The 56625-nt window shown below is 64.6% G+C and carries 52 protein-coding genes, 1 tRNA gene and 4 pseudogenes (1 of these 57 only partly in view); 29 read left to right on the top strand and 28 right to left on the bottom strand.

Annotated features, from left to right (window positions below; all coding sequences use genetic code 11):
- The 3 genes and pseudogenes from AKN84_RS06135 to AKN84_RS06125 all read left to right on the top strand — a co-directional run.
- Positions 1-1337, top strand: the 3' portion of a protein-coding gene (locus AKN84_RS06135) for a marine proteobacterial sortase target protein (RefSeq protein WP_430649890.1). Its footprint begins 883 nt before the window's first position; only the last 1337 of its 2220 coding nucleotides appear in the window; the start codon falls outside the window, past its left edge; its stop codon occupies positions 1335-1337.
- Positions 1338-1538: 201 nt separating this feature from the next.
- On the top strand, positions 1539-2129 hold the full coding sequence (locus tag AKN84_RS06130; protein WP_050419853.1) for a class GN sortase: 591 nt from the start codon (positions 1539-1541) through the stop codon (positions 2127-2129).
- A 168-nt stretch (positions 2130-2297) separates the two neighbouring features.
- Positions 2298-4519 (top strand): annotated as a pseudogene (locus AKN84_RS06125) (acetate--CoA ligase family protein).
- A 163-nt stretch (positions 4520-4682) separates the two neighbouring features.
- Here AKN84_RS06125 and AKN84_RS06120 read toward each other — a convergent pair.
- Positions 4683-5444: a S1 family peptidase gene (locus AKN84_RS06120; RefSeq protein ID WP_050419852.1), complete on the bottom strand. Its 762-nt coding sequence runs from the start codon at positions 5442-5444 to the stop codon at positions 4683-4685.
- A gap of 158 nt (positions 5445-5602) precedes the next feature.
- Positions 5603-5854 carry a hypothetical protein gene (locus AKN84_RS06115; RefSeq protein ID WP_050419851.1) on the bottom strand — a complete coding sequence of 84 codons (252 nt, stop codon included), beginning with the start codon at positions 5852-5854 and terminating at the stop codon, positions 5603-5605.
- Between the two features lie 29 nt (positions 5855-5883).
- On the opposite strand from AKN84_RS06115, the gene AKN84_RS06110 reads away from it, so the two are divergent.
- The 11 genes from AKN84_RS06110 to AKN84_RS06060 all read left to right on the top strand — a co-directional run bounded on the left by AKN84_RS06110 (position 5884) and on the right by AKN84_RS06060 (position 14866).
- A complete protein-coding gene (locus AKN84_RS06110; protein WP_050419850.1) occupies positions 5884-6558 on the top strand; it encodes a LuxR C-terminal-related transcriptional regulator in 675 nt (224 codons plus the stop codon).
- Positions 6559-6682: 124 nt separating this feature from the next.
- Complete coding sequence (locus AKN84_RS06105) at positions 6683-6913, top strand: hypothetical protein (protein WP_050419849.1); 231 nt, start codon at positions 6683-6685, stop codon at positions 6911-6913.
- Entirely contained in the window at positions 6910-9363 is a 2454-nt protein-coding gene (locus AKN84_RS06100) for a S8 family serine peptidase (RefSeq protein WP_050419848.1), read from the top strand. Before AKN84_RS06105 ends, AKN84_RS06100 begins: the two co-directional genes overlap by 4 nt.
- 175 nt (positions 9364-9538) lie before the next feature.
- Positions 9539-9733 carry a hypothetical protein gene (locus tag AKN84_RS06095; RefSeq protein ID WP_050419847.1) on the top strand — a complete coding sequence of 65 codons (195 nt, stop codon included), beginning with the start codon at positions 9539-9541 and terminating at the stop codon, positions 9731-9733.
- Positions 9734-9789: 56 nt separating this feature from the next.
- Complete coding sequence (locus tag AKN84_RS06090; protein ID WP_050419846.1) at positions 9790-9969, top strand: hypothetical protein; 180 nt, start codon at positions 9790-9792, stop codon at positions 9967-9969.
- Between the two features lie 36 nt (positions 9970-10005).
- On the top strand, positions 10006-10338 hold the full coding sequence (locus AKN84_RS06085) for a hypothetical protein (protein ID WP_050419845.1): 333 nt from the start codon (positions 10006-10008) through the stop codon (positions 10336-10338).
- Between the two features lie 95 nt (positions 10339-10433).
- Positions 10434-11120, top strand: coding sequence for a methyltransferase family protein (locus AKN84_RS06080; RefSeq protein WP_050419844.1), 687 nt, complete (start codon positions 10434-10436; stop codon positions 11118-11120).
- A 153-nt stretch (positions 11121-11273) separates the two neighbouring features.
- Positions 11274-11906, top strand: a complete 633-nt coding sequence (locus tag AKN84_RS06075) for an HAD-IA family hydrolase (RefSeq protein WP_193399631.1) — start codon at positions 11274-11276, stop codon at positions 11904-11906.
- A 173-nt stretch (positions 11907-12079) separates the two neighbouring features.
- Positions 12080-12388: a hypothetical protein gene (locus AKN84_RS06070; protein WP_050419842.1), complete on the top strand. Its 309-nt coding sequence runs from the start codon at positions 12080-12082 to the stop codon at positions 12386-12388.
- Between the two features lie 148 nt (positions 12389-12536).
- Entirely contained in the window at positions 12537-13484 is a 948-nt protein-coding gene (locus AKN84_RS06065; protein WP_021078095.1) for an AAA family ATPase, read from the top strand.
- A 5-nt stretch (positions 13485-13489) separates the two neighbouring features.
- The gene (locus AKN84_RS06060) at positions 13490-14866 is read left to right on the top strand and encodes a vWA domain-containing protein (RefSeq protein ID WP_050419841.1); all 1377 of its coding nucleotides are present in this window, start codon (positions 13490-13492) and stop codon (positions 14864-14866) included.
- Positions 14867-14884: 18 nt separating this feature from the next.
- Here the strand turns inward: AKN84_RS06060 and AKN84_RS06055 are convergent, their stop codons facing one another.
- On the bottom strand, positions 14885-15412 hold the full coding sequence (locus tag AKN84_RS06055) for a hypothetical protein (RefSeq protein WP_244484949.1): 528 nt from the start codon (positions 15410-15412) through the stop codon (positions 14885-14887).
- Between the two features lie 358 nt (positions 15413-15770).
- Here AKN84_RS06055 and AKN84_RS06050 point away from each other — a divergent pair, with 358 nt between their 5' ends.
- Positions 15771-16991 (top strand): T6SS phospholipase effector Tle1-like catalytic domain-containing protein, encoded by a 1221-nt coding sequence (locus AKN84_RS06050; protein ID WP_050419840.1) that lies wholly within the window; start codon positions 15771-15773, stop codon positions 16989-16991.
- A gap of 199 nt (positions 16992-17190) precedes the next feature.
- Here the strand turns inward: AKN84_RS06050 and AKN84_RS06045 are convergent.
- The 3 genes and pseudogenes from AKN84_RS06045 to AKN84_RS06035 form a co-directional block, all read right to left on the bottom strand.
- Positions 17191-19405, bottom strand: a pseudogene (locus AKN84_RS06045) (xanthine dehydrogenase family protein molybdopterin-binding subunit).
- Positions 19402-19893, bottom strand: a complete 492-nt coding sequence (locus tag AKN84_RS06040; protein WP_050419839.1) for a (2Fe-2S)-binding protein — start codon at positions 19891-19893, stop codon at positions 19402-19404. Before AKN84_RS06040 ends, AKN84_RS06045 begins: the two are co-directional and overlap by 4 nt.
- The gene (locus tag AKN84_RS06035; protein ID WP_244484948.1) at positions 19890-21332 is read right to left on the bottom strand and encodes a cytochrome c; all 1443 of its coding nucleotides are present in this window, start codon (positions 21330-21332) and stop codon (positions 19890-19892) included. The genes AKN84_RS06040 and AKN84_RS06035 overlap by 4 nt, the downstream gene beginning before the upstream one ends.
- A gap of 11 nt (positions 21333-21343) precedes the next feature.
- On the opposite strand from AKN84_RS06035, the gene recQ reads away from it, so the two are divergent.
- Positions 21344-23212: a DNA helicase RecQ gene (gene recQ / locus AKN84_RS06030; RefSeq protein WP_050419838.1), complete on the top strand. Its 1869-nt coding sequence runs from the start codon at positions 21344-21346 to the stop codon at positions 23210-23212.
- A 52-nt stretch (positions 23213-23264) separates the two neighbouring features.
- Here the strand turns inward: recQ and AKN84_RS06025 are convergent, their stop codons facing one another.
- The gene (locus AKN84_RS06025; RefSeq protein ID WP_050419837.1) at positions 23265-24197 is read right to left on the bottom strand and encodes a DUF1186 domain-containing protein; all 933 of its coding nucleotides are present in this window, start codon (positions 24195-24197) and stop codon (positions 23265-23267) included.
- A gap of 202 nt (positions 24198-24399) precedes the next feature.
- Between AKN84_RS06025 and AKN84_RS06020 the strand changes: the two genes are divergently transcribed.
- Both AKN84_RS06020 and AKN84_RS06015 read left to right on the top strand, forming a co-directional pair.
- A complete protein-coding gene (locus AKN84_RS06020) occupies positions 24400-26148 on the top strand; it encodes a flavin-containing monooxygenase (RefSeq protein ID WP_050419836.1) in 1749 nt (582 codons plus the stop codon).
- A gap of 206 nt (positions 26149-26354) precedes the next feature.
- The gene (locus tag AKN84_RS06015; RefSeq protein WP_050419835.1) at positions 26355-27296 is read left to right on the top strand and encodes a metallophosphoesterase; all 942 of its coding nucleotides are present in this window, start codon (positions 26355-26357) and stop codon (positions 27294-27296) included.
- A gap of 124 nt (positions 27297-27420) precedes the next feature.
- On the opposite strand, the gene AKN84_RS50290 is transcribed toward AKN84_RS06015, so the two are convergent.
- From AKN84_RS50290 to AKN84_RS06000, 4 genes are all read right to left on the bottom strand, one after another.
- The gene (locus tag AKN84_RS50290; protein ID WP_347337305.1) at positions 27421-27855 is read right to left on the bottom strand and encodes a trypsin-like peptidase domain-containing protein; all 435 of its coding nucleotides are present in this window, start codon (positions 27853-27855) and stop codon (positions 27421-27423) included.
- The gene (locus AKN84_RS06010; RefSeq protein ID WP_347337304.1) at positions 27822-28688 is read right to left on the bottom strand and encodes a trypsin-like peptidase domain-containing protein; all 867 of its coding nucleotides are present in this window, start codon (positions 28686-28688) and stop codon (positions 27822-27824) included. Before AKN84_RS06010 ends, AKN84_RS50290 begins: the two co-directional genes overlap by 34 nt.
- Positions 28689-28893: 205 nt before the next feature.
- Positions 28894-29139, bottom strand: a complete 246-nt coding sequence (locus AKN84_RS06005) for a hypothetical protein (RefSeq protein ID WP_244484968.1) — start codon at positions 29137-29139, stop codon at positions 28894-28896.
- A 134-nt stretch (positions 29140-29273) separates the two neighbouring features.
- Positions 29274-30287, bottom strand: a complete 1014-nt coding sequence (locus tag AKN84_RS06000) for a 1-aminocyclopropane-1-carboxylate deaminase (RefSeq protein WP_050419993.1) — start codon at positions 30285-30287, stop codon at positions 29274-29276.
- Between the two features lie 160 nt (positions 30288-30447).
- Here AKN84_RS06000 and AKN84_RS05995 point away from each other — a divergent pair, with 160 nt between their 5' ends.
- Positions 30448-30912, top strand: coding sequence for an Lrp/AsnC family transcriptional regulator (locus AKN84_RS05995; RefSeq protein ID WP_050419834.1), 465 nt, complete (start codon positions 30448-30450; stop codon positions 30910-30912).
- A 42-nt stretch (positions 30913-30954) separates the two neighbouring features.
- Here AKN84_RS05995 and AKN84_RS50285 read toward each other — a convergent pair whose 3' ends face one another.
- Both AKN84_RS50285 and AKN84_RS50280 read right to left on the bottom strand, forming a co-directional pair.
- On the bottom strand, positions 30955-31944 hold the full coding sequence (locus tag AKN84_RS50285; RefSeq protein WP_347337303.1) for a serine hydrolase domain-containing protein: 990 nt from the start codon (positions 31942-31944) through the stop codon (positions 30955-30957).
- 137 nt (positions 31945-32081) lie between these two features.
- A pseudogene (locus tag AKN84_RS50280) lies at positions 32082-32351 on the bottom strand (serine hydrolase); the annotation flags it as partial.
- A 484-nt stretch (positions 32352-32835) separates the two neighbouring features.
- Here AKN84_RS50280 and AKN84_RS05985 point away from each other — a divergent pair.
- The 3 genes from AKN84_RS05985 to AKN84_RS05975 all read left to right on the top strand — a co-directional run bounded on the left by AKN84_RS05985 (position 32836) and on the right by AKN84_RS05975 (position 36199).
- On the top strand, positions 32836-34242 hold the full coding sequence (locus tag AKN84_RS05985; RefSeq protein ID WP_050419833.1) for a selenium-binding protein SBP56-related protein: 1407 nt from the start codon (positions 32836-32838) through the stop codon (positions 34240-34242).
- Positions 34233-34913 (top strand): hypothetical protein, encoded by a 681-nt coding sequence (locus tag AKN84_RS05980; protein WP_050419832.1) that lies wholly within the window; start codon positions 34233-34235, stop codon positions 34911-34913. The genes AKN84_RS05985 and AKN84_RS05980 overlap by 10 nt, the downstream gene beginning before the upstream one ends.
- Before the next feature lie 146 nt (positions 34914-35059).
- Complete coding sequence (locus tag AKN84_RS05975; RefSeq protein ID WP_050419831.1) at positions 35060-36199, top strand: LysM peptidoglycan-binding domain-containing protein; 1140 nt, start codon at positions 35060-35062, stop codon at positions 36197-36199.
- Between the two features lie 20 nt (positions 36200-36219).
- Here AKN84_RS05975 and AKN84_RS05970 read toward each other — a convergent pair whose 3' ends face one another.
- Positions 36220-36600, bottom strand: a complete 381-nt coding sequence (locus AKN84_RS05970) for a c-type cytochrome (RefSeq protein WP_050419830.1) — start codon at positions 36598-36600, stop codon at positions 36220-36222.
- Positions 36601-36712: 112 nt separating this feature from the next.
- Here AKN84_RS05970 and AKN84_RS05965 point away from each other — a divergent pair.
- Positions 36713-37515, top strand: a pseudogene (locus AKN84_RS05965) (NAD-dependent protein deacetylase).
- Between the two features lie 154 nt (positions 37516-37669).
- Here the strand turns inward: AKN84_RS05965 and AKN84_RS05960 are convergent.
- The 9 genes from AKN84_RS05960 to AKN84_RS47200 form a co-directional block, all read right to left on the bottom strand.
- Positions 37670-37966 carry a hypothetical protein gene (locus tag AKN84_RS05960; RefSeq protein ID WP_050419829.1) on the bottom strand — a complete coding sequence of 99 codons (297 nt, stop codon included), beginning with the start codon at positions 37964-37966 and terminating at the stop codon, positions 37670-37672.
- Positions 37963-38241 (bottom strand): cell division topological specificity factor MinE, encoded by a 279-nt coding sequence (gene minE / locus AKN84_RS05955; protein ID WP_050419828.1) that lies wholly within the window; start codon positions 38239-38241, stop codon positions 37963-37965. The genes AKN84_RS05960 and minE overlap by 4 nt, the downstream gene beginning before the upstream one ends.
- Positions 38241-39056, bottom strand: coding sequence for a septum site-determining protein MinD (gene minD, locus AKN84_RS05950; protein ID WP_050419827.1), 816 nt, complete (start codon positions 39054-39056; stop codon positions 38241-38243). Before minD ends, minE begins: the two co-directional genes overlap by 1 nt.
- 21 nt (positions 39057-39077) lie before the next feature.
- A complete protein-coding gene (gene minC / locus AKN84_RS05945; protein ID WP_050419826.1) occupies positions 39078-39788 on the bottom strand; it encodes a septum site-determining protein MinC in 711 nt (236 codons plus the stop codon).
- A gap of 430 nt (positions 39789-40218) precedes the next feature.
- Positions 40219-40482, bottom strand: coding sequence for a hypothetical protein (locus tag AKN84_RS05935; RefSeq protein WP_050419824.1), 264 nt, complete (start codon positions 40480-40482; stop codon positions 40219-40221).
- Positions 40483-40527: 45 nt separating this feature from the next.
- Complete coding sequence (locus AKN84_RS05930) at positions 40528-41244, bottom strand: TetR/AcrR family transcriptional regulator (protein WP_244484947.1); 717 nt, start codon at positions 41242-41244, stop codon at positions 40528-40530.
- A 239-nt stretch (positions 41245-41483) separates the two neighbouring features.
- Positions 41484-42494 carry a phosphate ABC transporter substrate-binding protein PstS gene (pstS, locus tag AKN84_RS05925; protein ID WP_050419823.1) on the bottom strand — a complete coding sequence of 337 codons (1011 nt, stop codon included), beginning with the start codon at positions 42492-42494 and terminating at the stop codon, positions 41484-41486.
- Positions 42495-42687: 193 nt separating this feature from the next.
- Positions 42688-43665, bottom strand: coding sequence for a tripartite tricarboxylate transporter substrate-binding protein (locus AKN84_RS05920; RefSeq protein WP_167351839.1), 978 nt, complete (start codon positions 43663-43665; stop codon positions 42688-42690).
- A 45-nt stretch (positions 43666-43710) separates the two neighbouring features.
- Complete coding sequence (locus AKN84_RS47200; protein WP_050419822.1) at positions 43711-44013, bottom strand: type 2 periplasmic-binding domain-containing protein; 303 nt, start codon at positions 44011-44013, stop codon at positions 43711-43713.
- 451 nt (positions 44014-44464) lie between these two features.
- Between AKN84_RS47200 and AKN84_RS05910 the strand changes: the two genes are divergently transcribed.
- The 5 genes from AKN84_RS05910 to AKN84_RS05890 all read left to right on the top strand — a co-directional run bounded on the left by AKN84_RS05910 (position 44465) and on the right by AKN84_RS05890 (position 50365).
- Positions 44465-46273 carry an adenylate/guanylate cyclase domain-containing protein gene (locus AKN84_RS05910; RefSeq protein WP_128970489.1) on the top strand — a complete coding sequence of 603 codons (1809 nt, stop codon included), beginning with the start codon at positions 44465-44467 and terminating at the stop codon, positions 46271-46273.
- Between the two features lie 49 nt (positions 46274-46322).
- Positions 46323-47228 (top strand): phosphatase PAP2 family protein, encoded by a 906-nt coding sequence (locus AKN84_RS05905; RefSeq protein ID WP_050419820.1) that lies wholly within the window; start codon positions 46323-46325, stop codon positions 47226-47228.
- Positions 47225-47839, top strand: a complete 615-nt coding sequence (locus AKN84_RS05900; protein ID WP_050419819.1) for a papain-like cysteine protease family protein — start codon at positions 47225-47227, stop codon at positions 47837-47839. The genes AKN84_RS05905 and AKN84_RS05900 overlap by 4 nt, the downstream gene beginning before the upstream one ends.
- Positions 47820-48482: a hypothetical protein gene (locus tag AKN84_RS05895; RefSeq protein ID WP_050419818.1), complete on the top strand. Its 663-nt coding sequence runs from the start codon at positions 47820-47822 to the stop codon at positions 48480-48482. The genes AKN84_RS05900 and AKN84_RS05895 overlap by 20 nt, the downstream gene beginning before the upstream one ends.
- A gap of 206 nt (positions 48483-48688) precedes the next feature.
- Entirely contained in the window at positions 48689-50365 is a 1677-nt protein-coding gene (locus tag AKN84_RS05890; RefSeq protein WP_128970487.1) for an alkaline phosphatase family protein, read from the top strand.
- A gap of 112 nt (positions 50366-50477) precedes the next feature.
- Here the strand turns inward: AKN84_RS05890 and AKN84_RS05885 are convergent, their stop codons facing one another.
- The 4 genes from AKN84_RS05885 to AKN84_RS05870 all read right to left on the bottom strand — a co-directional run bounded on the left by AKN84_RS05885 (position 50478) and on the right by AKN84_RS05870 (position 55151).
- Positions 50478-50858: a TadE/TadG family type IV pilus assembly protein gene (locus AKN84_RS05885; RefSeq protein ID WP_198960894.1), complete on the bottom strand. Its 381-nt coding sequence runs from the start codon at positions 50856-50858 to the stop codon at positions 50478-50480.
- Positions 50855-51352, bottom strand: coding sequence for a TadE/TadG family type IV pilus assembly protein (locus AKN84_RS05880; protein ID WP_128970486.1), 498 nt, complete (start codon positions 51350-51352; stop codon positions 50855-50857). The genes AKN84_RS05885 and AKN84_RS05880 overlap by 4 nt, the downstream gene beginning before the upstream one ends.
- A 14-nt stretch (positions 51353-51366) precedes the next feature.
- Positions 51367-52629 (bottom strand): TadE/TadG family type IV pilus assembly protein, encoded by a 1263-nt coding sequence (locus AKN84_RS05875; RefSeq protein WP_128970485.1) that lies wholly within the window; start codon positions 52627-52629, stop codon positions 51367-51369.
- A gap of 221 nt (positions 52630-52850) precedes the next feature.
- Complete coding sequence (locus AKN84_RS05870) at positions 52851-55151, bottom strand: fused MFS/spermidine synthase (RefSeq protein WP_050419816.1); 2301 nt, start codon at positions 55149-55151, stop codon at positions 52851-52853.
- A gap of 215 nt (positions 55152-55366) precedes the next feature.
- Here AKN84_RS05870 and AKN84_RS47195 point away from each other — a divergent pair, with 215 nt between their 5' ends.
- Complete coding sequence (locus AKN84_RS47195; RefSeq protein WP_050419815.1) at positions 55367-55723, top strand: hypothetical protein; 357 nt, start codon at positions 55367-55369, stop codon at positions 55721-55723.
- Positions 55724-56165: 442 nt separating this feature from the next.
- Here AKN84_RS47195 and AKN84_RS05860 read toward each other — a convergent pair.
- Positions 56166-56255 (bottom strand) — tRNA-Ser (locus AKN84_RS05860).
- Between the last annotated feature and the right edge of the window lie 370 nt (positions 56256-56625).

Below are 56625 nucleotides of genomic sequence, written 5' to 3'. Positions count from 1 at the left end.
GGAAGCCGGCCGCCGAGAAGGCGCCGTCGGTCGGGCTGTTCCGCGAGCATGTCGGCAATTCCGACTATCTGCTCGCCTTCGTCACCCCGCCATCGGTTGAGCAGGCGCAGCAGAAGCCGTTGCCGCGCGAAGTGATCTTCGTGATCGACAATTCCGGCTCGATGGGCGGCACCTCGATCATCCAGGCCAAGGCGAGCCTCACTTACGCGCTCGGCCGCCTGCAGCCGACCGATCGCTTCAACGTGATCCGCTTCGACGACACCATGGACACGCTGTTCCCGGCGCCGGTCGCAGCCAACAGCGCCAATATCGGCAACGCGACGGCGTTCGTCAGTGCGATACAGGCCCGCGGCGGCACCGAGATGGTGCCGGCGATGCGCGCGGCACTGTCCGACACCAACCACGACGACGCTGACCACGTTCGCCAGGTCGTGTTCCTGACCGACGGCGCGATCGGCAACGAGCAGCAATTGTTCGAGACCATCAGCGCGCTGCGCGGCCGTTCGCGCGTGTTCATGGTCGGCATCGGTTCGGCGCCGAACACTTACCTGATGACGCGCGCCGCCGAGCTCGGCCGCGGCACCTTCACCCATATCGGCTCGGTCGAGCAAGTCGATGAACGCATGCGCGACCTGTTTGCCAAGCTGGAGAATCCCGCGGTGACCAACCTGTCCGCGAAATTCTCCGAGGCGGCGGCCGACCTGACGCCGTCGGCGCTGCCCGACATCTATCGCGACGAGCCGCTGGTGCTGGCGGCGAAGCTCGACAAGCTCGCCGGCTCGGTCGAGATCAAGGGCCGCATCGGCGACCGTCCGTGGAGCGTGACGCTGCCGCTCGCGAATGCCGCCGAAGGCAAGGGCCTCTCCAAGCTGTGGGCACGCCGCAAGATCGCGGATGCCGAGGTTGCACGCACCACGCGGCAGGCGAACCCGGAGGATGCCGACAAGACCATCCTTGCGCTGGCGCTGGAGCACCAGCTCGTGACGCGGCTGACCAGCCTCGTTGCGGTCGACAAGACGCCGAGCCGTCCCGAAGGCGCGCCACTGAAGCTCTCCGAGCTGCCGCTTAACCTGCCCGCAGGCTGGGATTTCGCAAAAGTGTTCGGCGAGCGTCCGAGCCTTCCGGCTGCATCGGGCGAGCGTCGCGCTGAGGCAGGCAACGGCAAGGTGCAGCTCGCCGCGCTGAAGCGGTCACCGGTCGCAACGCAAGGTCCCGGCACCATCCAGCTGCCGAAGACCGCGACCGACGCCGAACTGAAGATGATCGCCGGTGTGATCCTGCTCACGGTGAGCCTTCTGCTTCTGGTGTTCAACCGGCGTCAGACGTCGCCCCAATGACGTCGGATGAAAGGAGAAGGTGCCCCCGACCTCCTCCTTTCCAAGAGCGCGCGCGGCCTTCCCACCCCGTCCCCCAGGGGCCGCGCGCGCAGCCTTTCTCCAGGCGTCATTGCGAGCGAAGCGAAGCAATCCATGCCACCATTCGGGGAAAGATGGATTGCTTCGTCGCTTCGCTCCTCGCAATGACGAGTGTTGCCGAAAATGCGCCGCTTCATCCCGCCCCTCGCCTTCGCCCTCCTCGGCCTGATCCTGTTCGGCCAGGGCGCCTATATCCATGCCAAGGCACTGCTCGCGCAGGTGCTGCTGGAGCGCGCTTTCGCCCAGAGCATCGCGACCGGCCATCCCGTGAAGCCGTGGCGCTGGGCCGATACTTGGCCGGTGGCCCGGATCGAGATCAAGCGCCTGCATGCCTCCGCGATCGTGCTTGCCGGCAGCAGCGGCCAGGCGCTGGCGTTCGGCCCCGGCCATGTCGAGCAGAGCGTCGATGCCGGCGAGCGCGGCGTCGCGGTCTATTCCGCGCATCGCGACACCCATTTCCGGTTTCTGAAAGATGTCACAATCGGCGACGAGATCGACGTCACGAGGAGCGACGGCAAGATGTTTCGCTACCGGGCCGATCGCAGCGCGGTCGTCCGTTTCGATCAATCCGGCATCGACCCGCTGACCGGCCGGTATGAGCTCGTGCTGTCGACCTGCTGGCCGTTCGGCGCGCTGACATCGGGGCCCGAGCGCTATCTGCTGCACGCGACCATGATCGAATCCGATTCGGACCGCCTCGAATCGGGTTCCTGACGCGCATCGATTTTGCGCCTGCCGGGATATTGCAAGCGATGCCCTGACTTGCGCCAGCGTGAGTTGCTACCCCCTTTCCCTCGCCATAAAAGCAATGAAAAATCGCGTCCTGCGGTGATGCACCGTGGGCCAGAGGAAACAAGCAGAACAAGGATAAGGGCAGGCTCCATGGAAGCTTTCGCAAGCACCGCGTCTCATGTGTCCCACAAATGGGCGCCGCCCGCTGATGCCAGCGACATCGTCAAGAGCATCCACGCGATGCTGCACCCGCGCAACATCGTGCTGGTCGGCGCCACCGACAAGCCCGGCAACTACGCCGAACGGATCTGGAACAACCTGATCAAGTACAAATATGCCGGCGGCCTGTTTCCGATCAACGCCAAGCGCGAAACCATCTGGGGCGTCACCTGCTACAAGGATTTCGCCAGCCTTCCCGAAAAGCCTGATCACGTGCTGGTGCTGGTGCCGGCGCGGTTTGCCGTGCAGGTGATCCGCGATGCGGCCGCGGCGGGCGCGCGCTCGGCGACCATCGTCACGTCAGGCTTCAGCGAATTGCAGGATGAAGAGAGCCAGCGCCTCGCCGTCGAGCTGAAGCAGGCGATCAAGGAGACCGGGCTTGCCGTCACCGGTCCGAACTGCCTCGCAATCTCAGCGCCGGCGAGAACCTGTTCACCAATATCGACGACCGCATCGTCACCATGGAGCCGGGCGCGGTGGCGATCGCCGGCCAATCCGGCGCGATCGTGATGGCGATCCGCCAGGCGCTGGAGGATCGCGGTGTCGGCGTCGGCTACATGGTCACAACCGGAAATGAATCCGGCCTCGAGACGCCGGACTTGATGAGCTATTTCGCCGCCGATCCGAGCATCCGCGTCATCGTGGTCTATCTCGAAGGCGTCAGGAACACCAAGGTGTTCCGTGACGCCTGCAAGGCCGCGCGCGCCGCCGGCAAGCCTGTCATCGCGCTCAAGCTCGGCGCCTCCGAAGGCGGCCGCGCCGCGGCGATGGCGCATACCGGCGCGCTCGCCGGCTCGATCGAGACATTCGATGCGATCTCGACCCGCGAGGGCGTGATCCGGGTGCGCGGACTGGATGAATTGATCGAAACCACTGAGTGCTTCGTCCATGCCAATCCGCCGAAGGGCAATCGGCTGGCGGCGGTGTCGCTGTCGGGTGGCAAGCGCGGGCTTCTGATCGACGCGTTCTATTCCGCCGGCCTGAACTTCGCGCCGCTCAGCCCGAACGCGTCCGAGCAACTGGCGAAGATGCTCGGCCCGGGCAGCATCGTCGGCAACCCGCTCGACGCCGGATTTGCCGCCGTGGTCGATCCCTCCGTCTACATGAAGTCGATCAAGATCATGATCGACGATCCCGACACCGACATCGTCATCATCGATGCCGAGCTGCCGAAGGCGCCGCACGAGCTGCGCGAGCGCAATCTGCGCATCGTCAACGAGATGGCAGGGCAGGCCCACAAGCCGGTGATCTATATCAGCGCGATGTCGATCGGCTTTACCGACTTCACCAAGGGACTGCGCAAGTCGCTGCCCAATATCGCAGTCATGCAGGGCCTCGACCGCGCGGTCGGCGCGATCAAGTCGCTGATCGAATATGCCGGCCTGCGCAAGGAGGTGCCCGACATCGTGTCGAGCTCGAAGGCGTCCGCGCGCGCCGTTCTGGAGAAGACGCTGAAGGCCGCCAACGGTGCCGCCGCGCTCGACGAGGTCGCCTCGAAGCAGCTGCTCAAGGCTTACGGCATCCCGATCTCGAAGGAAGACGTCGCGCAGACCCCGGCCGAGGCCGTGAAGATCGCCAAGGCGATCGGCTTTCCGGTGGTCGCCAAGGTGGTCAGCCCCGACATCCTGCACAAGTCGGATATCGGCGGCGTGGTGCTGAACCTTGCCAACGCGGCCGAGGTGAAGAAGGCGTTCAACGACATCACCGCGCGGGTGAAGAAGCTGAAGGGCAAGCCGAAGCTCGAGGGCATCCTGATCGCGCAGCAGGTCAAGGCTGACCTCGAGCTCGTGGTCGGCGCCTCGCTCGATGCCGAGATGGGCCCCGTGGTGCTGTTCGGCACCGGCGGCGTGGATATCGAACTGATGAAGGACGTGGCGCTGGCCGGTGCGCCACTCGACGCCGCCGAGGCAAAGGAGCTGATCGCCAAGACCAAGGCCGGCGTCAAGATGAAGGGCTATCGCGGCAAGCCCGCACTGCACGAGCCGTCCGCGGTGAAGGCGCTGGTCGGGCTCTCCAACCTGATGGCCGACGCCAACGGCCGCATCGCCTCGATCGACGTCAACCCGTTCCTGATCAACAGCAAGCTCGGCGTCGCCGTCGACGGCCTGATCGTGCTGAACAACGCCGCCGCGAACAAAGCGGCGGGGCATTAGATTCAGACGCGCCCTCTTAGTTCCGTCATCCTGAGGTGCGAGCGGAGCGAGCTCGAAGGATGAATCGGCCATAGTCGGGGCCGTTCATCCTTCGAGACGCGCTACGCGCTCCTCAGGATGACGGAACTCCAAGCGTGCCAACAGTTCGATCCGCGCCGCAGCGCTAGAAGCTCGCGCCCCATTGCAGCGCGGTCTGCATCACCCAGTCGCGATAGAGCGTGAGCGGCGTCACGCCGGTGATGCCGCCGCAGCCGGCGGTGCCGTTCGGGCCGGTGGACCAGCTCACCACGCCGACGATGACCGGCCCGCTCTGCTTGTCCTCGAACACCGGCGCGCCGGAATCGCCGGTGCAGGCGCCGAGCCCGTCGCGCACGCCCTGCCCGACCGGATCGACGAGACGGATCTGCAGCGTGCCGGGCTTCCCGCTCGCAATCAGGCCGGCGACGCGAATGCTGCCGCCGCTCCTGCCGTCGCCGCGCACGGTGACACCGACGCCCGCGACGGTGAAGCGGCCGCCGACCTGGATCGGGATGTTGGGCATGCCGAGTGCGGCCGGCGCCTTGCCTGCGGAAGGCACCGCAAGTTGCAGCAGCGCGACGTCGGCGGTCGCGACATGATTGATCATCGCCTGCATCCGGAAGCCGGGATGGATCGCAACCGTCTTGACGTCCTGCAGCTTGGGCTGCCGGTCCGCGCCGTACTCGACGATCTTGTAATCGGCACCGGGCTGCACGCAATGCGCCGCGGTCAGCACCACCTTCGGCGCAATCAGCGCGCCGGTGCAGAAATTGCCACGCGAGCCGACGATGGTGACGACGGAGCGCGCGACGCCGTCGGTCGACGGCGCGCCGCCCCCGACAATAGCGAAGGCCGGCGTTGCCATCAGCATGATCAGAATGACCGTCGCTCGAATCAAATTCGTCATGGAACCCCGTCGATCTGCATCGGAATTGAGCACATCCGAGGCGCGGCATCGCGTCGCTCACACTCGGCCCTGGTGAACACGCAATCTTGTACAGAGCATCCGCGCCTGCATGCGTCAATTATCTAAATATCTAGCCGCCGATGACTACGGCGTTGAAGTCACCTCCGGATTTCCCGCAGCGCCCTGGTGCGCACGCGCTTCGTATCGTCGCTTTGCCGCGCTATCCGAGACATCGGACCGTGCATGGTGCTGTCGGCACGACGCCTGAATGTGAACTGCATCTCTTGATCCTGCGCGTCTCGGGGCCGTAATTTCAGCTCGATAACAATACAACCTCTGGCAGCATACCGCATACTTACCTTCATGACTTTCTGGATGCCGGTGCCGTCGACCACCAGACGGCTTTTCATCCGCCATTTCGTAGAGTTCGAGGATATTGATGAGGATCGCGGTCGTCACGCCGATCAGGCTGTTCAGCGAGGGGCTTACCTCGAGTTTCCAGAACCACGCCGAGTTTGCCGTCGAGGCGGCGGTTTCCGACCTTGCCGGCCTGCGCGCGGCGCTCGCGACCGGCCGCGTGAACGTCATCCTGATCGACGTCACACAGGGCATCGATCTCGACGAGGTGCGCGTGATCGCGAGCGAGCATGCCGACATCGCCCTGGTCGCGCTCGGCCTCAACGAGGACCGGCGTGACGTGGTTCGCTGCGGCCGGGCCGGGTTCAGTGGCTACATTTCCCGGAATGCCAGCTTCGACGAGCTCTGCCGCGCGCTCTCGGACGTCGCATCGGGACGGCTTGCCTGCAGCGCCGAGATTTCCGGCGGCCTGCTGCGCGCGTTGTTCTGCATGGAGCGCCAGAGCGATACGATCGACGCGGACCAGGGACTGACGCGCCGCGAAAGCGAGGTTCTCAAGCTCATCGGACAAGGCATGTCGAACAAGGAGATCGCGCGCGATCTCAACCTCAGCCTTGCGACCGTCAAGCACCACGTCCATCACGTGCTGCAGAAGCTCGGCCTGCCGCGCCGGGCGCAGGCAATGCGGCGGGTCCGCGAGGCGCCGTGGATCGCCTCGTCTGCGCCGGCTCTCGATCGTCGCCGCGAGCTCGACTGACACAAGCCAACTGAATTCCGTATTCGGCTTATCGCAGCACTCGCACGCATTGGTGCGCAGATGCGGCGCGGCTTTGCATGCTTGCGTGCGCATCACGCCATGAGATCGATCGCGACTAAATCCTTTGATCGATCTTTCGAGGCGCAAGGTCGATCTCCTGGATCGGTCGATCCGCATCATCGGCCCGATCCTTTTTGAGCCACCGCGGCGAATAGGCCGTTCGCAGCACACCTGCCACAACAGCACCAACGCAGCGGCGCACCGCTCCTTTCGCTCGCTGCGTGAAAGCAGATTGCCGTGGAAAGCGGATCGGCTGCACGAATTCGCAGCAGACCGGCCAGGATTGATTTCATGAATCCAGTTGCCGACATCTCTGGTCTGACTGCCTTGTGGCAGAGAACGTCGGGTGGCGACCCCGCGGTGAAGATCGCCATCATCGACGGTCCGGTCGATCTCAATCATCCCGCGCTCAGGCAGGCCCGCGTCGCCATGGGCGGCGAATTCGTCGCGCCGTCCTCGCCGACGATCCAGTCCGAGCACGGCACGCATGTGACGAGCGTGCTGATGGGCACGCCCGGCAGCCCGGTGCTCGGCGTCGCGCCGAATTGCAGCGCGACCGTATTCTCGATCTATCGCGAGGACGCGGTCGGACAGATCGAGCCCTCCTCGCAAAGCACGCTGGCGCTCGCGATCAACCAGGCGCTCGCCGCCGGCGCTGACATCATCAACATCAGCAGCGGCCAGCAATCCGCGACAGGACAGGCCGATCGCATTCTGGTCGACGCGGTGCGCGCCTGCGAACGCGCCGGCAAGCTGATCGTCGCCGCCGCCGGCAATGACGGCTGCCGCTGCGTCCAGGTGCCGGGCAGCCTCTCGTCGGTGCTCGCGGTCGGCGCGTGCGATCTGACCGGCAATCCGCTGCCCTTCAGCAATTTCGGCGACGCTTATCTGGAGAACGGCATCCTTGCGCCGGGCGAGAACATCGCCGGCGCCTCGCCGGTCCGCAACGTCAGTTTGCGTTCCGGAACGAGCTTCGCCGCGCCGATCGTCACCGGCGTCGTCGCGCTTTTGCTGTCATGCCTGCGCCAGAACGGACGCAAGGCCGATCCGCAAGCCGTCCGTGCCGCGCTGCTCGAAAGCGCGGCGCCTTGCCAGAGCGACGGCAGCGCCTCGCGCTGCCTCGCCGGACGGCTCGATATTCCCGCGGCTGTCGCCGCCCTGCTTGGCGAGCAGGCGGACGCCGTCATGCCGTCGGGTGCCACGGCCGCGTCTCCCCGCTTCTGGGGAGTGTTCGCGCGCCCTTTCCTCCAACCGTCATCCGCCGCTCAGCCAACTGCAACCAGAGAGGATTCCATGGGAGATCTATCAGCAATGTCTGCACCATCGGCTCCGCGCATATTCGGGCCGGACGGCTCGGTCCTGCGAAGCAGCGCCGGGATCATGCCAAGCGAGGCGCAGCCCGCCGCACCGGCAGCACCTGCGGCCATGGCCGTTCCCGTTGATCACGGTGTCGTCGCCGCGCCGATCGCAGCGCCCGCGCCGTATCCGTACCACGCTCCCCATCCGGGCGGCGACATGGTCTGGATGCCGGCATCGGCTCCGCAGGTGGTGATGCCGCAAATGATGATGCCGCAGATGGCGATGCCAACCGCCGGCATGATGCCGCAAACCTGGCTGCAGCCGCAGCAGATGCCCGCGCTGATGCCGAGCAACGCGCTTCCCGTCGCAATGCCGCAGGCGCTGCCGATGTACGAAGCGCCCGCGGTACGAACCAGCGAGAAGAGCTGCGGTTGTCGCGGGGGCATGCGTCCGCGGGGCACGGCGACCGAGCCCACCGGTCAACTCGCCTTCCCGATTGGCCGGCTGTTCTACGATTTCGGCAAGGAAGCCCGCCTCGACTACTTCGTGCAGGCGATCGCCAATTGGCGCGACAGCCTGATCGGCCGCGGCGACCCGGCGTTCGGAACGGATCGCGACCGCTCCGGCGACACCTCGGCACCGTACAACCCGGCGATCATGGCGCGCTATCTGTTGAACCAGGCCGAAGGCGAGACGTCGGCGCCGGCCGGCTCCGGCAACAACTTCCCGGACGCCGACGCCATCACCTGGACGATGACGATCGATTCGATCCCGATCTACGCGATCAAGCCGCTCGACGTGTTCGGACTCGGATTCTTCGCCGCGCTGATCCTGGCGCTGTGGCACCAGGAGGTCTCGCGCGACGATCCCTCGACGGCCCGTACCGTGGTGAAAGCGACAGCGGCCGTGGCCGACGCCGACGCACGACCGACGGCGAACCCGCCATTCCCGCCGCCGGGCGGCGTCGCGCGGGTCTCGATGGCCGGCTGGGTCGACAGCACCAACACGACCAAGCTGCTGAACGGCACCGTCGTGCCGACGCTGGTGACCGATTGGCGCGGCTTCTACCAATGGGATCTGTTCACACTGTTCGGACCACTCCCCTGGCCAGACGGTGCGGAAGGCTTCCTCGAGCGGATCTACAACGAGTTCCGCAACGTCGGTCTCTCGCCGCAGGATCGCGCGCTGAATTATTCCGCGATGAATGCCTACAACACGCGGAAGATCTTCATTGAGGCCGCCAAGAAGGGCCTGCGGCTCGACACCGTCGAGGTCGACCAGAGCGTCATTTGCCGGCCGGACTCGGATTGCCACGACGTGACGTACCGCTTCTTCAACCCGACGCAGGTCCTGACCCAGGCGCGCGAAGTCTATCAGTACACGATCGACGTCAGCGACGTGGTGCCGGTGGCGGTCGGGCCGCTGCGGTACTGGCAGGTCTATTGAGGCAATTGCTCCTCTGCGTCCGGAGGAGATCAGAACGTGGCGCGCATGAGCGTCACGTGGTCCAGGGGATCGACGCGATGAGCGATCCCCTGGGCGACGTCCAGCGACGGCGACCCCGGTCGGGTGACCACCTCCCGTAGTTGCCGTCAATTCAAACCGAAAGAAGGAGCTGAACATGTACGCAAGGAACGACTTTGAGACCTTCGGCAGCGTGCGTAGCCCGATCCAGTGTGAGGGCATCGAGCGCGGTCCGAAGCGGATTGCTGAAGTGGCGGTCAACGGGTCCGTCAACCCGCAGGGCTGGGGCGACATCCTCGGCGGGATCGCAAAGGTGGCGATCCCCGCTCTCAGCGGCGTCCTCGGCATCTGATCGCCGAACTCGGGGCCCGGCACTGTCGGGCCCCACCCGTCCTCAAGGAGGCCACCATGATGCAGAAATCCACCGCCAGGAGCCCACAGCAACAGCAGCAGAACGGTCGCCGGGTCGAGCCCTCCGGGAAGATCGTCGTGTCATCAGTCGTGACCCACGCCTCGCTGCTCGCCGCGATCAGCGACCGCAACCCGATCATAGCCAAACGCACCACATCCGACGAGGACAAGACCTGACGTCGTCGTCATCACCCAACCTATGGAGCCGATGCCATGGCAAGACCGCCCCGCCAATCTGGATCCGGCAATGCCGCCCCGCCGCCGGCGGAATCCGCAGCCTCAGCCGTCGCCGAAGCACGGCGCCCGCTGGAAGCGGCTGTTGTCGCCCGTCCGAAGATCGCCACCACGCCCGCTCCGCCGACAACGTCGGCCTACATGGCACCGCCGCAGGGCCCCGGCGCCCCCCAGCAGATGCGCCATGACGGCTCGCCGAGCTCGGAGGAGAGACTCAACACGGCGATGAAGGTCCTGCTCGATCCGGCGGCGCGTGCGATGCCGAGCAAGGTCTATTCCGGACAGGCGCGAAATTGGACGCGCCGATCGTGACCGGCTTTGCACGTTGACGCTCGCTTCGATTCGTTACCAACGCAACGGCCCGCCCGATCCGGTGGCGCGGCCGTTGCCGTTCGCCGGAGAGAGACATGGACGAGAACGGCAATCATCCGACCATCGATCTGCGCGGCGCCGTCTTCACGTGCGTCGGCCTCGGAACCCTCCTGTTTCTCGCGGCCGGCACCGTGCGCTGGACCGGCGCCTGGCTGTTCCTGATCGAGATCACGATCGGCGCACTGATCACCGAGGCCTGGCTCGCCAGGCATGATCCGGGGCTGCTGGCGGAGCGGCGCACCGCGCGCGGCCAGGCCGAATGGGATCGCGTCATCACATCGATCATGCCGCTGCTGTGGCTGACATGGCTGCCGCTGATGGCGCTCGACGCAGTGCGCTACCAGGCATCGCTCATCCCCTTCTGGCTGCGATGCGCAGGCGCGCTGATGATCGCTGCATCGTTCTACATCGTTTACCGGACCTATCGCGAGAACAGCTACGCCGCGCCGGTCGTGAAGATCCAGCGCGAGCGCGGACATGCCGCGGTGACCACCGGGCCGTACGCCTATGTGCGGCACCCGATCTACGCCAGCGGCCTGTTGACCTATGCCGGCACGCCGCTGCTGCTCGGATCCTGGTATGGCCTCGCCATCGTGCCGGTCATGGCGGCGCTGCTCGGCCTGCGGTCGATGATGGAGGAGCGGATGCTCACCGCCGAACTCGACGGCTATGCCGAATATCTCGGCCGCGTGCGTTATCGCCTGGTTCCGATGGTCTGGTGAGCCCGTTCCGCGCGGCGGAGTTTGGCGCGAACTGGCGGCTTGCCTGATCGGCGGCAATTCCAATAAAGAAGGCTGGACGCGCGTTTCCCTGTCTTCGGCCAAACGGCCGGACGACCCGAGGCGAAGCCGCCGCTTGCAACGGGCAGGACATTGATGATCGAGGCAGTGATCTGGGATTTCGGCGGCGTCTTGACCACCTCGCCGTTCGAGGCATTCGCGCGCTACGAGACCGAGCGCGGCCTGCCGATCGACATCATCCGCCGCACCAACGCCGCCAATCATCTCGAGAACGCCTGGGCCAAGTTCGAGCGCGCCGAGATCGGCATCGACGCGTTCGATGCGCTGTTCGCGACGGAATCGAAGGCACTCGGCGCCGAGGTGCGCGGCAAGGACGTGCTGCCGCTGCTCTCGGGCGACCTGCGCCCCGAAATGGTCGAGGCGCTGAAGCGCGTCAAGGCGAAATTCAAGACCGGCTGCATCACCAACAATCTGCCGTCGAACGCAATCGGCAGCCACAGCGGACGCACGCTCTATGTCGCCGAGGTGATGGCGCTGTTCGACCACGTCATCGAGTCCGCGAAGATCGGCCTGCGCAAGCCCGATCCGCGGATCTACCGGATGATGGTGGAGACGTTGCAGGTGAATCCTGCGAACTGCGTCTATCTCGACGACCTCGGTGTCAATTTGAAGCCGGCGCGCGAGATGGGCATGACCACGATCAAGGTCGCGAACGCCGCGCAGGCGATCTCCGAGCTCGAGGCGGCGACCGGCCTCACGCTGAGGTGAAGCGGTTTACCCGCACATTCACTCCGCATTCAGGCGGCGGGTTTTAATTGTCGGCCTCCCCGTGGATCACGGCGCAATCGCAAGATCGCATCATGATCCTTTCCTGGTCTGAGCATGACGTTCCGGAAAACCGATGCTCGTTTCTCCGGATCATGCCCGCGGAGGCACATCCCATGAAACGTCTCGTCGTCGCCCTGGTCTCGGCCACCTTGCTGCTGGTCTCCGTCGCAGCGTTCGCACAATCAACTTCGGCCCCCGCGCCGGCGGCGGCTCCCACGCAGGAGAGCACGTCCACAGCGCCCGTGCCTGGTGCGAAGCGCGCGGCCTGCCAAAGCGCGGCGAAGGCGCTGAAGGGTCAGGAGCGGCACGACCAGATGCAGCTCTGCATGGCGCAGGCGCATCTCGACTGCCTGAAGCAGGCGATCGACCAGAAGATCGTCGGCCCGCAGCGCAAGGATTTCGTGAAGAGCTGCGCCGGCTAGCGACGGCAACTTCCGGGCATTGCGCTCGGCGGAATACCCCGGAACCATGAGCGAAACCCATGCGCTTGCGGGCCAAACGAGCCTTGTGCTTTGCCCGTAACGGGCGCAGAACAGGTCCGAGTTCAAGGCAAATTCGGAGCTGATCCTCGTGGCTGACACTAGGCCCACCGCCTCGATCGAGGCCGTGGAAAGCGGCCTCGCCGCACAAGGCTATATTGCGAGCCGGCAGATCGCGACCGCAGTCTATCTGTCGCAGCAGATCGAGAAGCCGATCCTGGTCGAAGGCCCTGCCGGCGTCGGCAAGACCGAGCTCGCGAAGGCGATCGCCGCCTGGCGCGGCATGAAGATGATCCGCCTGCAGTGCTATGAGGGCCTCGACGAGGCCAAGGCGCTGTATGAGTGGAAATATGCCAAGCAGCTGCTCTACACCCAGATCCTGAAGGACAAGCTCGGCGAGGTGCTCGGCGGCGCGCAGTCGCTGGCCGCAGCGCTCGACCAGCTCCATACCTTCGGCGACGTGTTCTTCTCCAAGGAATTCGTCGAGCCGCGGCCGCTGTTGCAGGCGCTGGAGCAACCCGCCGGTTGCGTGCTGCTGATCGACGAGATCGACAAGTCGGACGCCGAATTCGAATCGCTGCTCCTGGAAATCCTCTCCGACTTCCAGGTCACGATCCCCGAGCTCGGCACCGTCTCCGCGGTGGCGCCACCGACCGTGATCCTGACCTCGAACAGCGAACGCGATCTCGGCGACGCCTTGAAGCGGCGCTGCCTGCATCTGCATATCGGCTTCCCCGAGCAGAAGCTGGAGGAACGCATTGTCGAGAGCCGGGTGCCCGGCATCTCGCAGACCCTGCGCAAGCAGATGGTCGGCTTCATCCATGAGATCCGCTCGCTGGACCTGAAGAAGCTGCCTTCGGTCAGCGAAGCGATCGATTGGGCGCGCGTGCTGGTGTTGCTGCAGGCGAGCGAGCTCGACCACGAGATCGTCAAGGACACGCTCAACGTGCTGCTGAAATACGAGGCCGACATCGAGGCCGCGACGCCGCAGATTTCATCCTTCATCGCCAAGGCGTCGCGCCAGGGCGTGTTCAGCTAACCAAGATGCGCGAGAACCTGCATCGCTTCTTTCGTGCGGCGCGGGGAGCCGGGGTCCGGGTCTCGCCGGCCGAAAGCATCGATGCGATGCGCGCGGTCGCCCAGGTCGGCTTCAACGATCGCGACATCCTGCGCGACACCTTCCTGCTGACGCTTGCCAAGACCCAGGACGAGAAGCGCGCGCTCGGCGAATGCTTCGACCTGTTCTTCAGCCAGCCCGAGCCGCAGCAGGAGAACGCCGAGCAGAACAAGACCGACGACAACAGCGAATCCGGCGCCAACCCGTCGGCCGACGAGCATGGCGACAACGCAGGCGGCGCCGCCAACGAGAATGTCGGGCCGCTGGCGCAGATGCTGCTGTCGCAGGATCGCTCAGCGATCTCGACCGCAATCGCCAATGCCTCCGGCGCCGCCTCGCTGCCCGACATCCGCTACTTCACCCAGCGCGGCATCTTCCAGACCCGCATCCTCGATGCGATGGGCATCCAGCGCCTGCGCGACGACATCGACGAGCAGACCACGCGCAATCCGGCGCTCGCCGAGCGGCTGCAGGAGGCGCTCAACGGCCTCCGCGGCACGGTTCGCGACGCAGTCTCGCAGGCCCTGCTGCTCTACGGCCGCGAAGAGGCCGAAAATCTGCGCAACGAGATCCTGCGCAACGCCCCGCTGGCGCGGATCGAGCCGCGTCAGGTCGAGCAGATGCGCGCGCTGATCCGCCAGATCGCGCGGCGGCTGCGCGAGCGCTATTCCAAGCCGCGCAAGCGCCAGCGCCGCGGCCACCTCGACGTCCGCCGCACGCTGCGCCGGAACGCGGCCTGGGGCGGCGTCCCCTTCCTGACCGCGTGGAAGCGCAAGCACCGCGACCGGCCGAAGATCGTCGCGTTGTGCGACGTCTCGGGCTCGGTGGCGCGTGTTTCGGACTTCTTCCTGCTCCTGATCCACAGCCTGCACGAGGTGGTCGACGACGTCCGCTCGTTCGCCTTCTCGGGCCATCTGATCGAAGTCAGCGACATCCTGGAATCGAACTCGCCGGAAGAGGCGATGAAGGAGATCATGTCCAAGGTCGGCTTCGGCTCGTCCGACTACGGCAATTCCTTCGCCGATTTCGAGGACAATTGGATGAGCGCGATCACGCCGCAGACCACCGTGATCGTGCTCGGCGATGCCCGCAGCAACAATCTCGATCCGCGCGCCGACATCCTGCGCCGCATCGGCGAGCGCTCGAAACGGCTGGTGTGGCTCAACCCCGAGGGCCGCATGGTCTGGGGCTTCGGCGATTCCGAGATGCCGCGTTATGCGACCTTCTGCACCGTGGTGCGCCAATGCGCGACCGCCCAGCAGCTCGAGCGCGCCGTCTCCGACATCGTGGCGACTTATCAGTAGATCGCTCTGCCGCGCGGCCTAGATGGCAAGCGACTCGCTGTGGAACAGCCAACCGACGAATGAAATCGGCGTTAGCGCAATCGAGGCAGAAACACTGACGAGCTTGATCGTCGTGATCGCCTTCAGGGCCGAGACCGACCGCGCCGCCGCATCCGGGTCACCGTGCAGCAACAGCCATGCCAGCAGGCAATCCTCGATCAGGTCGCTGAGCAGATAGACCGCCGGCACGACCAAGCCGAGCCACGCCGCCGACGGATAGATCTGGTTGAGCCAGTGCGATGACGCCGCGCCCATCGCGCCCGCCAACGCCAGCATGACGACGAGATCGAGCGGAAACAGGATCGGGAACACATACTTGATCCGCAGATCGGACTGCACCAGCGCACCGAGTTGGTCGCCGCTGTAACTCAGCGTCTTCTCCGGAAAGCGGGTGCGGAATCGTTTGGCAAAAACGCGATCGGAATAGCTGCCGACCCACCAGAACAGTCCGAACGCACTCACCACCAGTCCCGCGAGAATGATCGTCACGAGAGCTTGATGGCTCATGCCGATCGATTCCTGTCCTTGGTCGGGGAGCCGCGGAAAGCCGCAGGCCAAATGATCGCGCGCACCGGCGAGGTCCCTGGAAGGGAGAAATAGCAACGCAATATAACAATGATTGACGAGCAGATTTCCATCTTTTCCAAAGCCTTGCAATTGAATTCTGCGGACGCAGCGTTGAGCGGGCTCTCATCCCGATGCCCACCGCAGGCCTCCGCAAGACGATGGCTGGTCACCGCCCGCTACACAGAACCGTCTTCAATTGGAGATTGAATCATCCCCGCGTTCTGCCGTACATAGAAGCCGCGAATTTCACGGCGACCGCAGGGGCTACGGATGCCGAAGGATACCGCAGGGGCTACGGATGCCGAAGGATATTGTGATCTTGTGCGACGGCACCGGCAACGAGATCGGCGCCAATATTTCCAACGTCCTGAAGCTGTTTCGCATCGCCGACAAGGATGACCGGCAGCGAATCTACTATCATCCGGGTCTCGGCACCATCGGGCTGCAGAACAGCTGGGGCCGTTTCAAGCAGGAGGCGTGGGGCCTGTTCGGGCTCGCCTTCGGTGCCGGTCTCGACAAGGACACGCTCGACGCCTACCAGTTTCTCTGCCGGCTCTGGGAGCCCGGCGACCGCGTCTGGATGTTCGGCTTCAGCCGCGGTGCCTACACCGTGCGCACGCTGGCGGCTTTCGTGCATGTGATGGGCCTGTTGCCAGTCGACCAGCTCGACCTCGCCGGCTACGCCTTCGGCACCTACAAGAAGGCGAGCGCTGACGCCCAGAAGTCCGACGGGACGTTTGACCCTGCCCCGTTGAAGGAAGTCTGGCATTTCAGCCAGATCGCCGGCGGCCGCAACATCGACATCGAATTCGTCGGCGTCTGGGACACGGTGGCCTCGATCATCGTGCCGCGGCAGGACAACTTCCTGTTCGACATGCAGACGCTGCTGTTCACCCGCACCAATTCCAGCGTCAGGCGGTTCCGCCAGGCGATCTCGATCGACGAGCGCCGGCGCATGTTCCGCCTCAACCGCTGGATCGAGCCGCAGAAATTCCGCACCAATCCGTTCGATCCGTCGACCGCGATCGACCAGGACATCCGCCAGGTCTGGTTCGCCGGCGTGCATTCCGATGTCGGCGGCGGCTATCCGGAGGAGCAGAGCGGGCCGTCGAAGTATCCGCTGATCTGGATGCTCGAACAGGCCAGGGCCGCCGGGCTGCACATGGAGCAGGCACTGATCGATCATCTCGCCTGGGGGATGCCGCTGCCGCCGCACAGCCACGAATATGCGCCGCCGAGCGTGACGGATCCGCTGCACAATTCGCTGACTGCCGCCTGGGAAATCCTGGAGTGGATTCCGAAGCGCGACAAATGGAAGGAATGGCCGGAGCGGAAATCCTTCCTCGGCTTCTATTTGCCGCGCGGCGAGCCAAGGCCGATACCGGAAGGCGCGACCATCCACGCCTCGGTGCTGGAGCGGATGCAGAAGGATCCGGCCTACAAGCCGATCAACATGCCCAAGACCTATACGGTCGAGCCAATGCCGACGCCGCCGGCGCCACCCGCTCCGATGGCCTGACGATCTGACTTGAATATACTTTAGATCGGGCAACGGCCTCTGCTTCACCTCGCCCCGCGTGCGGGGAGAGGTCGGAACGCATCGTTAGCTGCGTTCCGGGTGAGGGGGAGTCTCCGCAAACGCAGCTGTCACCGGATACGCGGAGGCGGCTCACCCCACCCCTCTCCCCGTAAAGAACGGGGAGAGGGAGAGCATCGCCTTACGCATCGATCGCATCCTTGATCCGCTTGCGGCTGAGCGGCAGGTCGCGGAGCCACTTGCCGGTCGCATGCGCGATGGCATTGGCGAGCGATGCCGCGGCCGGACCTTGCCCGGTCTCGCCGCTGCCGAGGAATGGCTGGCCCGGACGGTTGATGATGTGGACGGCGATACTGTCGGGCACGGCATCGAAGCGCAGGATCGGGTAGGTCTGCCAGTCGATGCTGGTGATCCGCGCGTCGTCGAACGTGACGCTCTCATAGAGCGTCCAGCTCGCCGACTGCACGATCGCGCGCTCGATCTGGTTGGTGATGCCATCGGGATTGACGACCTGGCCGGCGTCGACGGCCGCGACCGCGCGCACCAGACGGGCCCGGCCGGTCTCGGGATCGACCTCAACCTCGGTCGCAATGGCACAATAGGCAGCGAGGTTCTTGTAGCGCGCGAATGCAAAACCGTAGCCGCGATTCTGCGGCGCTCTCCGTCCGCTCACCCAGCCGAACTCCTGGGCGGCCTTCTCGACCACCGCGCGGCCGCGCGCATCGTCGAGATGCTTCAAGCGAAACTCGACCGGATCGGTCCCGGCGAGATCGGCCAATTCATCCATGAAACACTCGATCGAGAACACATTGTGATAGGCGCCGAGCGCGCGCATCGCGGAAATCCGCAGCGGCATCGCAGGAATGAAGTGATGCATCACATGCGCATTCGGGAAATTGTAGATCGGGATCGCGTTGCGGTCACCGCCGCCTTCCGGCAGCGGAGGCGGCTTTGGTGCAGGCACCGCGAACGACCGTGCCATGTGCTGGGCTGCAAGCAGCGAGCCGGCGCCGCCCGGCCGCATCGAATGGGTGTTGCTCCACACCGCAAAATTCCAGTCGGCGATCTTGCCGTCGGCCGTGAGCGATGCACTCAGCTTGGTCACCATCGCGGGGCCATAGGGCTCCCACCCGTGCTCCTGCTCGCGCATCCACTGCACCCGGATTGGGCGGCCGGGCAGCGCATGGGCAATCAGCGCGGCGTCGGCCGCGGCATCGTCGGCGCCGTTGTGGCCGTAGCAGCCGGAGCCTTCGACATGGATCAGGCGGACGCTCGACTGCGGCATGCCGAGCATCTCGGCGATCGCCTGCCGGTCCGGGTAGACGCCCTGGGTATGCGTCCATACCGTCATCGCGCCTTCAATGAATTGAGCGACCGCACAGGATGGCCCGATCGAGCCATGCGACTGATAAGGCCGCGTGTAGGTTGCTTCGAGCGATCGCGCGCCGCTCACCGCGGCATCATTGCGCTGGAAGATCGCAAAATCCTGTGACGGCAGCGCGGTGAGCACGTTGGCCAGATCGCGCTGGTTCGGCAGCTTCGCGCTCTCCCGCCACTTCGCCGCGGCTGATAGCGCCGTCATCGCCTTGATCGCCCCAAACTCTTTCTCCGCCACCACGGCGAGGAAATTGCCGTCGCGCACGATTCCGACCAGGCCCGGCATCTTTTCGATCGCTGCCGTGTCGCATTCGGCGAGCTGCGCGCCATAGCTCGGCGGGCGCACCACGCGCGCATGCACCATGCCGGGCAGCCGCATGTCCTGCACATAGGCGACACCGCCCGTGACCTTCGGGAATATCGACGCGCGGCACCGGCTGGCCCATCACCTCGAAGCGCGCCGGATCCTTCAGCCTCGATGTCGGCTGCGCCTCGACATGCAGCATGTCGGCGGCAACGAGCTCGCCATAGCTCAGGCGGCGGCCATCGGGAGCGATAACAGTCGCGTTCGCGGTGTGCAATTTATCGGGCGGAACGTCGAACCGCTTCGCGGCCTCCGCCACCAGCAACGCGCGCGCCTGTGCCGCGGCGTGCAGGATCGCGGTGCCACTGTCCTGCATCGAATGGCTGCCTGACGTGTAGCCTTCGTTCGCCGTGAGTTTTGTATCCGCCGTGATCACCTTCAGCGCATCGAAGGCAATATCGAGCTGCTCGGCGGCGATCTGCTGGAACGCGGTGCGGAATCCCTGGCCGAGCTCGGCCTTGCTCGTGAACGCCGTGATCTGGCCGTCGGCATCGATCCGGATCCAGGAATCCAGATTGGGCGTTTTCGCCAGGCTGCCCGGCAATTCCGGGCCCTTCTGCTCCTGTGCCGCCGCGCGGCGCAGCGAAAAGCTGACGATCAGCGCGCCGCCACCGGCCAGCACGCTGCGGCGATCGAGCACCACCGGCGCAGTCATCGCACGCTCTTGTCGCTTGCGGCATCTGCCGTGTCCATCAGCCTGGCGGCGCGATGCACCGCGTGCAGGATGCGCATATGGGTGCCACAGCGGCACAGATGCGGCTCGAACTCGGCGCGGATCCGCGCATCCGACGGTTTCGGGTTGCGCATCAACAGCGCCTGCGCCCGCATCATCATCCCGGCAGTGCAATAGCCACACTGTGCCGCCTGTTCCTCCATGAAGGCGCGCTGGATCGGCGCCGGCGCCGCCACCGTGCCGAGCCCTTCCAGCGTCGTCACCTGCTTGCCCTCGACGAGCAGCAGCGGTGTGACACAGGACAGCACCGCCTTGCCGTCGACGATTACGGTGCAGGAGCCGCATTGCCCGAGCCCGCAGCCGAACTTGGCGGCATTGAGCGCGAGATCATTGCGCAGCACATAGAGCAGCGGCGTATCCGGATCAGCGTCGACCTGATGATCCCGGCCATTGACCTTCAACGTCATCATGGCTTGCCTCGTTGACTTGATTCCGCAGTCGCGTCGCCCGCCGCAAGCGACGTGGCTTGCACCGCGCGCGCATCACGCACCGCCTTGTCGAGATCGTTCCACGGCTGCCGCTTGCCGAACTTGCTGCGTAGATAATTCGCAAGCGCGACCATCTGGGCATCATCGATGCTGGCCGCGAAGCCCGGCATGATCGGACTGCGCTCGCCCGCGACGGCGCCGACGCCCGACAGCACGATGTTGAGCAGGTTGCGCGGGTCGGGGCCTGCGATCGCCGTGCTGAGCGCGAGGTTGACGCCGCCATAGGGCAGCGCCCGGCCGCCCTCATGGCAGGAGGCGCAGGCCGCGGCATAGATCGCGGCGCCTGCGGCGTTCGCTTGTGTTGCGTCCGTCGACGCCGATTGCGCCACCGCATCAGTCGGTGATTTCCGATCCGGCGCCGGCGCGGCCGAGACGTCGGCCATGTACACGGCGATGGCGCGCACGTCGCTGTCGGCCACTGTCGCGAGATTGCCGACCACCTCGGCCATCGGCCCGCGCGCGGTGCCGTGATCGGCTTGCCAGCCGTGCCGCAAATAGGCGTAGAGCGCGTCGGCGCTCCAGCGCACCGGGGCGTGCGAGGTGTCGTTCAGCGCGTAGGCGTGCCAATTGTCGACGTCGCCGCCGGAGAACTGCGCATTCACCCGCTCGGCGCCGAGCGCGTTGCGCGGCGTGTGGCAGGCGCCGCAATGCGCGAGCCCCTCGACCAGATAGGCGCCACGGTTCCATTCCGCGCCCTTCGCCGCGTCGGCAGACACGTCGCCGCTGCGAAGATACAAGAGCTTCCAGCCTGCAATCAGCGGCCGGTAGTTCAGCGGAAACGTCAGCTGATTCGCTGGCGGCGAGGCGTGCACCGGCTGCCGCGTCATCAGGAACGCATAGAGCGCCCGGTCATCCGCGTCAGACACGTTGGTGAAATGGTCGTAGGGAAAGGTCGGGTACAAATGCCGACCGTCGCGGCTGACGCCCGCGCGCATCGCCCGGACGAACGCCTCCTCCGGCCAGCTCCCGATGCCGGTCTCGGCGTCCGGCGTGATGTTGGACGAGAAGATAGTGCCGAACGGCGTCGGAACCGGAAGCCCGCCGGCGTAGTTTCCGCCGCCGTGCACGGTATGGCAGGTGTTGCAGTTGCCGATCGCCGCGAGATCGCGGCCGCGCTTGACGATATCAGGATCGAAGGTATCGGGCCGCGGCGGCGCCATGGCCGCAATCTGTGGCTGCCAGGCGGCCGCGAAGGCCGCCGTCGCTCCGGCGAACAGCACGATCGCAGCAATGCCTGTGATGATCCGCAGCTGACCGGGCATGCCTGAATTGAGTTTGTTGTTGGGACGTGTATTAACACGTTTCGTTCCGGTATCGTTCGGCCAGAAGAGCTCGATCACCGCCTGTTGACCCCAGGACATACCAAGGGATCATGACCGCCCAGCCCGCCCTCGATCGTGCATCCGCTCTGCCCCGCGACGCGCGGTCCGTGCTCAGTTCCGTGTTCGGCCTGTCCGGCTTCCGCGGCGCGCAGGAGAAGATCGTCCGCCACGTCACCGACGGCGGCAATTGCCTGGTGCTGATGCCGACCGGCGGCGGCAAATCGCTGTGCTACCAGTTGCCGGCGCTGCTGCGCGACGGCTGCGGCATCGTGGTGTCGCCCCTGATCGCGCTGATGCGCGACCAGGTCGCGGGCCTCACCGAAGCCGGCGTCAACGCCGCAGTGCTGAACTCGACGCTGTCCTATGAGGAGGCCTCCGAGGTCGAGCGGCGGCTGCTCGCCGGCGATCTCGATCTGCTCTATGTCGCGCCGGAGCGGCTGCTGACGCCGCGCTGCCTCAATCTGCTCAGCCAGGCGCAGATCGCGCTGTTTGCGATCGACGAGGCGCATTGCGTCTCGCAATGGGGCCACGATTTCCGCCCGGAATATATCGGCCTGTCCGCACTCGCCGAACGCTTCCCCAAGGTGCCGCGCATCGCGCTGACCGCGACCGCGGACGCGCTGACGCGAAAGGAGATCGCCGAGCGACTGTCCCTCACCGACGCGCCGGAATTCGTCGCCAGCTTCGACCGCCCCAACATCCGCTACGAGATCGTCGACAAGCAGAATGCGACGACGCAGCTGAAGAACTTCATCAAGGAGCGGCATGCCGGCGACGCCGGCGTGGTCTATTGCCTGTCGCGCGCCAAGGTCGAGGATGTCGCTTCGGCGCTGAGCGAGGCCGGCATCCCCGCGCTGCCCTATCATGCCGGGCTCGATGCCAGCGTGCGCGCCCGGCATCAGGACCGCTTCCTCAATGAGGACGGAATCGTGATCGTCGCCACGATCGCGTTCGGCATGGGCATCGACAAGCCCGATGTGCGCTTCGTCGCGCACCTCGATCTGCCGAAGAGCATCGAGGCCTATTACCAGGAGACCGGACGCGCCGGCCGTGACGGCAAGCCGTCGGCGGCGTGGATGGCCTACGGCCTCTCCGACATCGTGCAGCAGCGCCGCATGATCGATGAATCCACCGGCTCCGACGCCTTCAAGCGCGTCTCGATCGGCAAGCTCGACGCACTCGTTGCGCTCGCCGAGACCGTGCATTGCCGGAGGCAGCGTCTGCTCGGTTATTTCGGCGAGACCCGCAGCGATGAAAGCTGCGGCAATTGCGACAACTGCCTGACGCCGCCGCGCGTCCGCGACGGCAAGGTGCTGGCACAGAAGCTCTTGTCATGCGTCTACCGCACCGGGCAACGGTTCGGCGCCATGCACCTGATCGACGTGCTGGTCGGGCGGCTGACCGAGCGGGTCAAGCAGTTCAACCACGACCAATTGTCGGTGTTCGGCATCGGCCGCGAGCTCAACGAGAAGCAATGGCGCGCGGTGCTGCGTCAGCTGGTGGCGATGGGCCATCTGCGCGCCGACAGCGACGCCTTTGGCGCCCTGAAGCTGACCGACAGCGCCCGCGGCGTGCTGAAGGGCGAGACCGCCGTGATGCTGCGCGAGCAGCCGGAAGGCGCGCGCAACCGAGCGGTGCGCAGCAAGTCGCGGCGCGGCGAGCTCGTGGCCGCGGCCGACAGCCCAGGCGGTGTCGCAAACCCGGCGCTGCATGCGGCCTTGCGCGCCTGGCGCTCGGACGTCGCGCGGCAGCGCGGCGTGCCAGCCTATGTGGTGCTGCACGATTCCACCATCGACGGCATCGCCGCGATGCGTCCGGATACGCTCAGCGACTTGCGCAACATCGCCGGGATCGGCGACAAGAAGCTCGAGCATTATGGCGACGAGCTGATCCGGATCGTGAAGGCAACGGCGGGCTAAGTAGCGACGCAACGATCGGCTTGCCATCAGCTCGATCGTGTCGTGTGCTGGCTCAGGGCGGATTGGCGAGACAGCACTTCTTGTATTTCTTGCCGCTTCCGCACGGGCATGGGTCGTTACGTCCGACGTGGCGCAGGGGATTTCTCACGGGCTCGGTGGGCATCCATCCCGCCTCGAAGTCTTCGTCGGCGAGTTGATCCGTGACGTCGTCGTATTCGGTCCATGCCAATGCATCGACGACATCTTCGATATAGCCGAGATGAGCTTCCTCGAAGCGGGTAACGTCCCTGGGACTCTGCTCGGCATCAGCGAGATCCTGCTCAAATTCTTCGTGTCGGGCCATCCATTCAGGGATACGGCCTTCATCGATAGCGCGGTGCACCAGCGGCGCCAGCTCGCGCAGCCCCAACAGGGCGATTGCCCGCTGCCAGCCGAACCAGGCCTGATCCTCGTTCTCAGCGAAGCCATCCTCATAAAATGCCACCAGCAGGCGCCGCATCCGCTCATCCGGAATGCTCCCGTTCCACGTGAGGAAAGTCGCCGCGCCGAGAATCTGTTCGCGGACGAACTGATCGATAGATCGATCCGCAATCGGGCTCAACAAGGCCTCGACATTACCATCGAACACGCCGGCAACGATGCTTGCCATGCTCTGCGTCACGACGTCGCCCAGCAGATCATCGAGTTCGGCTTCGGGTCTGCGTAGCAACCGGAGCAAGTCCCGGCAAACCTCCTTGTCGCGGCCGCCACCGAGAACATAAAGGCCACGAAACAGCAGTCCGACTTCGTCGTCGGAGAGCATTTCGCCATTCGCGGCCCGAGCGACCAGGGCTCGCAGCGGGGGCGCCGCCTCTTCCATCCTGAGCAGGCACATGCCGACGGCAAGGGCAGGCAGCCGCGGTTGAGTGGCGATTGCATCAAGGTAGTCTTCGATCGGCCCCAGATCGCCTTGGCCGAGGGCAGCCTCTAGTTCATCCTTCTTCATGGAACATAGCCCCTTGCTTGGCGACGAGAGCTTACACCCATGCTGCCGTACTGGACCACCTCCGTATCGGGCGCGGCATAGGAGCCATACCCCACGGGGCAACGCATGCGCTTGCGGGCGGCGGCGCAACAGCCCTAATCTTTTGTCCACCGCGTCCAACGAGGCGTGGCCAAGGCACAACGATAGAGGGAAGAGACGGACCATGGCTCAGGAGAGCACCGCGCGCACGACTGCGCGCCCTGCGGAAAATGGAACGTTCGATGCCGTAGTGATCGGCGCGGGATTCGCCGGCATGTACATGCTGCATCGGCTACGCGGGCTCGGCTTCACCGCCCGGGTCTATGAGGCCGGCGGCGGCGTCGGCGGCACCTGGTACTGGAATCGCTATCCCGGTGCGCGCTGCGACGTCGAGAGCCTGCAATATTCCTTCTCGTTCTCCGAGGAACTCGATCAGGACTGGAGCTGGTCGGAGAAATATTCTCCGCAGCCCGAAATTCTCGCCTACGCCAATCATGTCGCCGACCGCTTCGACCTGCGCAGCCAGATCGTGTTCGACACCCGCGTCACCGCGGCGACCTTCGACGAAGAGGAAGGCACATGGCTGATCGAGACCGATCGCGGCGACAAGGTCACCGCGAAATTCTGCATCATGGCGGTCGGCTGCCTGTCGGCGCCGAACCGTCCGGCTTTCCCCGGCATGGCGGATTTCCGCGGCCCGATCTATCACACCGGCGAATGGCCGCATCAGGGTGTCGATTTCACCGGCCTACGCGTCGGCGTCATCGGCACCGGCTCGTCGGCGATCCAGTCGATCCCGATCATCGCGCAGCAGGCCTCCGAGCTCACCGTATTCCAGCGCACCGCGACCTGGTCGGTGCCGGCATGGAACGAGCGGCTATCGGCGGAGTATCTGAAGGAAGCCAAGGCGCATTATCCGGAGCTGCGCGCGAAAGCGCGCGCGCGCCCGACCGGCTTCTATTTTCAGTTCAACGCCCAGCCCGCACTGCGGGCGAGCGAGGATGAACGCGAGCGGCTGTATGAGGAAGCCTGGCAGCGCGGCGGCCTGCCCTTCCTCGGCGCGTTCGGCGACCTCCTGTTCGAGAAGGCGGCCAACGACACCATCGCCGATTTCGCGCGGGAGAAGATCCGCGGCATCGTCAAGGATCCCGCCACCGCCGAGCTGCTGTGCCCGCAGAACGTGTTCGGCTGCAAGCGGCTCTGCGTCGATACCAACTATTTCGAGACCTATAATCTGCCGCATGTGAAGCTGGTCGACGTCTCGAAGACGCCGATCGAACGCTTCACGCGTGACGGCATCGTGGTTGGCGGCAGCGAGTACAAGTTCGACGCGATCGTTTCCGCCACCGGCTTTGCCGCCATGACCGGCTCGTTCGACAAGATCGCGATCACCGGCCGCGGCGGGCAGACGCTCGCCGAAAAATGGCGGGCCGGCCCGCGCGCCTATCTCGGCCTCGCCTCGGAGGGATTTCCGAACCTGTTCATGATCACCGGGCCCGGCAGCCCGTCGGTGCTCGCCAGCATGATCCAGGCGATCGAGCAGCATGTCGACTGGCTGGCGGATTGTCTCGGGCACATGCGCGATATCGGCGCCGGCACCATCGAGGCGGTGCGCGACGACGAGGATGCCTGGGTCGCCCATGTCAACGAGGTCTCCATGGTATCGCTGCGCTCGACCTGCAGCTCCTGGTATGTCGGCGCCAACATCCCGGGCCGTCCCCGCGTGTTCATGCCCTATATCGGCGGCTTCCCGATCTACGTGCAGAAATGCAATGAGGTGATGAACTCGGGTTACGACGGCTTCGTGCTGCAAGGCGGCCGCAACGGCAACGCGCCGCCGCAGGTCCGCTTCACCGAGCGCTGGCAGGTGCCGCTCGACATCGAGGTGATCTCGCCGGCCGCCGTTGCAGCCAGGCGTGTCCCCGTAGTCTGAGGCGCGATGAGATCGGGTCGAATCGTCATCGCGCCTTGGCTCCTTATTTGAGCATGATCTCCGCCAAACGCGTCCCGCGTTTGTCCCGAGGGAAAACCGCTGCGCGCTTTTCGGGATCATGCTTTGGCCTCGGCGGTATCCCCATCGGGATCGCGCATGGTAGTGTCGCGCCGGCCCGCGTCGCATCGCGGGCCGCACGGGGGACGATGGCCGACACGGCATTGCAGGGACTGGTCGAGCGGATCGGCGCGGATCACGTCGTGCGCCGGCTTGGGATCGAGGCCGCGCACGAGAAGCAGTTGATCGGCCAAGGCACGCTGGTGTTCAATGTCGAGAACTGGCGGCTGGCGCCGCGGATCGTCACGACGGCGCTCAAGCTGGCCGGCCTCCACGGCCGCGCGCGGCGCAATGCCGACCGGGTCGAGGTGCGGCGCAATCTGGTGACGTCGACGCGGCTGCCGGCGGCCTTCGACGGCTTCACCATCCTTCATCTCAGCGATCTCCACGCCGACATCAGCCAGGGCGCGATGCGGCATCTGGCTGACATTGTGCGCTACCTCGCCTGCGACATCTGCGTCCTGACCGGCGACTATCGCGGCAGGACGTTCGGCCCGTTCGAGACTAGCCTCGCGCTGATGAAGGATGTCTGCGCGCGCATCAAACCGCCGCTCTACGGCATCCTCGGCAATCACGACAGCATCCGCATGACGCCGGGACTGGAAGCGATGGGCATCAGGATGCTGTTCAACGAGCAGGAGCCGATCACACGCGATGGCGCGACCATCCATCTCGCCGGGATCGACGACGCGCATTTCTATCGCACCGACGACATCGCCAGGGCCGCCGCGGCGATCCCGCGCGAGGCGTTCTCGATCCTGCTTGCGCACACGCCGGAATCCTATCGCGAAGCGGCGGCGGCCGGCTTCGACCTGATGCTAAGCGGCCATACCCATGGCGGCCAGCTCTGCCTGCCTGGCGGCATCGCGATCAAGCTGGAAGCGCGATTGCCGCGCCGGATGGGCAAGGGCGCCTGGCGCTTCGGCGACCTCGCCGGTTACACATCGACCGGCGCCGGCACCAGCCTCGCGCCGGTGCGGCTGAACTGCCCGGCTGAAATTACGGTGCACACGCTGCGGCGGCTAGGGTAACTGGCGAGCTGCCCTGGCTACGAAGATGCGTAGGATGGGTAGAGCGCAGCGAAACCCATCGATCTCATGCGCGGAACGATGATGGGTTTCGCTTCGCTCTACCCATCCGAATTACTACGCGCTCCTACTTCGTATCGCCGCGCTTGCCCGCGGCCTGCTCGTTCACCTTGCAGACGATCAGGAGTGTGTATCCGCGCGCGTCCTTGGCGATCTCCGGCGTCTCCCGCTTTAACGAATCACGCCACTCGGCGGTTTGGTACTGCACCGCGCTGTTGTCGAGGAAGTCGCGCAACGCCCCGGTCTTGATCGCGAAATTGATGTTCTCCGGGATGGTTCCTGTTGCCCGCGCGACCGTGACAGCATCGAGCTTGGCCGCCACGACGCCGACCACACTGCCGCCGAGATCGAACAGCGGACCGCCGCTGTTGCCCGGCTGCACCGCTGCACTGATCTGCAGGAAGCGGGTATCGTTGAGAATACCGCTCAGCGAAGAGACGATGCCCGTGGTGACAGTGAAATCGGACGTCAGCAGCCCGTGATAAGGATAGCCGATCGCCACCACGCCATTGCCGACCGGAATGGGATTTTGCCTGATCTTGGCGACATCCTTGAACGCGCCGGCGCCTGCAGCAGCGCGAGATCGTTGGTTTCGTCGCCGGATACCAGCCGCAATTTCACCGGCGCCTCGCCGCTCAAATTGCCGGTGATCTCGCTGCAACCATTGATGACATGATGGTTGGTGACGACGTGCCCGCTGCTGCTGACCACGAAGCCGGTCCCAGTGCCGGACTTCGCCTGCTTCTGCGCCGGGTTCGGAGCCGCCTGCGGCGACGGCGCCGCTGCAGCCGCGGGCTTCGCCGCAACCGCGAATTCCCCGGCATTGGCAACGCCGTTCTTCTTGACCGAGACCACGCAGTTGAGCAAAGCGGGCAGCAATTGTCCGGTTTGATTCAGGTTGAACTGAAACAACTGTCCCTGCGCGAACGCGGTCATCTGGTGCGCCTTGCGGAACTGATTGATCAGGTTGGAGGTCACCGGCATCTCGATATTGACGAGCTGGGTACCGAGCGGCATGCCGTAGACATTGAACGCGGGCTGGCCGTCGAAGGTCAGCGCGAGGGGAAAGGCCTCGCCCGGCGTCAGACGCCAGCTCTCATGGGCAAAGCCCAGCCGCCAACTACCATTCGCGGTAATCGCCACCACGAAGTGGATGCCACTCTGATAGACCGTCCCCGCCGAGCAATGCGTGAATGCGCCACTTTTGTCGTCGGTGAAGGCACCGCCCTTCCAATTGCCGACCGTGATCGAGCCGTAGGGACCGCGCGCGTTCGAAGGAGTTGCGGACGCAAACAACCATGCGGTCACAACGACCGCCCAGACCACAATCCTCATGACGCGCGCTCCCCAGCCACAACCCATCATAGGAGGCGGAGAAATTCATCCGCAAGTGGTGCGCGGCTTGGCCTTTGGTCCTGCGGCCGCACAATACCGCCACGGATGAGACGATCGCCACACCCTCTGGTTACAGACCGCATGTTCCTATTTTGTTCCTAAGATGTCAACCCGGACACAATTCATCGGCTGCGCAAGGCCACCGCTATTGCGGCTCCCGGGCCGAAGACTGCGCGGGCGGGTTTGGTTCGCGGAACCAGTAGTGGGCTGCGAGGCCATGGACCCCGACGCCGATCAGGAAAATGCCGGCATACAGCTCGACCGCGTGATTCATCGCCAGCAGGCGGGCGCGAAGCACGGCGCCGTGACCTTGATAGGCCCAGAACCAATGCCCCACGGCGACGATGCCAACGCCGAGCGCGGCGAAGGCCCGGCCAGCCGCATTCAACATCCTCACGCGAAGGTCTCCCGAGTCGCCCGGCACGATGAAAATACCGGGCGAAACTGACGCGGACCTGAACGTAGGAAACGAACGTAGCCCGGATCAAGCGCAGCGTAATCCAGGCCTACCAAGCGTGACCAACCTCAGCCGTTGCGGAACGCGTAGGCGTAGCCGTTGAGCGCCGGCGCGCCGCCGAGATGGGCGTAGAGCACCTTCGATCCGGCCGGGAAGAAGCCCTTCTGCACCAGGTCGATCATGCCCTGCATCGACTTCCCCTCATAGACGGGGTCGGTGATCATGCCTTCCAGCCGCGCGCTGAGGCGGATCGCCTCCTTGGTCTCCTCGGACGGCACGCCGTAGGCGGGATAGGCGTAATCCTCGATCAGCACGACGTCATCCTCGACAATGTCGCGGCCGAGTTCGACCAGCTTGGCGGTGTTCTGCGCGATCGACAGCACCTGCGCCTTGGTCTGCACGGGCGTGAACGAACCGTCGATGCCGATCACGTTGCGCGCACGCCCATCGGCGGCGAAGCCGACCAGCATGCCGGCATGGGTCGAGCCGGTCACCGTGCAGACGATGATGTAGTCGAACTTGACGCCGAGCTGGCGCTCCTGCGCGCGCACCTCTTCGGCGAAGCCGACATAGCCGAGCCCGCCATATTTGTGCGCCGAGGCGCCGGCGGGAATAGCGTAGGGCTTGCCACCCGCTGCCTTCACTTCCTCGATCGCCTGCTCCCAGCTCTTGCGGATGCCGATGTCGAAGCCGTTGTCGACCAGGCGCACGTCGGCGCCCATCACGCGCGACAGCAGGATGTTGCCGACGCGGTCATAGACTGCGTCCTCATGCGGTACCCAGCTTTCCTGCACCAGGCGGCACTTCATGCCGATCTTGGCCGCAACCGCTGCGACCATGCGGGTGTGGTTCGACTGCACGCCGCCGATCGAGACCAGCGTGTCGGCGTTGGAGGCGATCGCGTCGGGGATGATGTACTCGAGCTTGCGCAGCTTGTTGCCGCCAAAGGCGAGTCCGGAGTTGCAATCCTCGCGCTTGGCATAGAGCTCGACCTTGCCGCCGAGATGCTTTGACAGCCGATCGAGCTTCTCGATGGCGGTCGGCCCGAAGGTGAGCGGATAACGCGCGAATTTTTCCAGCATGCCGGCGTCCTCGTTGGTGTCCTGAACGGCGGCCAGACCTATCACCCCGGGCGCGAAAGGTGCTCTCTAACTCGGGCCGGGCAATTATCGAAGATTGCTGGATTTGGCCTGAATGATATGTTTCCTTTCACCAGACCGAACAATGATGAGAGATTCTTCCATGTCCGCCCGGCTCGATCGCATCGACCTCAAGATGTTGAGATTGCTGCAAAAGAACGGCCGGCTCAGCAATGCCGAGTTGGCCGATCAGGTCGGCGTCAGCCCCGCGACCTGCCATCGCCGCACCCAGGCGCTGTTCGACGAGGGCTATGTCAGCGGTGTCCGCGCCATGGTGGCGCCGCGCAAGCTCGGCAAGGGCACGCTGGTCATAGTCGGCGTCGTGCTCGACCGCTCGACGCCGGAGAGCTTCGCGAGCTTCGAGCAGGCGGTGGCGAAACTGAAATGCGTGCTGGACTGCCATCTCGTTGCCGGCGATTTCGATTACTTCCTCAAGATCCGCGCCGGCGACATGGAGGATTTCAATCGAATCCATGGCGACCAGCTGATCGCACTGCCCGGCGTGCGGCAGACCCGCACCTTCTTCGTGATGAAGGAGGTGGTGGACAATGCGGCGCTGGAGTTTTGAGCCGAGGCAGACGGCAATGATTCATCCGCATCGCATCGCGCGTCAGCCGCCCGCCGCTCCTTCCGCTGCCCCCTCGCGTCCGTCCCTCGCCTTGCCGCGCAGCGCGACCTTGTCGCCGTCGTAGGTGAGCGTCCAAGTCCAGGCGTCGCCGAGCCCGACATATTGGAGATCGACGACTAGCGTTCGCTCGTCCGTCCACGCGCCCTTGACGGCGCGCACACCGAGGAAGGTCGGAGCGCTCTTGCGATAGAGGCCGTCGAGACCGATCGGTCCGTTGAGGTCGCGCCGTGCAGGATCGCCCGCGTTGGTTTCTACGACATAGCGCGGGTTCTCATCGGCAAGGAACAGCGTCAGTGTCTTGATACCGAGGTTGTTGTCGGGGAATTTGTAGGTGCGGCCCGAGATCACGGATGCGATCGCGGGCGGCGCGCCGACCTGCGTCGGCTTCTCGGTTGAGACGTCCGCAATCGCCTTCGCCAATTGTTCGGCCGCGGCCGGATCGGCGGGCAGGGCCTGGTCGGATTTGACGGCAGCGGAAATCTCGTCAGCCAACTTGCCGAACGAGCAGAAATTGCTCGCCGTCATGACGGCGACGATATCGCGCTCCGGCAGGACCATGATCACCTGGCAATGATAGCCGACCGTCATGAAGATGTGCTTGTCGGGAATGGTCCAGAACTGGTTGGCATAGCGCAGCTGCGGATCAAATCGCGCATTCATGTTCACGGTGGCATGGTTGACGGCATCGAGGAAATCCGCCGGCAGCAGCTGCTTGCCCGCCCACTCGCCGTTGCGCAGATAGAGATAGCCGATCTTCGCCATGTCGCGCGGCCGCATCATCAGGCCAAACCCGCCGATCGGGAGCCGTTGCGGATCGCGCCGCCAGAACGGCTTGATGATGCCGAGCGGGCCGAACAACCGCTCCTCGGCATAGTCGGCGGTGTTCTTGCCGGTGAGCTTGCTGACGATCGCGGACAACAGATGCGAGCCGCCGCTGTTGTAATAGAAGGTCTCGCCCGGCGCATGGGCCATCGGGCGTCCAGAATGAACTGGACCCAGTCCGGGCTCCTTCCCATGTCGCGAAGCGACTGCTCACGCCCGCCTGCAAACCCCTCGTCCCAGTCGAGGCCCGACGTCATGTTGAGCAGGTGCTGGACCGTGATGGCCTTCTTGCGCTCGTCGACATCAGCGATGTTGCGATCGGAAAAGAAATCCAGCATCGGATGATCGAGACGATCCAAGAGACCATCCTTGTAGGCGATCGCCAGCAGCGTCGCGACCACCGCCTTGGTGGAGGAGTTGATCGCATGCGGCATGTCGGCGGTAAAGGGCGCGTAATACGCATCGAGCACGACGCGGCCATGGCGCGTCACCAGCAGGCTGTCGAAGCTGCGCGTGGTGCCGGCCGCCACCAGCTTGGCCAGGACAGCCGAATCCATGCCGTGCTGCTCAGGCGTTGAGGTTTCCCACTGAGCTGTCGGCCAGACCGGCTCGGCGCGTTGCGCATTGGCCGCGCCGGAATAGGCCGATGCGAGCAGGATGGCTGCGCCCAGCGCAGCCCTGATCCGTGACGAAAGCCCAACGGCGCGATCGACTGCCTGCATAGTCCGCCCCTGCCAGTGACCAACTCGCAAGGCATATACCACGAGCGGCAGCGGTCTTGTCTCACAACTTGCGGATATCGGGTGACGGCGCAGCGAGAGCCGGGCCGCGCGCAAGTCGATGTGTGATACGGCTCACGAATTCGTGGCAGAACGCCACAGCCGATGGGGATGCGCACGTGTTTCCGGGCGGCGCATGATGCCGTAGACTGCCCGCAGCCAACCTCGCGTCCAGCGGAGTGCCAGGCCGCCCCATTCAGACCATTGCAACGCTGCGAACGGCCCGACGTTGGTAACAAGCCGACAAAACCGGGAGTACGTCATGACGATGCGACCCGACCCCACGTTTCACGCCTCGCCCAAGCTTGCGATGGAGGCGCCGCCGGAGCAGTTCGCCTATACGCTGCTGCTCAGTCCCGACTTCCGGAAGCCCGACGCGCTCGCGGTGATCGACGTCAAGCCGGGCTCGAAGACCTATGGCAAGATCGTCCACACCGTGACGATGCCGAACAAGGGCGACGAGTTCCATCACTTCGGCTGGAATGCCTGCTCCTCCGCATTGTCTCCGCTCACCGGGCATGCCTTCATCGAGCGACGCTATCTCATCATTCCCGGGCTGCGGTCGTCGCGCATCTACATCATCGATACAAAACCCTCGCCGCTCGAGGCCAAGATCCACAAGATCATCGAGCCGGAGGAAGTGTTCAAGAAGACCGGCTACTCGCGGCCGCACACCATTCATTGCGGGCCCGATGGCATTTACGTCTCCACGCTCGGCGGCAGCGGCAAGGACGGCACGCAGGGCCCGCCCGGCATCTTCATCATGGATTGCGAGACCTTCGACGTGCTCGGCCGCTGGGAAATCGACCGCGGGCCGCAGACGCTGCATTATGATTTCTGGTGGAATCTGCCGCGCGACTACATGGTGACCAGCGAATGGGCGCTGCCGCCGCAATTCGAGAACGGCATCGTCGCCGAGGATCTGCTGTCGAACAAATACGGTCACCGGCTGCATTTCTGGGATTTGCGCGCCCGGCGCAATGCGCAGACCATCGACCTCGGCGCCAATCACCAGATGGCGCTCGAGGTCAGGCCCGCGCACGATCCGATCCGTGAATACGGCTTTGTCGGCGTCGTCGTCGATACCACCAACCTCGAAGCCTCGATCTGGACCTGGTGGCGTGAGGGCGGAAAATTCCACGCCGAGAAGACCGCGACGATTCCGCCCGAGCCGGCGCCGAAGGAGAAGCTGCCGCCGCTGTTGCAGGGGTTCGGCGCGGTGCCACCGCTGGTGACCGATATCGACCTGTCGATGGACGATCGCTTCCTCTACGTCTCCTGCTGGGGCACCGGCGAGATGCGCCAATACGACGTCCGCGATCCAAGGAAGCCGAAGCTGGCAGGTTCGGTGCATATCGGCGGCATCGCCCGCCGCACGCCGCATCCGAACGGCAAGGCGTTTGCCGGCGGCCCGCAGATGGTCGAGATCAGCCGCGACGGCAAGCGGGTGTACTGGACCAACTCGCTCTATTCGACCTGGGACGACCAGTTCTATCCCGACGGGATGCCGGGCGCCGAGGTCATGGCCAATGTCGGCGCCAATGGCGGGCTGGAGCTCGCCAAGGATTACTTCGTCGATTTCCCCGAGGGCTATCGCCCGCATCAGATCCGCCTCGAGGGCGGCGACTGCTCGACGGATTCGTTCTGCTATCCGTCGGTATGGAATTGAGCGACGTCGATACGACGACCATCTGGCTCTGGCTCGCGATCATCGCAAGCGGTCTCTATCACGGGATCAACCCGGGCATGGGCTGGCCGCTCGCGGTGTCCGCGGGCCTGATGGACAAATCCCAGCGCGCCGTCGTCGGCGCGCTGCTGCCGCTGTCGACCGGCCACCTTGCGGCGATGCTGCTCGTGCTGCTGCCGTTTGCACTGCTGATCGCGCTGGCGGAATGGCAGCGCCCGATCCAGATCGCGGCCGCCATCATCATCATCGGCTTCGGCCTCATGCGTCTCATCAATCGCCGTCATCCGCGCGCGCTGGCCCGGATACCGCCAACCAGATTGGCGCTCTGGTCGTTCGCGGTGGCGATTGCCCATGGCGCAGGCCTGATGCTGCTGCCGATCTATCTCGGCCTCTGCGCGACATCGGCAGCGCAGGACGGCCACATCGCGGCGCAGCGCGTGATCGACCAGAACCTTGCGATGGCGCTTTTGGTCGCGCTTGTCCACACCGCCGCCATGCTCGGCGCCGGCGGCCTGCTGGCATGGCTGGTCTATCGCTACCTCGGCGTCAAATTCGTCGCGCGGAGCTGGTTCAATCTGGAGACGGTCTGGGCGGTCAGCCTCGTTCTTGTGGGGCTTGCCGCGCTCGCCGTCACTGTCGCGGAGTGGCCGTGAACTGCCGGGCCGGCCGGGCCGCCCGAGAGAAGTAATCCTTTCATCCGACTTGATGGCCGGCGCAAAGCGGCGCAGTCTCTAGGGAACCCCACGGGGCTGCAGCGTCGCGCGCGGACGCGCGGAGGCATTGATCCGCGGATGACATCATGAACGCTACGGCGATGCGACTGGTGATACCGTTGCTGGCCCTTGCGGCCGGCGGCACGGCGGCGCTCATCTTCGGCATCCACCGAACCCAGCAGATTCTGGCCGAGAGTCCGCGTTTGATGGCGACGGCGCCGTCCGCGCAAGGCCAGGACAAAAACCAGGACAAGACCGCGCTCGCGAAGGCGCAAAGCGAGACCGCGGCCCTGGCCAACGCGCTGGCAGCACCGTCGCCGGTGCCGGGCGACAACGCGGTGCCGGAGTTCGACGTCGTCAATGTCGAGCCGACCGGCGAGACTGTTGTCGCCGGTCGGGCGCTACCTGGCGCGACGGTGGAATTGCTGCGCAACGGCGAGGTGCACGATCGCGCCGTGGCGGACAAGTCCGGCCAGTTCGTCATGGTGCCGCGCCCGCTTCCGCCGGGAAACCATGACCTGACGCTGCGCATGACGCGCGACGGCAAGCAGGTGGTCTCCAAACAGAGCGTGGCCGTGGCGCTCGAGGCTGCGGCAAGGGAGCGGCCGATGGTGGCGCTGATGACGCCGGACAAGCCGGTCCGGGTGCTATCGCAACCTGCGGCGACGCCGCAGACCGCCGGGAAAGTGGCGGTCGAGGCGGTCGAGACCGAGCCGGGCGGCATGCTCCATGTCAGTGGCCAGGCCGCGCCCGGCGCGACCGTCAGGCTCTATCTCAACGGCAGCTTGATCACCTCCGCCACCGCCGACGCGGCGGGGCACCTCTCGGTCACGATCAACAAGGGCGTCGCGGCCGGCAACTATCAGGTCCGGCTTGACGAGGTCGACCCCGGGTCCGGCAAGGTCCGCGCGCGTGCCGAGGTGCCGTTCAACGTTCCGGACACGACGACGACCGCATCGATCCCGGCCTCGTCCGGCCGTGCGGATGCGACCGCACCGCGGCTCGCGGCGGCGACGGCCACCGACGCATCGAGCTCACCCTCCGCCGTGATCGTGCCGAAGGTCACGACCACCACGGTTGCCCGCGGCGACAGCCTGTGGCGGATCAGCCAGCGCGCATTCGGCGCCGGACAACGCTACGCTGTGATCTACCGGGCAAACCAGCAGCAGATCCGCAACCCCAATTTGATCTATCCCGGTCAGGTCTTCGTTGTGCCGGCACGGTGAGGCCGGCCTTCCGCCAACCGTCACTTGCCCGGGGATTTCAGGAACGCCACGATCCTGGCGCGATCCTCCGCCGAGCGCACGCCGGTGTACGGCTTCATGCCGTTGCCCGACACAACGGCTTCGGGATCCTCGATGAAGCGCAGCAGCGTGCGCTCATCCCAGACGATGTCGGATGACTTCATCGCCTCGGAATAAGGAAAGCTCGCAACCGATCCGGCCTTGCGCCCGACGATGTTGTGCAGGTTCGGGCCGACGCGGTTGTCGCCATCCTTGACGGTGTGGCAGGTGCGGCAGGAATTGTTGAACGCCTGCTCGCCTGACACGCCTGCGTCCTGGCCAAAGGACGGCGAGAGCGGCAGGGACGCCAATCCGCATAGCAGGACAATCAATCTTGGCCGCATCGATCACTCCGTCGGACGTGCCATGCCGTCAACGCAGAGGCCGTACGAAAGGTCCGCCCCCGACAGGCACCACATCTGGCGCAGGCGTGCGGTCCGCACTAGATGTGCTGTCATGCAGCACCCCGCCCTCGAGGATTTCGTCGCCGGCCACCAGCGCCTGTTTGTCCTGACCGGGGCCGGCTGCAGCACCAATTCCGGCATCCCTGATTATCGCGACAGCGACGGCAACTGGAAGCGGACCCGGCCGGTCACCATCCAGGCCTTTTTGGGCGAGGCGGCGACGCGGCAGCGCTACTGGGCGCGCAGCATGGTCGGCTGGCGGCGGTTCGGCCGCGCGATGCCGAATGGAGCGCATCGCGCGCTGGCGAAGCTCGAACAGCAAGGGCGCTGCGAGCTGCTCTTGACGCAGAATGTCGACCGCCTGCACCAGGCCGCGGGCAGCCAGCGCGTGATCGATCTGCACGGCCGGCTCGACGTGGTGCGTTGCCTCGGCTGCGGCGCCACGATGCCGCGCGAACAGTTCCAGGGCGAACTCGTGCGGCTGAACCCGACCTGGATTGCGCTCGATGCCACTGATGCGCCCGACGGCGATGCCGATCTCGAGCAGGATTTTTCGTCATTTGTGGTGCCGGCCTGCGAGCCTGCGGCGGCGTGCTGAAACCCGATGTGGTGTTCTTCGGCGAGAACGTGCCGCGCGACACGGTTGCATTAGCGCAGGCGCATCTCGATCAGGCCGACGCCTTGCTCGTGGTCGGCTCCTCGCTGATGGTCTATTCCGGCTTTCGCTTCGTCCGGATGGCGGAGCAGCGCGGCCTGCCGATCGCCGCCGTCAATCTCGGCCGCACCCGCGCCGACGAGCTGCTGACGCTCAAGGTCGAGGACCAGTGCGAACAGGCGCTGGCGTTTTTGCTGTAGACCCCCGACCTCTCCACGTCATTGCGAGGAGCGAAGCGACGAAGCAATCCACCGGCCCGCATATGCGGAGGGATGGATTGCTTCGTGGAGCCTGTCATCGGGCGCGCGTTCGCGCGACCCGTTGGCTCGCAATGACGACGGACAGAATGATCGCCTACGCCCGATGCCGCGGCGCCTTGGCCATCGGCAAATTGGCGTTCCAATGCGTCCAGCTGACGCTGGCGAGGCTGCCGAGATCCGTCGCCAGCGGGCGGCGGGTGCGGCGCTCGTATTCGGCGATGCAGCGGCCCGATTCGCCGATCTTTCGCTGCAATTCGTCGATCGTCATCTGCGTCGCACGGCCGCAATTGGCCTTGCCGATCTGATCGACCTCGATCTGCTTCAGCGCCGCACGCAGCTTCTTGAGCTGCGCGCGCTGCCAGGCAATGTGACTGTCGCTGTCTGCCGTCATGTGGCTGCCACCATCTTTGATCGTTGCACGCCGTTGGGAACCTCGATGTCGACCTCGAGCATCGAGACGAACTTGCCGCGATCCATCCGGACCACGACCTTGTCGGGATCGACGTCGATATGCTTGGACACCACGCTGAGGATTTCCGAGCGCAGCGTCTCCAGAAGGTCAGGCGCACCATTCCGGCCACGCTCATGCGAAAGCAGGATCTGCAACCGCTCCCGCGCGACGGGCGCCGATGCAGCGCGGCCGCCGAACAGCCGCATTACGTTCATCATGCCGCCCTCCGTCGCAGCAGCCGGTCCATCAGCCCCTTGCGCTCGACCGGCACGGTCATCTCGACCTGCTCCCCCATCAGGCGCCGCACCGCGTCGGTATAGGCCCGCGCCGGCGCGCTGCTTGCAGCGTTCAGCGTGACCGGGCAGCCGACATTGGAGGCGCGCAGCACGTCCTGGCTTTCCGGGACGATGCCGAGCAGCGGCGTCGCAAGGATCTCCAGGATATCGTCGATCGACAGCATCTCGCCGCGCGCGGCGCGGCCGGCATCATAGCGGGTGACCAGAAGATGCTTCTCGACCCGCTCGCCGCGCTCGGCGCGGACCGTCTTGGAGTCCAGCATGCCGATGATGCGGTCGGAGTCGCGGACCGACGACACTTCCGGATTAGTGACGATGATGGCCTCATCGGCGTAGCGCATCGCGAGCGTCGCGCCGCGTTCGATGCCGGCCGGGCTGTCGCACAGGATCCAGTCGAACTTGGTCTTGAGGTCGGCGATCACGCGCTTGACGCCCTCTTCGGTCAGCGCGTCCTTGTCGCGGGTCTGCGACGCCGGCAAGAGCCAGAGGTTTTCCAGCCGCTTGTCGCGGATCAGGGCCTGCGGCAGCTTGGCGACGCCCTGCACCACGTTGATCAGGTCGAACACGACCCGCCGTTCCGCGCCCATCACCAGGTCGAGGTTACGCAGGCCGACATCGAAATCGATGACGACGACGTTCTGGCCCATTTGCGCAAGCGCCGCGCCAAGCGCGGCGGTTGAGGTCGTCTTGCCGACCCCGCCCTTCCCAGACGTCACGACCAATACCTTGGCCATTCTCTCTCTCCTTGTGGTCGGTCAGTTCAATGGTGTGATGCGCAGCATTTCGCCCTCGAGCCACGCCTGGGCGGGCCGGTTGCGCAAGCTGTCGGCGATTTCATCTGCGGTCTGGTAGTAGCCGTCGATCGCGAGCAGCTCGGCCTCGATCTTCTGGCAGAAGATCCGAGCCGCCGAATTGCCGTTGATGCCGGCCATCGCGCGGCCGCGCAGCGTGCCGTAGACATGGATCGAGCCGCCGGCGACGATCTCGGCGCCGGAGCCGACCGAGCCGAGTACGGTGACGTCGCCCTCGGCAAACACGATCGACTGGCCGGAACGAACCGGGCTCTCCAGCAACAGCGACGGCAGCTTGCTCTTGTCCTTGTCTTTTTCCTTCGGCGGCGGCGCCTTCGGCTCGACATGGGTGATCGCGCAGGCGCGGCCGCCGGTCAGCAGCGGCGGCATGTTGGCGCCGAGCTTCGATTCGTCGACCCCCTCGATGCCGAGGATGCGGATGTTGCGTTCGGCGAGGCTGCCGATCAGATGCGCGATCGCAGCCTGGCTGAGATCGACCGCCGAGAGGTCGAGCACGACAGGCTTGCCACTGAAGAAACCCGGGGACTTCCCAAGCGTCGCGTCGATCTCGGCGAGCCAGGACACGACCGGCACGACCGGCGAGAAAACGAACGCGACATAGGAACGGCCGCGCATGCGGACCTGCTGACGTGCGACCTGTTGAGTTGCGTCCATCGCCCCTGACTCGGTTGTCTTGTCGAATGGTTAACAATCGGCCCGCATGGTTAACCAAAGGTTAACAGACGTCGGGGTTTTCACTGATTTGGGACAGGTGGCTCTTCGGCACCATCGGCTCGAGCGGCGGGCTCGTTTTGAGCTGGATCAAAGTCAATCGGGCCCAATCGAGCTATCATTCCGGCGCGCGTTGGCCAGGCCACATCATGACCAACTCCAGTTGGACTGAGATTCTGCGGTGCCCAAAATGCCGGCGCACGGGGCACGCCGAGCTGTTCGAGATCGCCCCTTTCCGCAATCGGATCCTAAAGGTCTCGGAGGATTTCGAGATCCGCACCGACGAGCGCGGCAGCGATTTCCAATGCCGAAGTTGCAAGCTGCCGGCCCTGCCATGACGTCGGATGTCTGCGGCAGGACCGGACGGCGCGGATCAACGCCGGGCCGACGGTGAACGCTCGGCCTGCACGGACGCCTCGAACACCGCGCGGCACGACGGGCTGAGCTGCTCGACCTGCGCGGCCATGCAATCCCTGATCCGGCCGCGATCCGGAATGTAGGCGCCACAGAGGCGGACGGCGTCACCCATGCAGGCCTGGCGCTGCATCGATTCGTTCGGTCCGGACTGGGCCAAGGCGGGCGTCATGGCAGGCGCGACCGTTGCGGCGAACAGCACGAGGGCAAGGCGAAGTTTCATGGATCACTCTCTCACTGGCAGTTGAAGTGTCGTCGAGACCGGATGTCACGGCGCCGGCTTGCGGCCGTCGCTGGCAGCGCGTTCGGCGGCGGCCTGCGACGGCGGAAGGTGCAGAAGCGTTGCGATCGTGGTGTCGAGCAGCTCGGTCCAGGCCGTCGCAGGATCGATCTCGGGCGCGAACCGGCCGAGCAGCATCGGAAAAGCCGGCGGCTGGTTGAGGGCCGCATTGAGCAAGGCAAAGAACAGCGCCGGATGACTGCTGCGGATGATGCCTGCGGCGATGCCGGCCTGGAACAGCTCGCGCGCGCTCTCATAGGCCGGACGCAGCAGCTTCTCGGTCACCAGCGTGGAGCGCTCGGGTGCTTCCGCGCCATGGCGAACCACGAAATTCCTCACCTGCGGATGCGCGGCGTAGAACGTTGCGACCGTGATGATGAGATCGCGCAGTCGGTCGCCGAGCGACCGCGTCGTGTCGGTCGCGATCGCATGCACCTCGGCCATCACGGGCATCGTGAGCACGACGATGCGGTCGAGGCAGGCCTCCCACAGCGCGGCCTTGTTGCCGAAATGGACCCGCACGAGGTTCGGCGCGACGCCCGCCGCCGCAGCGACGCTGCGCAGGTCGGCGCCGTCAAAGCCCTGTGCCGCAAAGGCCTCGGTCGCCGCAATCAGCAGCGCCTGGCGGCCGTCGGGCATGTCCTTGCTGCGGCGCCCCTTGGGCCGGGCGACCGGCGCGGTTGCCGTCTTGCTCGTATTGATCATCGTTGTCTCTATATGTTCGATTGTACATATATGACCTCAGATGCGCTGTTCAAGGCCCTTGCCGGTAGAGACGTTCGGCGAAAATTCCCTTTTCAAGTCAAAGGGCTAGATTCGATCCGGAGCCCCGGCAAGACCTTCTCGCGCCCGGCGGCGCGGCTCGACGGCCGCCGAGCCCAAACAAAAGAGCCGGCGTCGATCGACGCCGGCTCCCGCAATTGCGCGTGGTGGAAAGGAGCGTCTCAGCTCTTCACGTCGGCGGCCCAGGTCTTCTCGATCTGCTTCACGACGCTGTCGGGCATCGGGATGTAGTCGAGCTCCTCAGCGCTCTTGGCACCCTTGTCGAAAGCGAACTTGAAGAACTTGAGCGCTTCCTTCGAGGCCGCCTTGTCGGTCGCATCCTTGTGCAACAGGATGAACGTCGAAGCGACGATCGGCCAGGACTTGTCGCCGGGCTGGTCGGTCAGGATCAGGTAGTAGCCGGGCGCGTTGGTCCAGTCGGCGTTCGAGGCGGCAGCCTGGAATGCTTCGTTGGTCGGCTGGATGGTCTTGCCGGCCTTGTTGACCAGCGCGGTGTAGGTCAGCTTGTTCTGCTTGGCATAGGCATACTCGACATAACCGATCGAGTTCTTGGCCTGCGCGATGTTGCCCGCGACGCCTTCGTTGCCCTTGGCGCCGACGCCGATCGGCCATTCGACGGCAGTACCGGACCCGATCTTGCTCTTCCAGTCCGGGCTGACCTTGCTCAGATAGTCGGTGAAGTTGAAGGTCGTTCCCGAACCGTCGGCGCGATGGACGACCGAGATCGCTTCGGACGGCAGCTTGGCCTTCGGGTTGAGCTTCTTGATCGCCGCGTCATCCCATTTGGTGATCTTGCCGAGGAATATGTTGGCAAGCGTCGGACCGTCGAGCACCAGATCGCCGGCCTTCACGCCTTCGAGGTTCACCACCGGCACGATCGCGCCCATGATCATCGGCCACTGCGCAAGACCGTCCTTCTGCAACTGGTCGGACTTCAGCGGCGCATCGGTCGCGCCGAAGGTCACGGTGTTGGCTTCGATCTGCTTGATGCCGGCACCCGAACCGATCGATTGGTAATTCACACCGCTGCCCGAATCCTTCTTGTAGGCATCGGCCCACTTGGACAGGACGGGGAAGATGAAGGTCGAGCCGGCACCGGTGATGTCGGCTGCGAAGCTGGGCGTAGCCATGACCACCAGACCGGCGGCCACGATCGATTTAACGAATTTCATGCTGATCTCCGTGGAAACGCGAGAAGTCTCGCGTGCTCGATGCTCTCGTTAGCAGCGGCAACGTTTTTCCGAACGCCGGTGACGTTGGCGTGACAGCGGTGCTTAACCTTTGGCCTACATCGAAAGTCCGAAAACGGCAGGGTGCCTGCCATTCGCGCTGCGTTGAAGCTTGCTGGAACATCGCGGCTGGAACTTATTCCGCCTTGATGTTGGCCGATTTGACGATCGGCCACCATTTCTCGATCTCGGCGGCCTGATGGTCGCGCAGCGCGGCGGGGCTCTGCTTGTCCGGTGGCGGGATTTCCTGCCCGAGCTCGGCGAAGCGCTGCCGGACGGCGGGCTCGGCGAGCGCCGACATCACCGCCTTCGACAGAACAGACACGATATCGGCAGGCGTGCCCTTCGGTGCCCAGATGCCGTGCCAATAGGCAATGTAGAGACCCGGCAATCCCGCCTCATCGACGGTCGGAATATCGGGCGCCGATGCAAGCCGCGATGACGCCGTCACCGCGAACGCCTTCACGGTTCCACTCTTCACCTGCGGCAGCGAGTTGGAGGCCTGATCGAACATGATGTCGATGTGCCCGGCCATCAGATCGTTCAGCGCGGGGCCGGCGCCGCGATACGGCACGAAGGAGAAGTTCGTGCTCGTCAGCTGCTGGAAGAACACGCCGGCGACATGCGCGCCAGAGCCCGGGCCCGCGGTGCCTGCCGTCGCCTTGTCGCCATTGGCCTTGAGCCAGGCGATCAGCTCTTTTAGATTCTTCGCCGGCAAATCGGGCCGGCCGATGATGAGCTGCGGCCCGCTCGCGATCAGCGCAATCGGCGCGAACTCGCGCACGTCATATTGCAGCTGATAGATCGCGCCGTTGAGGCAATGCGTGCCCCAATGCCCGATCGTGATCGTGGTGCCATCGGGTGTCGCGCGCGAGGCGCGCAGCCCCGCAACGGTGCCCGAAGCGCCGGTGACATTTTCGATGATGACGGGATGGCCGACCGCGTTGCGCATGTATTCGGCGAGGATCCGCGCCAGCACATCGGTCGGCCCGCCGGCGGCGAACGGCACGATCATGGTGATCGGGCGTGCCATGGTTTCGGCGCGCACACCTGATGATGCAAGCGGCAGCGTCGCAGCACCAAGCGCGAATTGCAGGAATGGCCGGCGAGACATCCTTGGCATGCGCGTTCCCCCTCCTGCTGTCATAGAGCCGCGCGCCTAGAAGCTCCAGCCCTTCGACGTGCCCCAATCGATCATGAATTGCTCGGTCTCGCGCCCGGCATCGGCAAGCCAGGCGGTGAAGTCGGCGATGGCGCCGGCGCTTTCATTGTCGGTCAGATAGAACGAGCGGTATTCGCGCTTGCGCAGACCGAGATCGCCGAACGGCAGGCAGAGCTGGCCGGCCATCAGCTCGTCGATGACCAGAAACAGCGGAAACAGCCCGATGCCGATCCGCTCGATCGTCGCCTGCAGCGCGAAGAACATCTGCTCGAACCGCAGCGTCTCCTGATCCGCGCTCATCTCGCCGCCGGCCTGGCCAGCCAGAATCCCCCACCCGCGAGCTGGTGCAGCCGACGACGGCGCTCGCAACGATGCTCGCTCGCCGGCTCGCGTGCATTGCCGACGCCGGGCACCTGCCCCAGGTGGGTCACCAGGACGACGTCGGCGCCGCGATCGAACGGCCTTTGCGGGAGTTGGCCCAATCTGCATAACGCCGACCGGGAATTCTCACCCCGTGCCATCTTGGTACTGAGCGCTTTGGCCATCTGCGGAGGAAGTGGATCGCAAGGCGCAGATATGGGCGTGGGCTGATAGCCATCATCTGTAGCGAATTCCCGGATAAACAGCTCTTTGCCTGCCCCTTTTTGTGGCGCTCGGCGACGCTCACCAACGAGTCCCGCCCCGGTGGCGACAGGGTCGTTTCCGCATGCTAACGTACATGGAAGGTTATAGCGCGACGGTATAAGCGGGCATGGCAGTGCACACTGACCCTGTGTTGTCCTCTCAAGTGCTGCCTCCCTTTGAGCGGGCTTGTCGCGCGGTCCTTGCGGCTGACGTGGTTGGCTACACCCGACTGATGGAAGCGGCCGAGCTCGAAACCCATCAACGCTATCGCACTCTCCGGGTCGAAGTCACCGATCCGACCATCGTCTCCCATCGCGGTGAAATCGTGAAGAACACCGGCGACGGGTTTCTCGCGGTCTTCGAGAGCCCGCTGGATGCGGTCGAATGCGCGACCGAGTTACAGCAGGAAATCCTCTCCCGGGAGAGCCAGCACTCTCCCGAGCGCCGCATCGCATTTCGAATTGGCATCCATTGGGAGCCCGTCATCTTCGATCTCGACGACGTCTACGGAAGCGCGGTCAATATCGCCGCGCGTCTTCAGACGACTGCGCCGGCAGACGGGATCGTGGTCTCATCGGCCGTGCTCGACAATCTTGATGGCGCCGGAGACCTGAAATTCGACAGTCTCGGCGACCTTCGGCTGAAGAACCTAACCCGAGCTGTCCCCGCGTTCTCGCTGCGATTGCCGGGGGTGGACCGCGGCGCGGCAGTCGGGTTCGCGCGCTCGCCTTCCAGGCGGGCAAAATTGCCCTCGATCGCCGTCCTGCCGCTCGTCAGTCTTTCAGACGACCCCGCCGACAATTATTTCGCCGAGGGATTCGTCGACGATATCATCGCGACGCTCAGCAATATTAAACATCTTCTGGTCGTTGCCCGCGGGTCGACCATGATGATCGATCGCCGCGCCGTCGACTACGGAACGGTGGCCGGCGAACGACTTGGCGTGCGGTATTTGCTCAGTGGCAGCATTCGTCGCGCCGGCGATCGAATCCGGCTCTCTGTCGAGCTCGGTGACCTGTCGACGGCATCGGTCATATGGGCTGAGAAATACGAAACCGATATCGAGCACATCTTCGGCGTGCAGGACGAAATCGCCCTCATGATCGTCGGCCGCATCTCGACACACGTGCGCCAGGCCGAGGTGAAGCGCGCGCTGCGGAAGCGCCCGCACAATCTGAACTCGTACGATTATTTCCTGCGCGCGCTTGATCTGCTCTACAAGCTGGACTTCGCCAGCTTTTCGATGGCGCGGACGCTGCTGGAGCGGGCGCGCGAAGAGGACGACGGCTATGCGGCGCCATATGCGTTTTCAGCGCGCTGGCACATGCTGAACATCGCCGAGGGCCGGTCGACCGATCCCAGCGCCGAGATCGCCGAGATCATCCGGCTCTCGAATTGCGCCATCGAACGAGATCCATCCGACGCGCTTGCCCTTTCACTGCAGGGGCACGCGCGGAGCGCGTTCCATTTTGACTTTGACACAGCCCTGGACTGTTTTGACCGCGCGCTTGCCGCGTCGCCAAACAATCCCTGGGCATGGATGTTCAGCAGCGCAACATACGGCTTCATCGGCAAGCCAGCGTCGGGAATCGAACGAGCCGAACGAGCCATTCGGCTGTCGCCGCTGGATCAACAAGCCTTCACCAGTTTTTCGCGGCTCGGCCAAAATCATTATTTGAACGGCACCTATGAGGAGGCCATTCGCTGGTCGCGAAAGGCGCTCAGCCTCAATCCCCGATACGGAAACGCGATCCGGATCGCAGCGGCAAGCCTCGTGGCCGTCGGCCGGCATGAGGACGCCGCGCTGTTGGCAACACATCACCGGTCGGTTCTGCCGCAATTCACTGTGTCTCATTACGCGCCGCGTTGCCCTTTCAAGGCGGAGCAAGCTTCACTTTACGTGCAGCGGCTGGAAGCCGCCGGACTTCCTGTCTGAATTTGGAGTGCCTGATTGACAAATTGATTACTGGAGCTGGGAGGTTGCAATGCAGTTTCACGTATTTGATGGCGGCGGGGACGGTGGCGGCGACGGCGGCGGGGATGGCGGGGGAGGCGGCGGTCAAAGCTATGGCGCGGGCGGAGCCTATATGGGTTCGCCGCCAGCACAGGGCGCACCTTTCCTGATCTTCGATCCGCTGGGCGGTGAAATCTGCGAGAAAGACCTCAATTTCAACGTGGTTTTCCCTCGGTCGGGATGGGAGCCCGACCTTTTTGGCGTGATCGCGCTGGCTGAGTTCGGTCAGACGAATTGGCGTCGCTCCATTCAAGCTCCGGATCCGCCACATCGTCATGCCGATATTTTTGCCGAAATCGATCAGTTGGCCGCAATGGCGCGCGATGAGCGCCCTCGCCTGATCGGTGAAATTCTCGATCAAAATACGCGACTGCGCGGCTATTTTGCCGAAGTCTTGATGATGTCGCCGTGGTCACATCCCAGCTCGCTCAAGATCATCGAGATGGCGATCCGGGTTGCGCAAATGGTGGCGATCGACTTCAAGCTCCGGTTCAATCGGGCTCGGCCGCAACAGATCTGTCCTGCGCTCGTTCCCTTGATCAATTCGCCGGGGCACGCCTCGTTTCCGAGCGCGCATTCGCTCGAAAGTCACCTGATCGCTCTGGCGCTCGCGGAGATGCATCCTCGACATACCAAACGGTTGCTCGTCGCGCTGGCCGATCGCATCGGGCGCAATCGCGAGGTGGCAGGCGTCCATTACCCGAGCGATACCCACGCCGGAAAGGTGATTGCCGGCCAGGCTTTCGAGATCCTCAAGGAATGCCCGACATTCAAGGCAGTGTTGGCCGAGGCCAAACGTGAGCCCGGCAAGGCCGGGACACTCGTCCTGCCGTCCGGACGTTCGACCTCCAAGAAGAAGCGGGGGAAACGATCGTGACACCGGCAGCAGACGAAATCGCTTCTCTCGTCGGCGCGACATGCGTCCCGATCAAATTGCCCCCGTTCAGGCGATCGAGATGGCGGCTGCTCGACTTCAAGAACCAGCACCAGGAAAAGACAAACTGGTGCTGGGCCGCCGTCGCGGCCAGCATCGCCCATTTTTATCGTCCCTCCAGCAGGGTGACCCAATGCGACATTGCGAACGGACAGCTCGGCCGAACTGATTGCTGCGTGGCCGACAAGGATACCTGCAATGTCTACGGCTACTTGATGTCTTCGCTGTTCCGCGTTGGCCATTTCAGGAAATGGACCGCGCGCCGTTCTGCGTCCTTGCTAGAGACCCAGGAAGAGATCGGAGGCAGACGCCCGCTTTGCGTACGCATCGTCTGGAATGGCGGCGGGGCCCACCTTGTCACGATCAAGGGTTACGCGGATGAACCAGCGGTCGGCTTGCCCGCGCAATACGACTACGGCCTGGCGATTGCGGACCCTTGGTGGGGCCTCTCGGATATCAACGCCGAGCAATTTCCGCGCGGCTATATCAACTGCGGCACCTGGACGGACACGTACTACACCAAGAGGGCAACGCATGGCGATTCCAGCAGCTGACTTTCCCGACGACGCCCGCGACGCCGTACTCGCCGGCATGGCCAATCGAGCCCGCACGCGGGGCTTTGCGACGCCCAAACTCAGCTTCGCGCATCGCAATCATCGCGAAGACCTCGAGCTTTGCGCACCGCATCGCATGGCGTTACTGCCGTTGAGCACGTTGCGCCGTCTGGCCAGAACTGACAGGTGCGTGGCCAAGCCTCCAGCCAAGATTGAGCTGCCCGCGCTCAGTTCCGTAGCGACCATCCTCGGCTGGCGGTTTCTCATCTATGACAAGACTGTTCTTGAGCCGATCGCTGCGGCTCATGCCGTCTTCACCGACGCGAGCGGTTATCGGTTGGCCGAACTGAACGAAGGACCATACGTAACCGGCTTTCTGAAAGCGCTTCAGGCACCCGCCGTGCGCCGCGCGATCTCATCCGATCGGGACGATGACAAACCTTGTGAGCCGCTGTTGCTGCTCGCTCCGGCGATCTGTTTTGCCGGATTGTGGATCCGGCATCAGGACAGCGATAAGGACTTCATCCTGCCGATGGATCCCAACCTCTTGCCGGCCTTCCACAATGTGAAGCCCACAGAGGTTCTCACTGCCTTGGTTCAAGCGTCGGTCGCAATTCCAACCGACAGCGCTTCGGCAGGGTGACACGCGCAGCCAAGCGCAATTTGGCGAGCGAACCAATCATTGCGTCGCGTCGCCCGGCCGGCGCGTAGCCCACCCTTGTGCCGGCCATCTCGGCTACGGTCATCGAACTCGCACGAAAGCGTCATCCCTCCGTCAACTGACCGCGACAAGTTGTCGCGGACAGTGCTGGCCATTCCAATCCTGTCGGAAAAAGAGAGGGGCGATTCATGAGAGGTTTTCGTGACTATGTCTTGTCGACTGCCGCGATCGCGGCGACCATGCTTGCCTGCGGCGTCGCAGCCGCGCAAGCGGATGATGACAACGGGCATTCGCAGCGGCATGGCTACAAGCACGTCTTGCTGATCAGCGTCGACGGCATGCACGCCGTCGATTTGAAGCGTTGGGTCGAAAGCCGCCCCGGCGGCAACTTCGCCCAGCTCACCGGCAAGGGCGTCGTCTATCCGAACGCCTACACCACCGCTCCGTCCGACAGCTATCCCGGCATGCTCGCGCAGGTCACGGGCGCGACGCCGAAAGGCGGCGGCCTGTTCTATGATGACAGCTATGACCGCAACGAGTATCCGGCCAAGGCCTTCTATACCAGCCAGAATCTTCCGGACCCGGGTTGCGTGAGCCCGGCAGGCACCGAACTCACCAACTTCGAAGCGCTCGACAAGACCTTCGATTACTCCAGCGGACTGGTCGCCGATTACACTGCCGGCGGCACGCTCGGCCAGGTCTACACGCAGCTCGATCCGGACCACATGCAGCGCAAGCTGGTGAACGGCCAGTGCGTTCCGGTCTATCCGCACGACTACGTGCGCACCAACACGATCTTCGAAGTCATCAAGCAGGCCGGAATGCGCACGGCCTGGTCCGACAAGCATCCGGCCTATGAGGACCTCGCGGGCCCGTCGGGCAAGGGGCTCGACGAGCTCTTCACGCCGGAGATCAACGCGCAGGACACGATCAACGCCGGCGCCAAGCCCGGCGACGACTACACCAAGAGCTTTGTCGGTGTCCGTTCATACGACTCGCTGAAGGTGCAGGCGGTGTTGAACTGGATCGACGGCTACAACGGCACGCGAACCCAGCATCAAGGCGTCCCCGCGATCTTCGGCATGAACTTCCAGGCGGTCAGCGTTGGCCAGAAGCTCGCCAAGGCCGGCCACGCCGACACCGACAAGTCGCTGGTCGGCGGTTATGCCGACGCCAACGCGACGCCCGGCAATGCGCTCACGCAGCAGCTCCAGTTCGTGGACGATGCGCTCGGCAAGTTCGTCAACGAGCTCAAGGCGCAGAACCTCTACGATTCGACGCTGATCATCATCAGCGCTAAGCATGGCCAGTCGCCGATCAACCTCGCGGACCGCGTGGCGATCTCGGATGCGCTGTACAGCAACACGCCCGGTTTCGGCACCAACGGCTTCGAGATCTGCGACGACGCGGCGCTGGTCTGGCTGTCGCCGGAGCTGCAGCAGGCGACCAATCCGGCGACCGGCAATCCCTATTATGCCGACGCCAAGGCCTACATTCTGGCCCACGCCGCCGATCTGCATATCCAGAAGCTGCTCGACCGCGATGAACTGACCAAGCTCTACGAAGATCCGTTCCACAACAGCCGGGTGCCGGACTTCATCGCCATCACCGATCACGGCGTGATCTGCACCGGCGGCAGCAAGCTCGCCGAGCATGGCGGCTTCTCCAAGGACGATCGCAATGTCCTGCTGCTGCTCTCCTCGCCTCGCATCAAGCATGCGCGGACAATCGAGGAGACCGCCTTCACCACCCAGATCGCACCGACGATCCTCCGTGCGCTCGACCTCGATCCGCGCAGCCTCCAGGCGGTTCGCGAAGAGGGCGTCGAGGCCCTGAAGTTGAATGAAGGCGCAGAGCGGTTCTGACCGCCGCGGCGCAACGCATCGAAGGCCTGCACCGGCACATCGTGACCGGGCAGGCCGGACAGCCGGGCTTACACTATCGGCGCCTACCGGGCGCCGATTTTCGGATCATGCTCTAGGCAGGAAAGCAGGCCGCGGCCGTCAGCGTGAACGGAGCCAGATTGAGGATCTGGGGAAACTGGAATTGATAATTTGCACTCACCTGGCTGCCGCACGCCGCGGCGCTGTAGCTGAACGTCGAGGACGGCAAGCTCAGTCCAAACGCCTGCTGGGTAGCGTAAGCGGCGATTGCGCTCGGGTTGCCGGTAGGACAAAGCGCGGGGTTGACGCTCGCGCATCGCGCCGTCACCGCCACCGCGTGCTGCATTCCGACCTGCGTCCACATCAACAGCCCGAACTCGATCACGCCGAACAGGAACGCGAAGAAGAGCGGCGCGATCAGGCCGAATTCCAGTGCCGACGCCCCGCTCCGGTCACGCCAGAATGCGCGTTTCACTGCAGTCTCGCCGTGGACTGCGTGCTGATGACATAGCTGTTCGGAACGATCTGATAGTTGATGATCGTCGAGTAGCTGCCTTGCGCCGAGACAACGGTGTAGGTACCCGCCATTCCGCCTCCGGGACAGGTTCCGCCGCAGGTCATGCTAGTGACGCCCGAACTGGTCGCGCAGCCGCAGAACTTGATCGGAGCAGGCGAGGCGCTGATCGCACTGGAGTTCGTCGCGGCAGCCACGGCAGTCGAGATCGCATTGGCGTCGAACCCATGTGCGATGGCATATTCGACGCCCGCCTGCGACGAGCCCTCCACCTGCATCTTGCGGTAGATCGCAAGGCCGATATCGGTCACGGAAACGACCATCAGCGAAAGCAGCGGGACCAGCACGCCGAATTCGATCGCCGCGACACCGCGTACGTCATCTCCGAACCTGCGACGGAAAAAGCTGCGACGCCGCTGAGAACGGCGCTCACTCTCTATTGTGCCCGTTTTCATCTCATCACTCCGGCTTACTCGACAAGCTGTGCTGTTGCCGTACCGATGGCATTGCCGCCCATGGCAGCGCAATTGACCTGGACATTGGAACTTCCGACGATCGAGATCGTGTCCGCGATGATTTGTGTGCAGTTCGCGCTTGTGCCATTGCCGCCGCTGAAACTCAGCGCCGCCTTCGGCAGGTAGACCGCTCCCTGCAGGTTCTGCGTACCGCCGCCCGTCAGGTTGAAGCTGCTGCCGACCGGCATCTTCCGGTCGCCATAGATCGCGATTCCCGCGGTCGTTCCGCTGGTCGGCGCGGTGAGGCTGACATTGGCGTTGCTGCCGATCGTCGCCGTGCCCCAGTTGCCGCTCGACCCGGTAAACACCAGGGTGACGCCCGTTCCCGTGATCGTGGCGTTACCGGCCACCGACAGGTTCGCGCCGTTGAAATAGTAAATCCCGGGATTGAACGTCAGCGTCGCACCGGCGGCGACCGAGATGTCGCCGCAATAGCTGCCCGGACTGAGAGTCGTCGTCCCTTTCACGTTGAACTTGTTCGAGTAGTCGCACCATGTCGGCATCGTGGGCGTAACGTTGGCATAGGGATCGCCGATCGCCCTGATGCCGGTCCGAATGCCGTTGGTCGCCGTGATGCTGCTCGTGCCGGAAACCCCGCCGACCACGCCAACCATGGCCGCAGATATCGTCGCCGTCCCGCTGACGTTGAGCGCCGAGCTGCCGTTGGAGTCGTCATAGAGATTGCAATTGATCAGGTTGAGCTGGGTGTTGCCTTTCACGGTCACGGCGGGATTGGCGGTCGGGTCGAGCGCCAGCACGCAGCCCGTTCCGACATTGCCGAGTGCGACGGCGCGGGCCGTGACCGGCACCGCCCCGGAGCCGAACAGCGCCGACAACAGTCGCGCTTGCGGCTGGGTGATGATGACTTCGACCGCCTGGGTGCTGGAGGTGAAGCTTCCCGTGGACGGAGGCTGGTTCACCGTGACGGTGACGTTGCCGACCCCGTTGGCATAGCCGTAGAACGTCGTGACAGCGTTTGCCTCGGTCACGAGATTGGTGCCGGCGGTGGCTGCACTGACAGCGGCCGAGTCTGCCGCACTCATCATGTTCTTGTGCTTGTAGAACCACCACGCGACCTCAGTGCCGAGCCCTGCGGTCCCGACCAGGACTGGCATCAGTAAGGCGATGATGATCGCGTAGCTGCCGGACCGGTCGCGCGCAAAGCGCTTCAGGAGACCGTCCTGCCGGCCTCGGCACTCATCCGGTGCCGACCTCATTTGCGAGGATATTCCAACTTCCGCCTTCCAAGGGATGAAGGCCGTCATGTTGTCCTCACGCCGCTCGTTGCAAGCTGCTCCGATTCCTACGGCATGACAATTTAATGTCAGCTCTGCGCGATCGACGAAAATCGGACCTGGCGCTTAACACTCCTTTAGCCAATTCGGGCGGGGCTGCGGCGGGACGACCGTGGAAGACGGCCGCGCACGTCTATGCGCGCTCAGGAGCCGAACTTCGCCCGCAGCATGGGACCAAGGAGATTCGAGTAGTCGTCCGTCCAGAGTGCGCTGGCAGGATCCGGTGACATGGCGGTCCAATGCCGTGCCGCCTCGCCGGCATCCTCGGGCGTGCGCGCCAGCATGACCACCCGGGACGCCGTCCTGAGCGTGGTCATGACGTCGCCGGCGGGATGCCCCTCCTTGAACAGCGCGATCAACCCCTCGGAGCGCGCGACATTGGCCAGGATCGGCGCCAGATCGAGATGGCGGTTGGAGATATGCACGAGAATGCTGCCGTGCGGCGTCAGCTTCGACAGATAGCCGGCAATCGCTTCATGCGTCAGCAAATGGACAGGAATGCCATCGGATGAGAAGGCGTCCAGCACGATCAGGTCGTAGCGATCGGGCGAGGCCTGCAACGTCAGGCGCGCATCGCCGAGCACGAGCCTGGCCTTCGGCGCGCAGCGCGATAGGAAGGTGAAGAATGCGGGATTGCTCGCGATCCGGATCACCTCGGGATCGATCTCGAAGAAGGTCCAGCTCTCTCTGCCGCGAAGATAACAGGCGAGCGAGCCGGTCCCGAGACCGACGACCGCGACCCGCTCGAAGCCGTCCTTGAAGCGATCCTTGAAACGGTCCTTGAAACGCTCCTTGGCGCCGCGTGCCGCCACGATCCCTTCGGCCAGCGGGCTGCCCGGATAATAATAGCTCTGGGGCTCGGGCGCTCCCGCGACCGGTGTGCCATCCTCGCTACGCAACCGCTCGGCGCCGTGCATCGTGTTGCCGTGAAACAGCAGCCGTGCACTGCCGTCGGCAAGATCGACCACCGTATGGACACCGAAGAAGCTGCGCGCGGTCTCGATCGGGGCCATGCCGGGACGCCACAACGTCGTCAGCAGCAGGCCCATGACCACCAGCCCGGCGAAGGCCACCGGACGCTGCCGCAGCAACAGCATGCAGGCCGTCAGCACGACCAAGAGGGCGCTGAACGGCAGCTCGAAGGCGGCCGGCAGCCGCAACTGGGTCACGTACCAGACCATGGCAAGCGCGATCGCCGCCGCCAGCCATGGCGATGCCTTCACCAGTGTCCGGCGCGCGCCGCCTGCAAACATGCCGGGGAGCGCCAGCAACGCGAGCGCGATCAGGATCGGATATTCGTAGTTGCCGGAGAAAATCTGCGGCGCCAGCAGTCCCGCGAAGGCGCCGCCCAGCACGCCGCCGAACGAGGTGCACAGGAAGAACTCCGTCAGCCGCTCCGGGTGTGGGCGCCGGGCATACAGCTCGCCGTGGCACAGCAGCGTCACCAGCGTGAACACCACCAGGTGGAGCACGATCGTCGTGAGCCAGAACACCTTGGCGCCCACCAGACTGATCGCGAGCGGAGCCGCGGCGAACGGCACGAGCCGCACCACGGTCGCGTGGCTGATCCACGGCCGATCGCGGAACACGACCACGAAGGTGAACAGATAAAGCGCCAGCGGAATGACCCACAGAAACGGCGTTGCCGCGACGTCGGTCGTCAGATGCGCGGTCACCGCGATGACCAGCCCCGATGGAACGGCCGCAAGCGCGATCCAGCGCAGCCGGTCAGCCACGCTGACGATCGATGTCTGCGGCGTCGGCGCCGCGCCCGCAACGCCATTGCCTCGTCGGAGCACGAAGGCGACCGCCGTGACGAGGAGCGCGAGCACCGCAAAGCCGACCGACCAGGCGCTCGCCTGCATGTTCAGCGTCAACAGCGGTTCGACGACCGCGGGATAGGCAAACAGCGCCGCAAACGAGCCGAGATTCGACGCGGCATAGAGCACGTAGGGATTGCTGGCCTCGCGATGGCCACTGGCGGCGAACCAGCTCTGCAGCAAAGGGGCGCTGGCCGACAGCGTGAAGAACGGCAAGCCGATCGACGCCGCGAACAGCCCGAACAGCCAGAGCGCCGTTCCATCCGCCGGCGGCGCACCCCAATTCGGCGCGATCGCGATCGGCAAGGTCATCGCCGTGACGGCGAGCAGAAGCAGATGGACCAGCCCCGCGCGCTGCGGCCCGAGAAAGCGGCCGAGCAGATGGGCATAGGCATAGCCGGCAAGCAGCACGGCCTGGAAGAACACCATCGCCACCGACCAGACCGAGGGCGCGCCACCGAGCTTCGGCAGCACCATCTTTGCGAACATCGGCTGAATCAGAAACAGCAGCAGCGCGGACACCAGCAGCGTCGCCACGCTGAGGAACGGCAGGAGGCGCGTATCATCGACAGAACGCGCCGCCGCGGGCAGCGTTTGATCCGGCGCATTCTCGACGACTGACATCCGCTGGTTCCCGCAACCCCGCCTTGCAGGGTAGCTTCGCCGCGCCTAAGCAAGCGTTAAGCGGAGGCCGGCGCCGATATCCAGCAATTGCCGGCGTTCGCGTTCCGCCAGCACGAACACGCGCCCGTCGGTATGCCGGCACAGCCACGCGCGGCGTTGCGCGACGGGCGCAACGAGGCATGGCGAGAGACTGAATTGCAGCGAAGTCTCGCGACATGGACGAATTCCTGACCTCGCTCGGCATGACGATCGAATTCCACGCGTTCGATGCCGTCAATCTGGGGCGGATCGCGCAGCTCATCAACAAGACCAACCAGTTCAACCTGACGACGCGTCGCTACACGCAGTCCGAGGTCAAGACCATGTCGCGCTCGCCCGATTGCCTGACCTTCCAGATCAGGCTTCGCGACCGCTTCGGTGACAACGGGGTGATCGGAGTCGTCGTTGCGCGAAAGAAAGACGCGATCTACGACATCGACACCTGGTTGAATCTTCCGTCCCATCGCGTCACTGCGCTTGGCCGCAAAGAACTCGGCCAGGACAGGAATATCGTCGGGCCGATCGCAGAGTAACGGCACCTCCAGCTCGAATCCGCGCGCAGGCGAAAATAGAGGTCCTGCCGAAACTCGCCGGCGGCGACTAGCGCCCGAAGCGCTGTCATGCTGAACCAGACGGTATGACGGCGTCAATGAATCCTCATATCCTGTCCGCTCATTTGTTGGAGGTGCAAACTCGGTTGCAGTGTGGACTGACCAACTCTGCAAACCTGCTTAGCTAATTCCATGACTGTCCGCAGATGATGTTGTCGCGCGCGTCCTCGTCGACGCAGAGGATTTCCGACGAGCACAAAAGCTCCCCTCTTATTCCAAGCGGAATGCATCGAAGCCACTCTTCCGTGTCGTCGAATTGAATCAACCGCTTCGCCGCCACCCTCGGCTTTCGCCCATGGATCGGCGGACGATTGAGCGTACGAGATCGCACAAAATGGTGGTCAGGTATGGAGGATCGTCCAGATGGCGGAGAGAGTGGGATTCGAACCCACGGTACGGTTTCCCGCACACACGCTTTCCAAGCGTGCGCCTTAAGCCACTCGGCCATCTCTCCGGGAGGCCTCTCTTGAAGGGACGGGGCGGATTTTGCAAGGGAGCGCGGGGCTAGCGCGCGAAATTTCCCCAATTGATTGAAAATATTAGGTAAATTGGCGCCGAGATCGGCCGGACGGCGCGCCTTGTCTACCGTTACGCGCCGATTCTGGCCGGTAGCCGGTCAAAGACCGGCGCAAATCACGTCATGCATGCGATCGGATGGGTTCGGAGCTTTCGCGGAGCCCGTCATCTGCCGCGCAGCGCCCAGCCGCGACCCACCGGTGCACCACGAACTCGCCGTCGTCCCGGCGAAGGCCGGGACCCATTACCCCGAATGCGCATTGTTGCGCGACGCTGAGGCCACGATCTCGTTCGCAATTGAATGCGGT

The organism is Bradyrhizobium tropiciagri, from assembly GCF_001189845.1.
Lineage (GTDB): Bacteria > Pseudomonadota > Alphaproteobacteria > Rhizobiales > Xanthobacteraceae > Bradyrhizobium > Bradyrhizobium tropiciagri.
The sequence above is the reverse complement of the archived record's forward strand: the minus strand, read 5'-3'. Positions and strand labels throughout refer to the sequence as shown.

Bases quoted from the DNA above. Each gene is read 5' to 3' on its own strand.
- AKN84_RS06130 (WP_050419853.1), top strand. From the start codon at position 1,539: ATGCGCCGCTTCATCCCGCCCCTCGCCTTCGCCCTCCTCGGCCTGATC.
- AKN84_RS06120 (WP_050419852.1), bottom strand. From the start codon at position 5,444: ATGACGAATTTGATTCGAGCGACGGTCATTCTGATCATGCTGATGGCA.
- AKN84_RS06115 (WP_050419851.1), bottom strand. From the start codon at position 5,854: ATGAAAAGCCGTCTGGTGGTCGACGGCACCGGCATCCAGAAAGTCATG.
- AKN84_RS06110 (WP_050419850.1), top strand. From the start codon at position 5,884: ATGAGGATCGCGGTCGTCACGCCGATCAGGCTGTTCAGCGAGGGGCTT.
- AKN84_RS06100 (WP_050419848.1), top strand. From the start codon at position 6,910: ATGAATCCAGTTGCCGACATCTCTGGTCTGACTGCCTTGTGGCAGAGA.
- AKN84_RS06095 (WP_050419847.1), top strand. From the start codon at position 9,539: ATGTACGCAAGGAACGACTTTGAGACCTTCGGCAGCGTGCGTAGCCCG.
- AKN84_RS06090 (WP_050419846.1), top strand. From the start codon at position 9,790: ATGATGCAGAAATCCACCGCCAGGAGCCCACAGCAACAGCAGCAGAAC.
- AKN84_RS06085 (WP_050419845.1), top strand. From the start codon at position 10,006: ATGGCAAGACCGCCCCGCCAATCTGGATCCGGCAATGCCGCCCCGCCG.
- AKN84_RS06080 (WP_050419844.1), top strand. From the start codon at position 10,434: ATGGACGAGAACGGCAATCATCCGACCATCGATCTGCGCGGCGCCGTC.
- AKN84_RS06075 (WP_193399631.1), top strand. From the start codon at position 11,274: ATGATCGAGGCAGTGATCTGGGATTTCGGCGGCGTCTTGACCACCTCG.
- AKN84_RS06070 (WP_050419842.1), top strand. From the start codon at position 12,080: ATGAAACGTCTCGTCGTCGCCCTGGTCTCGGCCACCTTGCTGCTGGTC.
- AKN84_RS06060 (WP_050419841.1), top strand. From the start codon at position 13,490: ATGCGCGAGAACCTGCATCGCTTCTTTCGTGCGGCGCGGGGAGCCGGG.
- AKN84_RS06055 (WP_244484949.1), bottom strand. From the start codon at position 15,412: ATGAGCCATCAAGCTCTCGTGACGATCATTCTCGCGGGACTGGTGGTG.
- AKN84_RS06050 (WP_050419840.1), top strand. From the start codon at position 15,771: ATGCCGAAGGATATTGTGATCTTGTGCGACGGCACCGGCAACGAGATC.
- AKN84_RS06040 (WP_050419839.1), bottom strand. From the start codon at position 19,893: ATGATGACGTTGAAGGTCAATGGCCGGGATCATCAGGTCGACGCTGAT.
- AKN84_RS06035 (WP_244484948.1), bottom strand. From the start codon at position 21,332: ATGTCCTGGGGTCAACAGGCGGTGATCGAGCTCTTCTGGCCGAACGAT.
- recQ (WP_050419838.1), top strand. From the start codon at position 21,344: ATGACCGCCCAGCCCGCCCTCGATCGTGCATCCGCTCTGCCCCGCGAC.
- AKN84_RS06025 (WP_050419837.1), bottom strand. From the start codon at position 24,197: ATGAAGAAGGATGAACTAGAGGCTGCCCTCGGCCAAGGCGATCTGGGG.
- AKN84_RS06020 (WP_050419836.1), top strand. From the start codon at position 24,400: ATGGCTCAGGAGAGCACCGCGCGCACGACTGCGCGCCCTGCGGAAAAT.
- AKN84_RS06015 (WP_050419835.1), top strand. From the start codon at position 26,355: ATGGCCGACACGGCATTGCAGGGACTGGTCGAGCGGATCGGCGCGGAT.
- AKN84_RS06010 (WP_347337304.1), bottom strand. From the start codon at position 28,688: ATGAGGATTGTGGTCTGGGCGGTCGTTGTGACCGCATGGTTGTTTGCG.
- AKN84_RS06005 (WP_244484968.1), bottom strand. From the start codon at position 29,139: ATGTTGAATGCGGCTGGCCGGGCCTTCGCCGCGCTCGGCGTTGGCATC.
- AKN84_RS06000 (WP_050419993.1), bottom strand. From the start codon at position 30,287: ATGCTGGAAAAATTCGCGCGTTATCCGCTCACCTTCGGGCCGACCGCC.
- AKN84_RS05995 (WP_050419834.1), top strand. From the start codon at position 30,448: ATGTCCGCCCGGCTCGATCGCATCGACCTCAAGATGTTGAGATTGCTG.
- AKN84_RS50285 (WP_347337303.1), bottom strand. From the start codon at position 31,944: ATGGCCCATGCGCCGGGCGAGACCTTCTATTACAACAGCGGCGGCTCG.
- AKN84_RS05985 (WP_050419833.1), top strand. From the start codon at position 32,836: ATGACGATGCGACCCGACCCCACGTTTCACGCCTCGCCCAAGCTTGCG.
- AKN84_RS05980 (WP_050419832.1), top strand. From the start codon at position 34,233: ATGGAATTGAGCGACGTCGATACGACGACCATCTGGCTCTGGCTCGCG.
- AKN84_RS05975 (WP_050419831.1), top strand. From the start codon at position 35,060: ATGAACGCTACGGCGATGCGACTGGTGATACCGTTGCTGGCCCTTGCG.
- AKN84_RS05970 (WP_050419830.1), bottom strand. From the start codon at position 36,600: ATGCGGCCAAGATTGATTGTCCTGCTATGCGGATTGGCGTCCCTGCCG.
- AKN84_RS05960 (WP_050419829.1), bottom strand. From the start codon at position 37,966: ATGACGGCAGACAGCGACAGTCACATTGCCTGGCAGCGCGCGCAGCTC.
- minE (WP_050419828.1), bottom strand. From the start codon at position 38,241: ATGAACGTAATGCGGCTGTTCGGCGGCCGCGCTGCATCGGCGCCCGTC.
- minD (WP_050419827.1), bottom strand. From the start codon at position 39,056: ATGGCCAAGGTATTGGTCGTGACGTCTGGGAAGGGCGGGGTCGGCAAG.
- minC (WP_050419826.1), bottom strand. From the start codon at position 39,788: ATGGACGCAACTCAACAGGTCGCACGTCAGCAGGTCCGCATGCGCGGC.
- AKN84_RS05935 (WP_050419824.1), bottom strand. From the start codon at position 40,482: ATGAAACTTCGCCTTGCCCTCGTGCTGTTCGCCGCAACGGTCGCGCCT.
- AKN84_RS05930 (WP_244484947.1), bottom strand. From the start codon at position 41,244: ATGATCAATACGAGCAAGACGGCAACCGCGCCGGTCGCCCGGCCCAAG.
- pstS (WP_050419823.1), bottom strand. From the start codon at position 42,494: ATGAAATTCGTTAAATCGATCGTGGCCGCCGGTCTGGTGGTCATGGCT.
- AKN84_RS05920 (WP_167351839.1), bottom strand. From the start codon at position 43,665: ATGTCTCGCCGGCCATTCCTGCAATTCGCGCTTGGTGCTGCGACGCTG.
- AKN84_RS47200 (WP_050419822.1), bottom strand. From the start codon at position 44,013: ATGAGCGCGGATCAGGAGACGCTGCGGTTCGAGCAGATGTTCTTCGCG.
- AKN84_RS05910 (WP_128970489.1), top strand. From the start codon at position 44,465: ATGGCAGTGCACACTGACCCTGTGTTGTCCTCTCAAGTGCTGCCTCCC.
- AKN84_RS05905 (WP_050419820.1), top strand. From the start codon at position 46,323: ATGCAGTTTCACGTATTTGATGGCGGCGGGGACGGTGGCGGCGACGGC.
- AKN84_RS05895 (WP_050419818.1), top strand. From the start codon at position 47,820: ATGGCGATTCCAGCAGCTGACTTTCCCGACGACGCCCGCGACGCCGTA.
- AKN84_RS05890 (WP_128970487.1), top strand. From the start codon at position 48,689: ATGAGAGGTTTTCGTGACTATGTCTTGTCGACTGCCGCGATCGCGGCG.
- AKN84_RS05880 (WP_128970486.1), bottom strand. From the start codon at position 51,352: ATGAAAACGGGCACAATAGAGAGTGAGCGCCGTTCTCAGCGGCGTCGC.
- AKN84_RS05875 (WP_128970485.1), bottom strand. From the start codon at position 52,629: ATGAGGTCGGCACCGGATGAGTGCCGAGGCCGGCAGGACGGTCTCCTG.
- AKN84_RS05870 (WP_050419816.1), bottom strand. From the start codon at position 55,151: ATGTCAGTCGTCGAGAATGCGCCGGATCAAACGCTGCCCGCGGCGGCG.
- AKN84_RS47195 (WP_050419815.1), top strand. From the start codon at position 55,367: ATGGACGAATTCCTGACCTCGCTCGGCATGACGATCGAATTCCACGCG.